The organism is Roseateles sp. GW821-FHT09B06 (genome assembly GCF_059418245.1).
The window spans coordinates 223557-277745 of record NZ_JBWKPM010000002.1; the positions used below are offsets into that span (position 1 = coordinate 223557).

53 protein-coding genes and 1 pseudogene (2 of these 54 running past the window's edge) are annotated in these 54189 nt (G+C 69.9%); 13 read left to right on the forward strand and 41 right to left on the reverse strand.

Annotation, left to right across the window (positions count from 1 at the left end):
• The 3 genes in view from AC07OQ_RS02870 to AC07OQ_RS02880 are tightly spaced (at most 37 nt apart) and all read left to right on the forward strand, a layout consistent with a single transcriptional unit that may run on beyond the window.
• Positions 1-642, forward strand: the 3' portion of a protein-coding gene (locus AC07OQ_RS02870) for a zinc-binding dehydrogenase (RefSeq protein WP_495051577.1). It extends 333 nt beyond the left edge of the window; only the last 642 of its 975 coding nucleotides appear in the window; its start codon lies off the left edge, out of view; the stop codon is at positions 640-642.
• Positions 643-679: 37 nt separating this feature from the next.
• Positions 680-1678, forward strand: coding sequence for a tripartite tricarboxylate transporter substrate binding protein (locus tag AC07OQ_RS02875; RefSeq protein WP_495051578.1), 999 nt, complete (start codon positions 680-682; stop codon positions 1676-1678).
• 17 nt (positions 1679-1695) lie between these two features.
• Entirely contained in the window at positions 1696-2514 is an 819-nt protein-coding gene (locus tag AC07OQ_RS02880; protein WP_495051579.1) for an ABC transporter substrate-binding protein, read from the forward strand.
• A 19-nt stretch (positions 2515-2533) separates the two neighbouring features.
• On the opposite strand, the gene AC07OQ_RS02885 is transcribed toward AC07OQ_RS02880, so the two are convergent.
• From AC07OQ_RS02885 to AC07OQ_RS02925, 9 genes are all read right to left on the reverse strand, one after another.
• Positions 2534-3238, reverse strand: coding sequence for a hypothetical protein (locus AC07OQ_RS02885; protein ID WP_495051580.1), 705 nt, complete (start codon positions 3236-3238; stop codon positions 2534-2536).
• Positions 3239-3331: 93 nt separating this feature from the next.
• Entirely contained in the window at positions 3332-5077 is a 1746-nt protein-coding gene (gene soxB, locus AC07OQ_RS02890) for a thiosulfohydrolase SoxB (protein WP_495051581.1), read from the reverse strand.
• 113 nt (positions 5078-5190) lie between these two features.
• Entirely contained in the window at positions 5191-5832 is a 642-nt protein-coding gene (gene soxX, locus AC07OQ_RS02895) for a sulfur oxidation c-type cytochrome SoxX (protein ID WP_495051670.1), read from the reverse strand.
• 19 nt (positions 5833-5851) lie between these two features.
• Positions 5852-6649 carry a sulfur oxidation c-type cytochrome SoxA gene (gene soxA / locus AC07OQ_RS02900; RefSeq protein WP_495051582.1) on the reverse strand — a complete coding sequence of 266 codons (798 nt, stop codon included), beginning with the start codon at positions 6647-6649 and terminating at the stop codon, positions 5852-5854.
• A gap of 128 nt (positions 6650-6777) precedes the next feature.
• Positions 6778-7089 carry a thiosulfate oxidation carrier complex protein SoxZ gene (gene soxZ, locus AC07OQ_RS02905; RefSeq protein ID WP_495051583.1) on the reverse strand — a complete coding sequence of 104 codons (312 nt, stop codon included), beginning with the start codon at positions 7087-7089 and terminating at the stop codon, positions 6778-6780.
• A 30-nt stretch (positions 7090-7119) separates the two neighbouring features.
• Entirely contained in the window at positions 7120-7587 is a 468-nt protein-coding gene (soxY, locus tag AC07OQ_RS02910; RefSeq protein WP_495051584.1) for a thiosulfate oxidation carrier protein SoxY, read from the reverse strand.
• Positions 7588-7655: 68 nt separating this feature from the next.
• Complete coding sequence (locus AC07OQ_RS02915) at positions 7656-8651, reverse strand: c-type cytochrome (RefSeq protein WP_495051585.1); 996 nt, start codon at positions 8649-8651, stop codon at positions 7656-7658.
• Between the two features lie 127 nt (positions 8652-8778).
• The gene (gene soxC / locus AC07OQ_RS02920; protein WP_495051586.1) at positions 8779-10146 is read right to left on the reverse strand and encodes a sulfite dehydrogenase; all 1368 of its coding nucleotides are present in this window, start codon (positions 10144-10146) and stop codon (positions 8779-8781) included.
• Between the two features lie 10 nt (positions 10147-10156).
• Entirely contained in the window at positions 10157-10534 is a 378-nt protein-coding gene (locus AC07OQ_RS02925) for an ArsR/SmtB family transcription factor (protein ID WP_495051587.1), read from the reverse strand.
• A gap of 139 nt (positions 10535-10673) precedes the next feature.
• Between AC07OQ_RS02925 and AC07OQ_RS02930 the strand changes: the two genes are divergently transcribed.
• Positions 10674-11690 (forward strand): GGDEF domain-containing protein, encoded by a 1017-nt coding sequence (locus AC07OQ_RS02930; protein ID WP_495051588.1) that lies wholly within the window; start codon positions 10674-10676, stop codon positions 11688-11690.
• A 75-nt stretch (positions 11691-11765) separates the two neighbouring features.
• Here the strand turns inward: AC07OQ_RS02930 and AC07OQ_RS02935 are convergent, their stop codons facing one another.
• Positions 11766-12584, reverse strand: coding sequence for an HDOD domain-containing protein (locus AC07OQ_RS02935; protein ID WP_495051589.1), 819 nt, complete (start codon positions 12582-12584; stop codon positions 11766-11768).
• A gap of 38 nt (positions 12585-12622) precedes the next feature.
• On the reverse strand, positions 12623-13384 hold the full coding sequence (locus AC07OQ_RS02940; RefSeq protein ID WP_495051590.1) for a TSUP family transporter: 762 nt from the start codon (positions 13382-13384) through the stop codon (positions 12623-12625).
• A gap of 520 nt (positions 13385-13904) precedes the next feature.
• On the opposite strand from AC07OQ_RS02940, the gene AC07OQ_RS02945 reads away from it, so the two are divergent.
• Positions 13905-14792: a TIGR02285 family protein gene (locus tag AC07OQ_RS02945; protein WP_495051591.1), complete on the forward strand. Its 888-nt coding sequence runs from the start codon at positions 13905-13907 to the stop codon at positions 14790-14792.
• On the opposite strand, the gene AC07OQ_RS02950 is transcribed toward AC07OQ_RS02945, so the two are convergent.
• From AC07OQ_RS02950 to AC07OQ_RS02995, 10 genes are all read right to left on the reverse strand, one after another.
• Positions 14789-15733 (reverse strand): CysB family HTH-type transcriptional regulator, encoded by a 945-nt coding sequence (locus AC07OQ_RS02950; RefSeq protein ID WP_495051592.1) that lies wholly within the window; start codon positions 15731-15733, stop codon positions 14789-14791. The two genes, AC07OQ_RS02945 and AC07OQ_RS02950, sit on opposite strands and share 4 nt — an antisense overlap.
• Entirely contained in the window at positions 15730-16776 is a 1047-nt protein-coding gene (locus AC07OQ_RS02955) for a sulfate/molybdate ABC transporter ATP-binding protein (RefSeq protein ID WP_495051593.1), read from the reverse strand. The genes AC07OQ_RS02950 and AC07OQ_RS02955 overlap by 4 nt, the downstream gene beginning before the upstream one ends.
• A complete protein-coding gene (gene cysW / locus AC07OQ_RS02960) occupies positions 16773-17669 on the reverse strand; it encodes a sulfate ABC transporter permease subunit CysW (protein WP_495051594.1) in 897 nt (298 codons plus the stop codon). The genes AC07OQ_RS02955 and cysW overlap by 4 nt, the downstream gene beginning before the upstream one ends.
• On the reverse strand, positions 17669-18565 hold the full coding sequence (gene cysT / locus AC07OQ_RS02965) for a sulfate ABC transporter permease subunit CysT (protein WP_495051595.1): 897 nt from the start codon (positions 18563-18565) through the stop codon (positions 17669-17671). Before cysT ends, cysW begins: the two co-directional genes overlap by 1 nt.
• Positions 18566-18575: 10 nt before the next feature.
• Positions 18576-19586 (reverse strand): sulfate ABC transporter substrate-binding protein, encoded by a 1011-nt coding sequence (locus AC07OQ_RS02970; RefSeq protein WP_495051596.1) that lies wholly within the window; start codon positions 19584-19586, stop codon positions 18576-18578.
• Positions 19587-19837: 251 nt separating this feature from the next.
• The gene (locus AC07OQ_RS02975; protein ID WP_495051597.1) at positions 19838-21286 is read right to left on the reverse strand and encodes an aldehyde dehydrogenase family protein; all 1449 of its coding nucleotides are present in this window, start codon (positions 21284-21286) and stop codon (positions 19838-19840) included.
• Between the two features lie 140 nt (positions 21287-21426).
• Positions 21427-22344: a dihydrodipicolinate synthase family protein gene (locus AC07OQ_RS02980; RefSeq protein ID WP_495051598.1), complete on the reverse strand. Its 918-nt coding sequence runs from the start codon at positions 22342-22344 to the stop codon at positions 21427-21429.
• A 5-nt stretch (positions 22345-22349) separates the two neighbouring features.
• Positions 22350-23522 carry an L-rhamnonate dehydratase gene (locus AC07OQ_RS02985; protein WP_495051599.1) on the reverse strand — a complete coding sequence of 391 codons (1173 nt, stop codon included), beginning with the start codon at positions 23520-23522 and terminating at the stop codon, positions 22350-22352.
• A 13-nt stretch (positions 23523-23535) separates the two neighbouring features.
• A complete protein-coding gene (locus AC07OQ_RS02990) occupies positions 23536-24561 on the reverse strand; it encodes a 4-hydroxythreonine-4-phosphate dehydrogenase PdxA (RefSeq protein ID WP_495051600.1) in 1026 nt (341 codons plus the stop codon).
• 436 nt (positions 24562-24997) lie between these two features.
• Positions 24998-25966, reverse strand: a complete 969-nt coding sequence (locus tag AC07OQ_RS02995; RefSeq protein WP_495051601.1) for a Bug family tripartite tricarboxylate transporter substrate binding protein — start codon at positions 25964-25966, stop codon at positions 24998-25000.
• A 101-nt stretch (positions 25967-26067) separates the two neighbouring features.
• Between AC07OQ_RS02995 and AC07OQ_RS03000 the strand changes: the two genes are divergently transcribed.
• Positions 26068-26994 carry a LysR family transcriptional regulator gene (locus AC07OQ_RS03000; protein WP_495051602.1) on the forward strand — a complete coding sequence of 309 codons (927 nt, stop codon included), beginning with the start codon at positions 26068-26070 and terminating at the stop codon, positions 26992-26994.
• Between the two features lie 24 nt (positions 26995-27018).
• Here AC07OQ_RS03000 and AC07OQ_RS03005 read toward each other — a convergent pair whose 3' ends face one another.
• The 5 genes from AC07OQ_RS03005 to AC07OQ_RS03025 all read right to left on the reverse strand — a co-directional run bounded on the left by AC07OQ_RS03005 (position 27019) and on the right by AC07OQ_RS03025 (position 31368).
• Positions 27019-27831 carry a glycosyl transferase gene (locus AC07OQ_RS03005; RefSeq protein WP_495051603.1) on the reverse strand — a complete coding sequence of 271 codons (813 nt, stop codon included), beginning with the start codon at positions 27829-27831 and terminating at the stop codon, positions 27019-27021.
• 61 nt (positions 27832-27892) lie between these two features.
• On the reverse strand, positions 27893-28144 hold the full coding sequence (locus AC07OQ_RS03010) for a hypothetical protein (protein WP_495051604.1): 252 nt from the start codon (positions 28142-28144) through the stop codon (positions 27893-27895).
• A gap of 107 nt (positions 28145-28251) precedes the next feature.
• On the reverse strand, positions 28252-29229 hold the full coding sequence (locus AC07OQ_RS03015; protein WP_495051605.1) for a tripartite tricarboxylate transporter substrate binding protein: 978 nt from the start codon (positions 29227-29229) through the stop codon (positions 28252-28254).
• Between the two features lie 44 nt (positions 29230-29273).
• Positions 29274-30422: a CaiB/BaiF CoA transferase family protein gene (locus tag AC07OQ_RS03020; protein WP_495051606.1), complete on the reverse strand. Its 1149-nt coding sequence runs from the start codon at positions 30420-30422 to the stop codon at positions 29274-29276.
• Between the two features lies 1 nt (position 30423).
• Positions 30424-31368, reverse strand: a complete 945-nt coding sequence (locus AC07OQ_RS03025; protein ID WP_495051607.1) for a hydroxymethylglutaryl-CoA lyase — start codon at positions 31366-31368, stop codon at positions 30424-30426.
• Between the two features lie 96 nt (positions 31369-31464).
• Here AC07OQ_RS03025 and AC07OQ_RS03030 point away from each other — a divergent pair, with 96 nt between their 5' ends.
• Complete coding sequence (locus tag AC07OQ_RS03030) at positions 31465-32367, forward strand: LysR family transcriptional regulator (protein WP_495051608.1); 903 nt, start codon at positions 31465-31467, stop codon at positions 32365-32367.
• 141 nt (positions 32368-32508) lie between these two features.
• On the forward strand, positions 32509-34068 hold the full coding sequence (locus tag AC07OQ_RS03035) for a methyl-accepting chemotaxis protein (protein ID WP_495051609.1): 1560 nt from the start codon (positions 32509-32511) through the stop codon (positions 34066-34068).
• A gap of 126 nt (positions 34069-34194) precedes the next feature.
• On the opposite strand, the gene AC07OQ_RS03040 is transcribed toward AC07OQ_RS03035, so the two are convergent.
• On the reverse strand, positions 34195-34482 hold the full coding sequence (locus tag AC07OQ_RS03040) for a hypothetical protein (protein WP_495051610.1): 288 nt from the start codon (positions 34480-34482) through the stop codon (positions 34195-34197).
• Between the two features lie 1071 nt (positions 34483-35553).
• On the opposite strand from AC07OQ_RS03040, the gene AC07OQ_RS03045 reads away from it, so the two are divergent.
• Complete coding sequence (locus AC07OQ_RS03045; RefSeq protein WP_495051611.1) at positions 35554-35955, forward strand: hypothetical protein; 402 nt, start codon at positions 35554-35556, stop codon at positions 35953-35955.
• 363 nt (positions 35956-36318) lie between these two features.
• Here the strand turns inward: AC07OQ_RS03045 and AC07OQ_RS03050 are convergent.
• Positions 36319-36495, reverse strand: a pseudogene (locus AC07OQ_RS03050) (IS110 family transposase); the annotation flags it as partial.
• Between the two features lie 208 nt (positions 36496-36703).
• Here AC07OQ_RS03050 and AC07OQ_RS03055 point away from each other — a divergent pair.
• Complete coding sequence (locus AC07OQ_RS03055) at positions 36704-37912, forward strand: WD40/YVTN/BNR-like repeat-containing protein (RefSeq protein ID WP_495051612.1); 1209 nt, start codon at positions 36704-36706, stop codon at positions 37910-37912.
• 31 nt (positions 37913-37943) lie between these two features.
• Positions 37944-38201, forward strand: a complete 258-nt coding sequence (locus AC07OQ_RS03060; RefSeq protein WP_495051613.1) for a MoaD/ThiS family protein — start codon at positions 37944-37946, stop codon at positions 38199-38201.
• A gap of 84 nt (positions 38202-38285) precedes the next feature.
• On the opposite strand, the gene dkgB is transcribed toward AC07OQ_RS03060, so the two are convergent.
• Both dkgB and AC07OQ_RS03070 read right to left on the reverse strand, forming a co-directional pair.
• Positions 38286-39095 (reverse strand): 2,5-didehydrogluconate reductase DkgB, encoded by an 810-nt coding sequence (gene dkgB, locus AC07OQ_RS03065; RefSeq protein ID WP_495051614.1) that lies wholly within the window; start codon positions 39093-39095, stop codon positions 38286-38288.
• A 29-nt stretch (positions 39096-39124) separates the two neighbouring features.
• A complete protein-coding gene (locus AC07OQ_RS03070; RefSeq protein WP_495051615.1) occupies positions 39125-40330 on the reverse strand; it encodes an MFS transporter in 1206 nt (401 codons plus the stop codon).
• Between the two features lie 112 nt (positions 40331-40442).
• Between AC07OQ_RS03070 and AC07OQ_RS03075 the strand changes: the two genes are divergently transcribed.
• The gene (locus AC07OQ_RS03075; protein WP_495051616.1) at positions 40443-41348 is read left to right on the forward strand and encodes a LysR substrate-binding domain-containing protein; all 906 of its coding nucleotides are present in this window, start codon (positions 40443-40445) and stop codon (positions 41346-41348) included.
• Between the two features lie 30 nt (positions 41349-41378).
• Here AC07OQ_RS03075 and AC07OQ_RS03080 read toward each other — a convergent pair whose 3' ends face one another.
• The 11 genes from AC07OQ_RS03080 to AC07OQ_RS03130 all read right to left on the reverse strand — a co-directional run bounded on the left by AC07OQ_RS03080 (position 41379) and on the right by AC07OQ_RS03130 (position 52939).
• Positions 41379-41900 carry a hypothetical protein gene (locus AC07OQ_RS03080; protein ID WP_495051617.1) on the reverse strand — a complete coding sequence of 174 codons (522 nt, stop codon included), beginning with the start codon at positions 41898-41900 and terminating at the stop codon, positions 41379-41381.
• Between the two features lie 79 nt (positions 41901-41979).
• Positions 41980-42558 carry a tRNA-uridine aminocarboxypropyltransferase gene (locus tag AC07OQ_RS03085; protein WP_495051618.1) on the reverse strand — a complete coding sequence of 193 codons (579 nt, stop codon included), beginning with the start codon at positions 42556-42558 and terminating at the stop codon, positions 41980-41982.
• Between the two features lie 210 nt (positions 42559-42768).
• Positions 42769-43698, reverse strand: a complete 930-nt coding sequence (locus AC07OQ_RS03090) for an ATP-binding cassette domain-containing protein (RefSeq protein WP_495051619.1) — start codon at positions 43696-43698, stop codon at positions 42769-42771.
• Between the two features lie 5 nt (positions 43699-43703).
• A complete protein-coding gene (ssuC, locus tag AC07OQ_RS03095; RefSeq protein WP_495051620.1) occupies positions 43704-44489 on the reverse strand; it encodes an aliphatic sulfonate ABC transporter permease SsuC in 786 nt (261 codons plus the stop codon).
• Positions 44461-44883: a VOC family protein gene (locus AC07OQ_RS03100; RefSeq protein WP_495051621.1), complete on the reverse strand. Its 423-nt coding sequence runs from the start codon at positions 44881-44883 to the stop codon at positions 44461-44463. Before AC07OQ_RS03100 ends, ssuC begins: the two co-directional genes overlap by 29 nt.
• Entirely contained in the window at positions 44880-46052 is a 1173-nt protein-coding gene (ssuD, locus tag AC07OQ_RS03105) for an FMNH2-dependent alkanesulfonate monooxygenase (RefSeq protein WP_495051622.1), read from the reverse strand. The genes AC07OQ_RS03100 and ssuD overlap by 4 nt, the downstream gene beginning before the upstream one ends.
• A 5-nt stretch (positions 46053-46057) precedes the next feature.
• Positions 46058-47029 carry a sulfonate ABC transporter substrate-binding protein gene (locus AC07OQ_RS03110; protein ID WP_495051623.1) on the reverse strand — a complete coding sequence of 324 codons (972 nt, stop codon included), beginning with the start codon at positions 47027-47029 and terminating at the stop codon, positions 46058-46060.
• 159 nt (positions 47030-47188) lie between these two features.
• Positions 47189-47758: an NADPH-dependent FMN reductase gene (gene ssuE, locus AC07OQ_RS03115; protein WP_495051624.1), complete on the reverse strand. Its 570-nt coding sequence runs from the start codon at positions 47756-47758 to the stop codon at positions 47189-47191.
• Between the two features lie 30 nt (positions 47759-47788).
• The gene (locus tag AC07OQ_RS03120) at positions 47789-48793 is read right to left on the reverse strand and encodes a sulfate ABC transporter substrate-binding protein (RefSeq protein ID WP_495051625.1); all 1005 of its coding nucleotides are present in this window, start codon (positions 48791-48793) and stop codon (positions 47789-47791) included.
• 95 nt (positions 48794-48888) lie between these two features.
• On the reverse strand, positions 48889-51669 hold the full coding sequence (locus AC07OQ_RS03125; protein WP_495051626.1) for a PAS domain-containing hybrid sensor histidine kinase/response regulator: 2781 nt from the start codon (positions 51667-51669) through the stop codon (positions 48889-48891).
• A 28-nt stretch (positions 51670-51697) separates the two neighbouring features.
• On the reverse strand, positions 51698-52939 hold the full coding sequence (locus AC07OQ_RS03130) for a YfiM family lipoprotein (RefSeq protein ID WP_495051627.1): 1242 nt from the start codon (positions 52937-52939) through the stop codon (positions 51698-51700).
• Positions 52940-52980: 41 nt separating this feature from the next.
• Here AC07OQ_RS03130 and AC07OQ_RS03135 point away from each other — a divergent pair, with 41 nt between their 5' ends.
• A protein-coding gene (locus AC07OQ_RS03135) for an APC family permease (protein WP_495051628.1) crosses the window boundary here: on the forward strand, positions 52981-54189 show its 5' portion. Its footprint extends 126 nt past the window's final position; 1209 of the gene's 1335 nt are visible here — the first part of the coding sequence; its start codon is at positions 52981-52983; its stop codon lies beyond the right edge, outside the window.

Here is a 54189-nt window from a genome sequence, read left to right on the forward strand (position 1 = left end):
ACCGCCGCCGCGCTGCCGCTGACCTTCCTGGTCGTGCACGACATGCTGGTGCTGCAGGGCCGCCTGAAGCATGGCGAATGGCTGCTGGTGACCGGCGTCTCCTCGGGCGTCGGCGTGGCTTCGCTGCAGGTGGCCAAGGCGCTGGGCGCAAGAGTCATCGGCAGCTCGGGTTCCGCGGAGAAGCTGGAGCGCCTGCAGGCCCTGGGGCTGGACCTGGCGCTCCACACGCGCGCGCCGGACTTCGCGGCCGCGGTGCTGGACGCCACCGACGGCAGCGGCGTGGACCTGGTGGTCAATACCGTGGGCGGCAGCATGTTCGCCGAATGCCTGCGCTGCCTGGCCTTCGAGGGCCGGCTGGCCACCGTGGGCTATGTGGACCGGCAGCTGAGCGCGGAGATCGACCTGCAGGCCCTGCATGCCAGGCGCCTGACCCTGTTCGGCGTGTCCAACAAGCTGCGCAGCGCCGAGCAGCGCGCCGCCGGCGTGCCGGCCTTCGCGGCCGAACTGCTGCCGGCGATCGCCGACGGCCGCATCCGGCCGCTGGTGGACCGCGTGTTCCCCTTCGACGAACTGCCGGCCGCGCAGGCCTGCATGGAAGCCAATCAGCACCTGGGAAAGATCGTGTTGAAGATCAGCGAGTGACGTCAACAGCGCCGCAGAGCGCATTACCGGAGACATCATGCAATACACCGTCCGCAAGCCAAGCGCGCGCCCTGTGCTCCTGGCCGCGCTTGCCCTCGCCCTGCTGGCGGCCGCCGGCCAAGCCGCCCCGGCCCAGCCCTGGCCCGCCAAGCCCATCCGCCTGGTGATCGGCTTCGCGCCCGGCGGCGCGGCCGACTATGTGGCGCGCGCCATCGCCGACCCGCTGGGCCGGGTGCTGGGCCAGCCGGTGAGCGTGGACAACCGTGCCGGCGCCGGCAGCAGCCTGGCGGCCGACTTCGTCGCCAAGGCAGCGCCCGATGGCTACACGCTGCTGATCGCCAGCCCCAGCAGCATCTCGGTGAACCCGGCGCTCAACCCCAGGCTGGGCTATGGCGCCAAGGACCTGCTGCCGGTCACCCGCATCACCGCCTCGCCCCTGGTCGTGGCGGTCAACCCCGGCCTGGGCATCAACAGCTTCCAGGAGCTGATCGCCGCCGCCAGGGCCAGGCCCGGTGTCCTGAACTACACCACCTCGGGCAATGGCTCGGCGCCGCATCTGGGCGCGGCCCATTTCAGCAAGGTGGCCGGCGTGGAGATGGTGCACATCCCCTACAAGGGCGGCGCCCAGGCCATCCAGGCCGTGGTGGCGGGCGATGCCCAGCTGACCTTCGGCACGCCGCCCTCGGTGCTGCCGATGGTGCAGGCCGGGCGGCTGAAGGCGCTGGCCGTGACCAGCCCGAATCGCTCGCCGCTGGTGCCCGACGTGCCGGGCACCAGCGAGGGCGGCCTGCCCGGCTACAGCCTGTCCTTCTGGTATGGCTTCTTCCTGCCCGTCGGCACGCCGGCCGAGGTGACGAAGAAACTCTTCGAAGCCACCCAGCAGGTCATGCAGCGCCCCGAGGTCAGGGCCGCGCTGGCACGCGAGGGCACCGAGGTGGCGATGTCCAGATCGCCCGAGGATTTCGCGGCCTTTCTGAACGAGGACAGCCCCTTCTGGGCCAAGCTGGTCAGGGACGCCAAGGTGAAGCTGGACTGAGCCCAGGGAGAGACGACATGGCTTCGACCCAACGCTGCTTCGCGCTGCGCCGTTCAATCTGTGCCGCGGGGGCCCTGCTGCTGGCCGGCTGCGCCAGCCGGCCCGGCCCGGTCGCCCGCGCGCAGCTCGCGCCCACCGGCAAGCTGCGCGCCGCGATCAATTTCGGCAACCCCATCCTGGCCAACCGCGACGCGGGCGGCGAGCCTCGCGGCGCGTCGGTGGACCTGGCGCGCGAGGCGGCGCGCCGGCTCGGCCTGCCCATCGAGCTGCGGCCGTTCAACTCGGCCGGCCAGGTGGTGGAAGCCGTCAAGGCCGGCGAGGTGGACCTGGCTTTCGTCGCGATCGACCCGGTGCGCGCGGCGGACATGGAATACACCGCGCCCTACCTGATCATCGAGGGCGCCTATCTGGTGCGCCAGGACTCGGCGCTGCAGCGCAACGAGGAGGTCGACCGCGCGGGCACGCGGGTGGCGGTCGGCCGCGGCAGCGCCTACGACCTGTTCCTGACGCGCGAACTCAGGGCCGCGACCCTGGTGCATGCCCCGACCTCGCCCGCCGTCACCGATCTGTTCATGGCGCAGCGGCTCGAGGTGGCCGCCGGCGTGAAGCAGCAGCTGGAGGCCGACGCCCGGCGCGTGCCCGGGCTGCGCCTGCTGCCGGGGCGCTTCATGGTGATCGAGCAGGCGATGGGCGTGCCCAAGGGCCGCATGGCGGCGCAGGCCTGGCTGAGCGGCTTCATCGAGGAGATGAAGGCTTCCGGCTTCGTCGCCGGCGCGCTGCAGCGGCATGGCATCCAGGGCGCCGCGGTGGCGCCGCCCAGGGAGGCGCGCTCCTAGCCGCCCCGACCCGCGGCACTCAGAATGCCCACAGCAGCTGCGCGCTGAACATGTCGCCGTGGCGGCGATAGGTCTTGCCCCACAGATAGGCCAGTTGCAGATCGGCCGTCGGCAGCCCGACCCGCAGGGTCGGCCCGGCGCGATGCGACTGGCGGTCGGACCAATGGTCCCAGGGGCCCAGCTCGCCGAAGCCCTGCACGCCCAGGCGCCAGCCCGGGTGCAGCCGGTGCAGGGCCTGCCATTGGTACTTCAGCTGGGTGCGCCGCCCGGCCGACCAGCGCCGTTCGAAGAACAGATTGGCATTGAGCTGGGTCTGCCCCCATTCGGTCTGGAACACCGGGCCCCATTCCAGCGCGTTGTCCTCGCCATGGTTGCGGATCAGCTGGACATGCAGGGCCAGGTCGAAGGGGTACTGGCCCTGGGTCAGCAGGATCTCGTTCTGCCAGTTCCAGGAGCTGAGCTTCTGGCGGTGCAGGTCCTCGCCGATGAAGCTGGCGAACAGCCCGCTGGTCCAGCGACTGTTGACGCCCCAGCGCAGGCCCAGCTCGGGCCACAGGGTGGCGGGCTCGCGCGGCGCCTTGACGGTCCAGTAGCGCAGGTCCAGCGCCAGCTGGCCCGGCTGGCTGTAGGGCGTGACCAGGTAATAGCCGGGGTCGGCCCGCACCGCGGCGCCCCCGGCGAGCAGGGCAAGGACAAACCAGCGAAGAAGAATGAGCGGCTTCAACGGGCGGCGCTGCGATGCTGCAGGGGAGCGGCCCAGCATAGCCGCCGCGTCCGGCCGGCGCCCGGGTGGGAAAACCCTAGGCCGGGCGACCGCTCAGGCCGCCATGCCGGGATTGCCGCCCGCACCGACCAGGGCCGGGCTGTTCGGCTTGCGTGCGGCGATATGCGCCGGCCTGCCGTTCAGCGCCTGCGCGCCGAACCATTGCTCGACCAGTTCCCACACGGGCTTGCTGCCGGCCCTGGCCGCCTCTTCCGAGACCGGCGCCCAGCCGGCCACCTTGTAGCTCTTGCCGGCCTCGATGGGCCGGCCCTTGAGCCGCAGGTCGCCGATGCGCGCGCCCATCCTGGCCTCGGGCGCGCAGCTGTACGTCAGCCCGCCGACGCGCACCATGTCGCCGCCCTGCTGGTAGTAGGGGTCGGGGTTGAACAGATTGTCGGCCACGTCCTCCAGCACGGTCTTGATGGTCTCGCCCGTCATCTCGGTCAGCGTCGTGTGCGGGTAGGTGATGGCGGTCTGGTCCATCAGGAACTCGCGCGTGATGGTCTGGCCCGGCAGCAGGCTGGTGCCCCAGCGGAAGCCCGGCGAGAAGGCGATCTCGGCACCCTGCACCTCCATCAGCGCATCGCACAGCAGCTGGTCCCAGGAGCCGTTGAAGTTGCCGCGGCGGTACAGCAGGCCGTCGGTGATGGCCAGCGGCTGGGCCAGCTTTGCGGCATAGGGCGCGCGCAGCCTGGTGATCAGCGCCGCCATCTCGGCATCAGCCGGCAGCAGATTCGCGAACACCGGCAGCAGCCGGTACTTGATCTCGGCGGCGCGGCCGTTCACGACCCGCAGGTCCAGCACGCCGAGGAACTTGCCGTTGCTGCCGGCATTGGTGACCAGGGTCTGACCGCCGCGGTTTTTCACCGGCACCGGCACCGGCACGCCGTCATGCGTGTGGCCGCCCAGGATGACGTCCAGCCCGCTGACCTTGGAGGCCAGCTTCAGGTCCACGTCCATGCCGTTGTGGCTCAGGAGCACGACCAGTTGAGCCCCTTTGGCCTTGACCTCGTCGATGAGCTTCTGCAGCTCCTGTTCGCGGATGCCGAAGCTCCAGTCCGGCACCAGGTAGCGCGGATTGGCGATCGGCGTGTAGGGAAAGGCCTGGCCGATGATGGCGACCGGCACGCCGTTGATCTCGCGCAGCGTGTAGGGCGCGAACACCTCGTCGCCGAAGTCCTGGGTCTTGACGTTGTGGGCGACGAAATCGACCTTGCCCTTGAAGTCCTTGTCCAGGATCTCCTGCACGCGCTGCTGGCCATAGGTGAACTCCCAGTGGCCGGTCATCACGTCCACGCCCAGCAGCTTGGCGGCCTCCACCATGTCCTGAGCGTTCGTCCACAGCGAGGTGGCCGAGCCCTGCCAGGTGTCGCCGCCGTCCAGCAGCAGGGCGCCGGGACGGCTCGCCCTCAGCTGCTTGACCAGGGTGGCCAGGTGCGCGAAGCCGCCCACCTTGCCGTAGCGACGCGCGGCGCGCTCGAAGTCCAGGCAGCTGAAGGCATGGGCCTCGGCCGTGCCGGGCCGGATGCCGGCGGCGCGCAGGAAGCGCTCGCCGACCAGGTGCGGCAGCTGGCCCAACTGAGGGCCGAAACCCAGGTTGACGCTGGGCTCGCGGAAATGGATCGGCAGCAACTGCGCATGGCAGTCGGTCATGTGCAGCAGCGAGACCGCACCCGGGCCCTTGAAGGGCGCGGGCAGCGCATAGGGCGTGGCGGCCCGGGCATGCGAGGCCCCGAGGCCGAAGCCGGCCACCGAGGCGGCGCCCAGCAGCTGGACGAATTCGCGTTTGCTGAGGTTCATGAGGGCTCCATCAGGGCGCAGCAGCCCCTTCCCCAGCGGCGCTCGGGGATCCGGCTCTGCCGGGCCCGCGAGCGCGCCCCCTCGAGGGGCGGCCGCAGGCCGTAGGGGCTGGGCTATTGGTTAACGGGGGATTTCGGATCGAGCAGCAGGGCCATGATGTCGCGCACCTGGCCCTCGGTCAGCACGCCGGCATGGCCGAAGCGCGGCATGCCGGAGCAAGCGTTGTAGGCCTTGGCGTTCCAGATCTTGCCCCAGGTGTACTGCACGATGGGGGCCGACTGGGCCGCGGCCGGATCGCTGACGCCGCGCAGCTTGCCGTACTGGTAGAGGCTGGGGCCGATGGTGCCGAAGGAGATCTCGGCCTTGCTGATCTGGTGGCAGTTGTAGCAGTTGCCGCCGCTGGGCGCGCCGGCCGCGTCGGTCCAGGTCATGCCGCGGCCGTTCTGCGCCAGCTTCTCGCCCTCGCGCCAGTCGCCCAGGTACTGGCCGTTGGCCGGCCATTTGATGGTGGCCAGTTGCTCGGTCTCGATGCGCTTGGTCGTCGCCGCGTCGGGCGGGGTCTCGTCGGAGCAGGCCCGCTGGGCCAGGTCCTGCTCGACGCGGTCGAGCTTGGCAATGCCCTGCTCGCGGAAGGAGCCCTTGACCATGGCCTGCGCCTCGGCGTCCAGTTCGGCCGCGCCGGGCAGGCTGGCGCAGCCCACCAGCACCGCGGCCGTCAGGCCACCGAAAATCGCGATCGTTGTCGTCTTGTTCAGCTTCATGTTCGGCTCCCGCTCAGCGCTTGATCGAGGGCGCGATCGACACCGAGCCCTTGCTGTTGACACCCATATAGGTGGCCAGCGCCACCGTCACATCCGAGGCATAGCCGGGGAAGGGGAAGCGCTGCTGGCGGAAGCAGTCGTTCAGGCGCCGCTGCATGCCCCACAGCTCGCCGCTGGAGACGCGGTAGGCCGGCCAGGCCGCGAAGCCCACGCCGTCACCGGCGTTCTTGGTCAGGTTGGGCAGGTCCTGCAGGCGGATGCGCTTGCCGTCCTCGCTGTGGCAGGAGGCGCAGGCGAAGTCGTAGGGGCCGCCGCGGAAGAAGAACAGGCGCTTGCCGACGGCATAGCTGCGACGCTCCTGCTCGTGCTGCTGCGGCAGGTTGAACTTCAGGCCGCGCGACTCCGCGGCGATCCAGGCCACCAGGCCCTCCAGGTTCTTCTGCTCGTCGCGGCCGAAGCCGGTGGCGGCGATTTTCTTCGCGTCCAGGCCCTGCAGGGTCTCCATGCAGCTGAGCAGGCGCGACTCCAGGTCCTGCATGCGGCCGGTATCGGCAAAGTAGCGCGGCAGCTCGACAAAGGCGCCCTTGACCACGCCCGGGCCCTTGCCCAGATCGCAGCGCTCCAGCGAAGCATTCCCGGGGCCGCGCCTGGTCTTCCAGAGCTCCTCGCCCCGGGCCTCGAACAGCTCGGCCGGGTTGCCATCGGCCAGCATCGCGCGGTACTGCGCGATCGCGTCGGCCGACGAGGTCTGGGCCTGGGCCTGCAAGGTGCACAGGCTGCCCAGCGCACAGGCGATTGCAAACTTCCTCATCAGCATGTTTGTCTCCTCATGATGCAGCTCCGCTCCGCCCCAGCAGAGCCCGAGGATCCGGCTCTGCCGGTCCTACGGGCTCGCCCCCTCGAGGGGGCGCGCGCAGCGCGTAGGGGGTGGTCTGTCCGTCAAGCCACGGTGGCTTCGTCGGTCCGCTTGTCGCCCTTGTTGTCGACCCAGGTCACCGCGATCTTGTCGCCGGCCTTGGCGCCCTTGACGGTGAACTGCAGAAAGGGGTTCTTCGAGATCGCCGGGCCCCACTGGGCCGTCAGCACGGGCTTGCCGTTCAGGGCCGCCGTGACCTCGGTGATGTGCCAGGCCGGGATGGTCTTGCCGGCGGCGTCCTTGCGCTGACCGGTTTCCATCTCGTGGCTCATCAGCACGCGCACCACCGCGTTGCCGCCTTGCGCCTGCGCGCGAATACGCATCGGGTCTGCCATTGTTTGCTCCTCGTTCTCTTGTGCCTGGACTCAGCCGCCGCAGCCGCCGAGCGTGACCTTGACTTCCTTCTGAGCGAACAGCACCTTGTTGTCGCCGGTGATCGCCACCGCATAGACATTGGAGGTCTGGCCCATCTTCACGCGGGTGCTCATATTGGGCTCCACCGCATCGCTGACCTCGAACATGCCGGCCAGGATGTTGGGGTTCTTCTCGACCAGCAGCAGCAGGCGCTTGACGCCCGCGGCCGTGCTGGCCACGCCCAGCGGCACGACGGCGCCGTTCTCGGCGATGTCGGGGCCGGTCAAGGTGACTTCCTTGCTTTCCACCGGCTTGGCGGCCAGGCCCAGGGCCTTGAGCATCTCGTCCATGCTCTTGGCATCGAAGGCGCTGCGGCCGGCATTGGCCTGGGCCTGCGCGACGGCGGGCAGCAGGCCGGCGCTGGCCAGCAGGCCGGCGACCAGGGCACTGTGATGAATCATGTCTCGGCGGGTTTGCATCGCATCTCCTTCGTCTAGCTCGCTATTGTCGGTCTATCGTCAACTGTTTCTGATCGGGCCTGTGCGCATCACGGCCTGGCGCCGTCGGCCAGCCAGTCCGCGATGGCCTTCAGGTCGGCCTCCGGCAGGTGGGCCTGCGGCGGCATCGGCACCGGGCCCCAGACGCCCGTGCTGCCGCCCTTGAGCCGGCTCACGAAGTAGTCGCGCGCGTCGCCGCGCTCCTGGTACCGCGCCGCCACCTCGCGCAGCGACGGGCCCACGACCTTGCTGTCGATCTGGTGGCAGGCCAGGCAGGCATGCTGCTGCAGCAGCGCCGCCACCGGCCTGGGCTGCTGCGGCGGCGCCGCCGGCGCGGCCTTGGGCTGGGTGTTCTGGCCGCGCTGCGGCCCCACCAGGCGCTGCTGCTGGGACAGGTTGCCATGGGCGTTGCGCGCGAAGTCCGGCAGGTGGGAGGCGATCTTCGCCTCGACCGCGCAATCCTTCATGCAGGCCGAGCCCCGGGCGTCGGGCTTCACCCGCTTGCCATCGGGCCACATCGCATGGGCCATGGTCTTGCCCAGGCGGTTCGGCAGGCGCTGCTGCACCTCGGCCATGTTCTTGTCGGACAGCTCGCCGTCCGCGGGCAGCACGTCGGCCAGCGACAGCAGATAGGCCGTCACCGCGTAGACCTCGTCGGGCTGCAGGGTCTTGGGCGCGGTCCAGGGCATCGCGCGGTTGATGTAGTCCCACAGGGTGGACAGCTCCGAGACCTTCATCATGGTCGTGCGGCCCGGGAAGCTGTTGTCGCGCAGGCTGGCGACGCGGCCGGTCCGGATGTCGTCCTTGGTCGTGCCGCCCACCAGGGGGCTGAACACCTCGTTGGACTCGCCGAACACGCCATGGCAGCCGGCGCACTTGGCCTCCCAGACATCCTGGCCCTGAGCCACGGTGCCGCGCCCCGGCGGCAGGCCCTTGAGGTCGGGGCGCACGTCGATGTCCCAGGCCTTCAGCTCGGCCTTGGTCGCCGTGCGGCCGATGCCGTCGAACCTGGCTGACTGGGCATGACCGGGCAGCGATGCCACCATCGCGAGCATGAATGCGCCGGCTCGCCAGAGCGGCGCCCATCGCGCGAAGCCCGAGGATCCGGCCTTGCCGGGCCTGCGGGCTTGCCTCCTTGAGGGGGCGCGCGCAGCGCGTAGGGGGTGGGCCCTGTCAGGAGAGCTGGACATTCTTCACCTCGCCGCTGTCCTGCACCAGCCAGGTCTGGATCGCGTTGTTGTGATAGATCGAGCGCTTGCCGCGCACCGCGCGCAGCTGCGCGTAGTTGGGCTGCACATGGCCGCTCTCGTCGGTGGCCCGGCTCATCACCAGGGCGGGCTTGCCGTCCCACGCCCAGTCGAGGTTGAAGCGCGTCAGACAGCGGTCCATCACCGGCCCCTGCAGCCTGGCCGGCCGCCAGTTGCGCCCGCCGTCCACCGAGACATCGACCTTGGCGATCCTGCCGCGGCCCGACCAGGCCAGGCCGCCGATGTTGTAGAAGCCCTTGTCCAGCAAGACCTGGCCCCCGCTGGGCGTCGTGACCACGCTCTTGACCTCCTGGATCGAGGTGTACTCGCGGTGCAGGCCGTCGGGCATCAGGTCGATGTAGTGGATGTTCTCGTCCTTGCTGGCCCAGGGCCGGTCGCCCACCTCGATGCGGCGCAGGTACTTGACCCAGCTCACGCCCTGCACGCCGGGCACCACCAGGCGCAGCGGGTAGCCGTTCTCGGGCCGCAGCATCTCGCCGTTCTGGCCATAGGCCAGCAGCACGTCGCCGCGCGCGACCAGGTCCATCGGGATCGTGCGTGTCATCGAGGAACCGTCGGCGCCCTCGGCCAGCACGAAGCGGGCGCGCCTGGCGTCGAAGCCGCACAGCTCCAGCACGTCGATCAGGCGCACGCCGGTGAACTCGCTGCAGCTCAGCATGCCATGCGAGTACTGCACGGTGGGCACGGCCACATTGCCCCATTCCATGCCGGTGTTGGCGCCGCATTCGATGAAGTGGAAGCGCGACACGCTGGGCAGGCGCATCAGCTCGTCCATCGTGAACACCATAGCCCGCTTCAGCATCCTCTCGTCCGAGCCGTTGACCATCAGGCGGTGCTGGCTGGGATCGATGTCCCACCAGCCCTGGTGATGCCGCTCGAAATGCAGGCCGCTGGGCGTGACGATGCCGAACAGGCCCTGCAGCGGCGCGAAGGACACCGAGGCCTGGCGCGTCTGCGTCAGTCCCGGGCTCTGGCGGCGCTGCAGATTGGCCTCGAACTTCGAGGGCTTGCCATAACCCTCCTGCGCCACCGGCTGGCCCAGGCTCAGCGAATGCGGCGGCAGATTGAGGATGTTGGGGTCGCCGCCCTCGGCCGGCAGCGGATTGGCCTGGCCGCGCGCCGCGCCGGCCAGCAGCGCGGTGCTGGCCGTGGCGAAGGCACCGCGCAGAAAACGCCGGCGCGCGTCGGGCGAGGGCTCGCGGGCCAGCGCCTGGGTGTCGATGAAATGCTCGGGCGCGCGCAGCAGGCGGCCGGGGTCGCGGGAATGCGTCATCGCTGGCCCCTCAGACGCGCGACGCCAGCAGGCGCTCGGCCGGCGCCAGCGCCTCGGGATCGTCCATCTCGATCGCGATCTGGGTGCAGACCGCGCGGCACAGCGCCACCGCGCGCTCGTTCTGCACGCGGTAGTAGATCTGCACGCCCTCGCGGCGCTTGGCCAGGATGCCGGCGCGATAGAGATGGGAGAGGTGCTGCGACATGTTCGGCTGGGTGGTCGCCAGCTCGCCCACCAGCTCGCCCACGGTCTTCTCGCCACGGCACAGCGCGCTGATGATCTTCAGCCGCAGCGGCGTGGCCATCAGGCCGAACAGCTCGGCGGCGATCTCGTAGACGCGGTCGGCCTCGGCCGGCGTCGCGCTAGCAGCTTGCAAGCTTGTCTCCATTGCTTCTTATCAAAATATAAGCAAGTACTAATTTAATACAGGACCCGGCGCCCCGCCCTGGGGCATACCCTGGGACCGCCGGGCGCCGCGCGCGCATCGCACCGGGGCACAATTTGTCAAGCCCATCCGCCTGTCCGCCGTGAAGCTCAGCCCCGCCCTTCGCAAGACCCTGCTGGCGTCGCCCGGCGCCTCGATGAAGACGCACACCCTGCTGGCGGTGCTGCTCGTCGGCCTGGCCGGCGTGGCCCTGGCGGCCTTGCTGCGCAGCCAGCATGAGGCGCGCCTGGCCACCGAGCATGTGCTGGGCCTGGCCCTGCAGGACCTGCTGCTGGTGCTGGCCCTGGGCGGGGTATGCGTGCTGATACTGGAGCGCACGCTGCTGCGCCCGCTGCGCCGCCTGGCCGAGCAGGCCCATGCCTTCGACCCCACCCAGCCGCCGCAGCGCTGGCTCGACGCCGAGGACGGGCCGCGCGAGCTGCAGCAGATCAACCAGGCCTTCGAGCGCGTGCAGCAGAGCCTGGGCGCCCAGCTGCAGCGCGAACACAGCCGCGCCGAGCTGCTGCGCGCCGAGGTGGAGCAGCACAGCCGCGCCCTGGCCCGCACCCAGCAAGCCCTGGAGACCGCGCAGCGCGAGCTGGCCAGCCTGAGCCGGCACGACGCCCTGACCGGCCTGGCCAACCGCCGCGAGTTCGACGACGCGCTGCGCCGCGAGTTCAAGCGCGCCCAGCGCCAGCAGGGCCGGCTGGCGCTGGCGGTGATGGATCTGGACTGCTTTCGCGCCTACAACGAGCGCCAGGGCCGCGCCGCCGGCGATGCGGCCCTGCAGGCCTTCGCGCGGCTGCTGGCCGAGCGCTTCAAGCGCGACACCGACCTGGTCGTGCGCCTGGGCGGCGAGGAGTTCGGCGCCCTGCTGCCGGGCTCGGACCGCGACATGGCCCAGGGCCTGATGGAGCAGCTGAGCGAGGACCTGCGCGCGCTGGCCATTCCCCATCCGACCACCTCGGCCGCGGCGCCGCTGCTGACCGTCAGCATCGGCCTGGCGGCCTACCGCCCCGGTCAGACCTATCTGAGCCCGCAGGCCCTGCTGCAGGCCGCCGACGAGGCGCTGTACGTGGCCAAGCATGCCGGCCGGGATCGGCTCAGCTTGTCGGCTTGACCGCCCCCTACCGGCTGCGCCGGCCCCGGGGCGGCGAAGCCGCCCGGCAAAGCCGGGTCGGCGCTGCCCGCCGGGTCAACGGCCCCGCGATTGGGCTTCCTGCAGCTGCTCGCTGACGCGGCGCGCGGCGCGCAGCACCAGGGTCTCGTCCAGCTGGGCCTGCGGCGCGATCACGCGCGCCACCTCTTCCAGCTCGTCCGGCCGGATCATCAGCGCCCAGGCCATCACCGAGATCGCGCAGATGCTGCGGCGCTGCACCAGGTCCGGGATGATCAGGGTGTCCTGCAGCTGCACATGGTGGCGCACGCTGGCCACCGCGGCCGGCGCCAGGCCCCAGCTCTCGCACAGGGCCGCGCCCAGCGCGTCATGGCTGACGCCGAAGGCGGTGTGCTCCAGCTGCACCAGCTCGCCGTCCTTGGTGGCGGCGCGCAGCATCGCCGGGTAATGCGCCGAGGCATGGCGGTACAGCACCGCCTTGCCGCATTCCTCGAACAGGCCGGCCGAATGGGCGGCCCAGGGGTCGACGCCCAGCATCTGGCCCATGCGGCCCATCAGCAGGCCGCGCTGCGAGGCGCGCGCCCATACCGGCTCCAGCTCGGCGGCCGGCGGGAAGGCGGCGCGCAGGCCCATCTCGAAGGTGATCGCGGCCACCTCGCGCATGCCCAGATAGGTCAGCGCCTGGTGCACCGTCTGCACCCGGCCCTGCAGGCCGTAGAGCGAGGAGTTGACCGCCTTCAGCACCGCGGCCGCCAATGCCATGTCCGATTCCACCAGGGCCGACATGGCCGGCAGGTCCACGTCCTCGGCCGCCATCAGCAGGGACAGCTTGACCAGCACCTCGGGTTGGGTGGGGATCTCGATGTCGAGCGAACGCAATTGAGGGTCGACGGGCATGACTTATTTAACGGTTGAGTGCAGGCCGAATGGTAGCGCTAGCGAAGGAAGGCATCCCAGCCTGTTTTCAGGATCAATGCGCTGACCACCAGCACGAACATGCCGCGCACGAAACCCGCGCCATGCTTGAGGGCCAGGCGGGTGCCAAGCAGGCTGCCCAGCACATTGGTCACCGCCATCACCGCGGCGATCTGCCACCAGACATGGCCCTTCAGCGCAAACAGCAGCAGCGCCGCGCCGTTGGTGGCCGTGTTCAGCAGTTTGGCGCTGGCCGAGGCATGCAGGAAGTCGAAGCCCAGCAGGCGAACGAACAGGAACACGAAGAAGCTGCCGGTGCCGGGGCCGAAGAAACCATCGTAGAAGCCGATCACCAGTCCGATGCCACTGGCCAGCAGCGCCTCCGTCGCGCCCTGGTGGCGCGGCGCATGGGTGCGGCCCAGGTCTTTCCTGGCCAGGGTATAGACCAGCACGGCCAGCAGGATCAGCGGCAGCGCCTTGCGCAGGCCGCTGGGGTCGACCAGGGTGACGGTCCAGGCGCCGAGGAAGCTGCCCGCCAGCGCCGCACCGGCCGCCGGCGCCAGCGCATGCCAGGGCAGGGTGACGCGGCGCGCGAACTGCGCCAAGGCCCAGGCCGTGCCCCAGATCGCGCCGCCCTTGTTGGTGCCGAACAGGGTGGCGGGCGGGGCCGTCGGGAACACGCTGAACAAGGCCGGTACCAGCACCAGCCCCCCGCCTCCCACGACTGCATCGACGAATCCGGCCAACAGGGAGGCCAGGGCCACGGTCACAAGTTCAAGCATTCAGCGGGTTCCGGCAGCACCAAATAAAACGGGCACCGTCGAGGTGCCCGTGAATAGTGACAGTGTCACCGATCTCGTTCGTATTGGTCTGAAATGCTTGCTTTGTTTGTCTCCTCAGCCCCGCCTGGCAGCCGCTGTTCGCACAATGACTGCATCGAGTGCTTCGCAATGTAGGGACTCGAGACCATGCACGCACTTGGGGTTTTCACTTGTGTGACAGCACCAGTATCGTGCATGAGCACGCACTCACTATCCATTGATTGCCGGGGCAATATCAAACAATAGAAATTCTTCGTTGCACTCTTATGGGAGAGCGCGGACGCCGGTGCGCACCGGCGTCCGCGCCTTGTGACCGGAAGCCGCTGCACGACCCGCCGACCGTGGCAGGCACGCCGCAGCACCCCGGAGCCGGGGTTGACAGGCGATTTTTCCGTGATGCGGGCGCTATCTGTATCAAAACGCTGGCAATTCCGACGCACCGGTCTATGCTGCGGCAGTCGTGCCGAGTGGGGAGGCCAGAATGGTTCGCTCAACGATTCGATGCCTGCTGCTGGTCGGCGGCATCTGGCTGCTGCCGGTTTCGGTATCGCAGGCCCAGGAACAGATCACCTGGTTGACGCCCGACTTCTCGCTGGGCAGCGGCCCGACCCTGGATCAGAAGACCATGGTGGGCCCCCTGCTGGATCTGCTGCAGGCGCAATGGGGCAGCGGCGTGCGGCAGCAGGTGCTGGTGGCCAATGCCAAGCGCAGCTGGAGCCTGATCAGGGCGGGCGAGCAGGTCTGCCACCTGGTTTCGCTGCGCACGCCGGACCGTGAGGCCCAGGCCTATTTCGTCAACACCCACCTGGTGCCGCCGCCACAGCTGGTGGTGCGCGCCCCGACCCTGCCCCAGCTGCCGCTGAACGCGGCCGGCGAGGTGGATCTGGAGCGGCTCTGGCAGCAGCAGCGCCTGCGCGGCGCCGTGGTCGAGGGGCGCAGCTATGGGCGCAGTCTCGACGCCCTGCTGGCCCAGCGCCCCGCCGGCGCGATGGAGAACTACACGCCGGCCGACTTCGGCATGCGCATGCTGCAGCTGCTGGCCGGCGGCCGCATCGACTACACGCTGGACTACGACTTCGTGCTGCAGCAGCAGAAGACCCAGTCGCCGGCGCTCGCCGATCTGACGCCCGTCCCCCTGCAGGGTCATGCCGAGCCGCTGGTTTCGGGCATCGCCTGTCCGCGCAACCCCTGGGGCGCAAGGGCCGCGCAGCGCCTGCGCCAGCTGCTGGCCACGCCGGCCGGCATCGCGGCGCTGAAGACCAGCTTCGACCCCGGCCTCAGCCCGCAGGCGCGGGCGCGCTACGGCGCGCGCATCCAGGCCTATTACGAACAGCTGCCGGCGCAGCTGGCCCAGCCAACGCTCGATTAGGCGGGCACCGCGCCGCCGTTGCCATCCAGCGCCTTGCGCACCACCTCCTCGCTGAGGCCCTCGACGCATTCCTGCAGGAAGCGGTAGGCGTAGCCGCGCAGGTAATGGCCGCGCTTGAGCGCGATGCGCGCGGTGTTGGCCGGGAACAGATGAGCGCTGTCCAGCAGCTGCAGGCCCTGGTCGCGCTGCGGCTCGAAGGCCATCGCGGCGACGATGCCCACGCCCAGACCCACCTGCACATAGGTCTTGATCACGTCGGCATCGAGCGCCGACATCACGATGTCCGGCGCCAGCCCGGCGGCGGCAAAGCCGGCGTCGATGCGGGCGCGGCCGGTATAGCCCTCGTGGTAGGTGATCAGCGCATGCTCGGCCAGGGTCTCCAGGCTCAGCGGCTGCGACGAGCGCGCCAGCGCATGGCCCTCGGGCACGACCACCGCGTGGTGCCAGTCGTAGAAGGGGAAGGTCAGGAACTGCTCCTCCTCCTGCAGCGCCTCGGTGGCGATGCCGATGTCGGCCTCGCCGGACTGCAGGAGCGCCACGATCTCGGCCGGGCTGCCCTGGTGCAGCACCAGATGCACCTTGGGAAAGGCCGCCTTGAAGCGCGCCACCACCTGCGGCAGCGCATAGCGCGCCTGGGTGTGGGTGGTGGCGATGGTCAGCCGGCCCTGCTCGGCGCCGGAGAACTGCTCGGCCAGGCGCTTGATGTTCTTCGCGTCCAAGAGCATGCGCTCGACGATCACGGCCAGCTCCTTGCCCGGCTCGGTCAGGCCCAAGAGGCGCTTGCCGCGGCGCTGGAACAACTCGACACCCAGCTCGTCCTCCAGGTCCTTGATGTGCTTGGAGACGCCGGACTGCGAGGTGAACAGCGCGGCCGCCACCTCGGTCAGGTTGAAATTGCGCTGCACCGCCTCGCGGATGATGCGCAGTTGCTGGAAGTTCATGCCGCCTCTTGCTTTTTCAGATCGAACAGGCTCAGGCGCGAGGCATTCAGCCGCACCTGCTGGCCCGGCAGTAGGTTGAGCGCTGTGGCCTGCTCGCGGCTCAGCTCGGCCTCCAGATGGCGGCCGTCCGGCCCGGTCAGCTCGACTCGGCTGGCCGCGCCAAAGCTCAGCACCCGCTCGACCCTGGCGTCCAGGCCGGTCGCGGCCGGGTCGGTGATGATCTGCAACTCGTGCGGGCGGGCGTAAGCCTGCACCTGGCCCTGCGAGGCTGGGCGCCCCCCATGTCCGAGCTGGCCGATCTCGTCCTGCTTGTCGAAGCGATTCACCGCGCCGAGGAAGCCATAGACAAAGGGCGTGGCCGGGCGCTCGTAGACCTCGGCCGGCGTCCCGACCTGCTCCACCTTGCCATGGTCCATCAGCACCACGCGGTCGGCCACCTCCAGCGCTTCTTCCTGATCGTGCGTGACGAACAGGCTGGTGATGTGCAGCTCGTCGTGCAGGCGGCGCAGCCAGCGTCGCAGTTCCTTGCGCACCTTGGCGTCCAGCGCGCCGAAGGGTTCGTCCAGCAGCAACACCCGGGGTTCCACCGCCAGCGCGCGGGCCAGGGCGATGCGCTGGCGCTGGCCGCCGCTGAGCTGCGGCGGGAAGCGGTCGGCCAGCCAGTCCAGCTGCACCAGGCTCAGGAGTTCGTGGACCTTGCGCCTGATCTCGCTCTCGCTCGGGCGCTGCTTGCGCGGCTTGACCCGCAGGCCGAAAGCCACGTTGTCGAACACCGTCATGTGGCGGAACAGCGCGTAATGCTGGAACACGAAGCCCACCTGGCGCTCGCGCACATGGGTGTCGGAGGCATCCTCGCCGTCCAGCAGGACCTGGCCCCGGTCGGCCGTCTCCAGGCCGGCAATGATGCGCAACAGGGTGGTCTTGCCGCAGCCCGAGGGGCCCAAGAGCGCGACCAGCTCGCCGCTCGGGAAGTCGAGGCTGACGTCGCCCAGGGCGGTGAAGGCGCCGAAGGACTTGTGGATGTTGCGGACCTGGATGCTCATGATGCGGAGGCTTCCTTGACGGCCACACCGGCGCGCCATTCGATGAATTGCTTCAGGACCAGGGTCACCAGGGCCAGCAGGGCCAGCAGGGACGCCACCGCGAAGGCCGCGGCGAACTGGTACTCGTTGTAGAGAATTTCCACGTGCAGCGGCAGCGTGTTGGTCTGGCCGCGGATATGGCCCGAGACCACCGAGACCGCGCCGAACTCGCCGAACGCGCGCGCATTGCACAGGATCACGCCGTACAGCAGGCCCCACTTCACATTGGGCAGGGTGACATGCCAGAAGGTCTGCCAGCCCGAGGCGCCCAGCACCGTCGCGGCCTCCTCCTCGTCGCGGCCCTGGGCCTGCATCAGCGGGATCAGCTCGCGCGCGACGAAGGGGAAGGTCACGAACAGGGTGGCCAGAGCAATCCCCGGCACCGCGAAGATGATCTTGATGTCGTTGACCTGCAGCCAGGGGCCGAACCAGCCCTGGGCGCCGAACAGCAGCACATAGATCAGGCCCGCCACCACCGGCGAAACCGAGAAGGGCAGGTCGATGAAGGTGATCAAGAGCTGCTTGCCGCGGAAATCATGCTTGGCGATGGCCCAGGCGGCGCTGACGCCGAACACCAGGTTCAGCGGCACCGAGACGAAGGCGGCCAGCAGGGTCAGCTTGACGGCCGACACCGCATCGGGCTCGATCAGCGCCTCGAGATAGACCTGCCAGCCCTTGCGCAGCGCCTCGGCGAACACCGTCACCAGCGGCAGGATCAGGAACAGCGCGAAAAATGCCAGGCCCAGGGTCAGCAGCGTATAGCGCACCCAGGGCGCCTCGCGCGTGGCGGGGTTGCTCTGGTAGCGGCCGGCCTTGGCCGCGCCGAGGCTGAGAGTGGAAACGGCGCCGGACATCAGCGGGCCCTCCCCTCGCGTCCCACCAAACCATGGCGGCGCGCGCTCCAGGCCTGCAGGCCGTTGATGGCCAGCAGCAGCAGGAAGGAGAAGATCAGCATCACGGCCGCGATTGCGGTCGCGCCGACATAGTCGTATTGCTCGAGCTTGGAGATGATCATCAGCGGCGTGATCTCGCTCACCATCGGGATATTGCCGGCGATGAAGATCACCGAGCCGTACTCACCCACTGCGCGGGCGAAGGCCAAGGCAAAACCGGTCAGGAGGGCCGGCAGCAGGATCGGCAGCACCACCAGGCGGAAGGTCTGCCAGCGCTGCGCGCCCAGCGAGGCCGCCGCTTCCTCCAGCTCGGTCTCCATGTCCTCCAGCACCGGCTGCACCGTGCGCACGACGAAGGGCAGGCCGATGAAAATCAGCGCCACCAGGATGCCCAGCGGCGTGAACGCCACCTTGACGCCCCAGGGCTCCAGCAGCTTGCCGAGCCAGCCGTTGCCGGCATAGAGCGCGGTCAGCGCGATGCCGGCAACGGCGGTGGGCAGGGCGAAGGGCAGGTCGATCAGCGCATCCACCAGCTTCTTGCCGGGGAACTCGTAGCGCACCAGCGACCAGGCCAGGATCAGGCCGAACACCACATTGATCGCTGCGGCCAGCAAAGCGGCGCCGAAACTGAGCTTGTAGGAAGCCAGCACGCGCGGCGCGGTCGCCGCGGCCCAGAAGGCGTCGAAGCCATGGCCGGCCGACTTGATGAAGACCGCCGACAGCGGGATCAGCACCAAGAGCGACAGGTAGAACAAGGTGAAGCCCAGCGTGGGCCCGAAGCCGGGCAGCACGCGGCGTGGCCTGCGTTTCCTTTGCGCGGCCGCGAGCGGCGCGCTATCGAGGACGGCGGTGTTCATGGGGACGACCTCAGCGCTTCACGACCAGCTGGTCATACACGCCGCCATCGGCGAAATGGGTCCTGGCCACGGCCGGCCAGCCGCCCAGCAGCGAATCCACCGTGAAGGTCTTGATGGCCGGGAAGCGCGCCGCATGCCGGGCCGCCACCGCCTTGTCGCGCGGGCGGAAGTTGTGCCTGGCGATGATGTCCTGGCCCTCGGGCGAGAACAGGAAATCGGCATAGGCCCTGGCCGCCGCGGCCGTGCCCTTCTTGGTCACGACCTTCTCGACGATGGCCACCGGGGCCTCGGCCTCGATCGTGATGCTGGGATAGACCAGGTCGAACTTGCCCTTGCCGACCTCGTTCTCGATCAGCTCGGCCTCGTTCTCGAAGGTCACCAGCACATCGCCGATGTCGCGCTGCGTGAAGGTGGTGGTGGCGCCGCGGCCGCCGCCGTCCAGCACCGGCACATTGGCCAGCAGCTTGGCGACGAACTCGCGCGCCTGGGCTTCCGTGCCGCCCTTGGCGATCACCGAACCCCAGGCGCCCAGATAGGTGTAGCGGCCGTTGCCCGAGGTCTTGGGGTTGGGCACGATCACCGCGACGCCGCCGCGGGCCAGGTCGGCCCAGTCCTTGATCGCCTTGGGGTTGCCCTTGCGCACCAGGAACACCGTGGTGGTCGTGTAGGGCGCGGCGCCGTACGGCAGGGCCTGGCGCCAGTCGTTCTTGATCAGGCCCTTCTCGGCCAGCAGGTCCAGGTCGGTGGCCTGGTTCATCGTCACGATGTCGGCCTCCAGCCCCCCCACCACCGACAGGGCCTGGCGGCTGGAGCCCCCATGCGACTGGCTCACCGTCACGGCCTTGCCGGTCCTGGCCTGGTACTGCCTGGCGAAGGCCGGGTTGATGTCCTTGTAGAGCTCGCGGCTGACGTCGTAGGAGACGTTCAGCAGCGCCTCCTGGGCCAGGGCGGGCCCCGCGACGAGCAGGCTCAGGGCCAGGGCCGTGAGCGGCCCGATGATCTTGTTGTTGTTCTTGAACATGCGTTTCTCGTGGCGACCCGCGGGCCTTGATGCGAATGGAAAGACCCGCAGATTGCCAACAAGCGCTTATTCGAGGAACGACAGTTTTCGTATTTGCTTATCCGGAATTTGCTTTGCCGAATTTCAGATTTAGCCGCGGGCTCGGCGAAGCCCTCGGTCGACAAAACCGCGCGGTTCGCCGAGCCGGAGCAAGCGCATCGTCAAGAGTCGGGCCGGCCACCGGCAGCCCAAGCGGCGCCGGCACCGCGAAGCTAGGCCCGGGTGTAGGCCGTCTTCACCGTCGTGTAGAACTCGGCCGCGTAGCGGCCCTGCTCGCGCGGCCCATGGCTGCTGCCCTTGCGGCCGCCGAAGGGCACGTGGTAGTCGACCCCGGCCGTCGGCAGGTTGACCATCACCATGCCGGCCTGGGCATGGCGCTTGAAGTGGGTCGCGTGCTTCAGCGAGCTCGTCGCGATGCCGGCCGAGAGGCCGAACGGGATGTCGTTCGCCACGGCCAGCGCCTCCTCGTAGTCGCGCACCCGGATCACGCTGGCCACCGGGCCGAACACCTCTTCGCGGTTGATGCGCATGCCGGCCGTGGTCTCGGCGAACAGCGCGGGGGCGAGGTAATGGCCCTCGGTCGCGCGGCTCAAGCGCTCGCCGCCGCAGACGAGGCGCGCGCCCTCGGCCCTGGCGATCTCGATATAACTCAGGTCCTGTTCCAGCTGGGCTTCGGAGACCACCGGGCCGATGTCGGTGCCGGGCTTCAACGCATCGTCCACCGTCAGCCGGCCCATGCGCTCGGCCAGGGCCGCGACGAAGCGGTCGTGGATGCCCGCGGTGACGATCAGCCGGCTGGAAGCCGTGCAGCGCTGGCCGGTCGAGAAGAAGGCGCTCTGCGCGCAGAGCTCGACGGCCTGGGCCAGGTCGGCATCGTCCAGCACGACCTGCGGGTTCTTGCCGCCCATCTCCAGCTGGACCTTCTTGAGCGGGCTCTGCGCCGCTGATGCCTGCTGCGCGATGCGGGCGCCGACGCCCACCGAGCCGGTGAAGCTGATCGCCGCGATGCCGGGGTGCTGGACCATCGCCTCGCCGATCAGGCGGCCGCTGCCCATCACCAGGTTGAACACGCCGGGCGGGATGCCGCTGCGCGCGATGATCTCGGCCAGGGCCCAGGCGCTGCCGGGCACCAGGTCGGCGGGCTTGAGCACGACGCAGCAGCCATGGGCCAGGGCCGGCGCGATCTTCCAGGCGGGGATCGCGATCGGGAAGTTCCAGGGCGTGATCAGGCCGACGACGCCGATGGGCTCGCGCGTGATCTCGACGCCGACGCCGGGCCGCACCGAGGGCAGCAGCTCACCGCCCGCCCGCAAGCATTCGCCGGCGAAGAACTTGAAGATCTGGCCGGCGCGTGCGACCTCGCCGGTCGCCTCTGCCTTGGTCTTGCCCTCCTCGCGCGCCAGCAAGGTGCCGAGTTCCTCGCGGCGCGCCAGGATCTCGCTGCCGATCTTGTCCAGCGCATCGCTGCGCGCCTGGATGCCGCTGGTCGACCAGGCAGGAAACGCCGCCTGCGCGGCAGCCACGGCAGCGTCCAGCTGGGCCGCATCGGCCTGGGCGTACTCGCCGATCACATCGGCCAGGTTCGACGGGTTGATGTTGCGGCTCGCGCCGCTGCCTTCGCACCATTCGCCACCGATGAAGTTCCGATGTTCTTCGCTCATTTCAAATCTCCATGCCGCAGCTCTGCAAGCCGATTGCTGCAAACCCGGCCCGCCAAGCGGCGCCCGAGGATCCGGCTTTGCCGGGCCTGCGGGCGCGCCCCCTTGAGGGGGCCGGCGCAGCCGGTAGGGGGTGTTTCGGTTCACTGCGCCCAGCGCAGAACCAAGGGGTCGAGGCGCCTGGCCGCATCCAGCAGCCCCGCGCGCGTGGCCGGCGCCATGGCCGGGAAGGGGTGGCGCGGCGCATCGCAGGCAATCACGCCGCCCTCCTTCATCAGGGCCTTGGCCGTCAGGATGCCGCCCTGGCGGTTCTCGTAGTTGATCAGCGGCAGCCAGCGCGCATAGGCGGAAACGGCTGCCTCGCGGTCGCCGGCCGCATAGGCGTCGACGATCCGGCGGATGCCGTCCGGGAAGGCGCCGCCGGTCATCGCGCCGGTGGCGCCGGCGTCCAGGTCGGCCAGCAAGGTGATGGCCTCCTCGCCGTCCCAGGGGCCCTCGATGGCATCGCCGCCCAGCGCGATCAGCTCGCGCAGCTTGGCCGCGGCCTGCGGCACCTCGATCTTGAAATAGCGGATCCGCTCGGTCTCGCGCGCCAGGCGCGCCAGCGTGGCGGCGCTCAGCGTGGTGCCGCTGACCGGCGCGTCCTGGACCATCACGGGGATCGCCAGCGCTTCGGACAGGCGCTGGTAGAACTCCAAGGTCATCGCCTCGGGCACGCGGATCGTCGCGCCGTGATAGGGCGGCATCACCATCACCATCGCCGCGCCCTGGGCCTGCGCGCGCAGGCTGCGCTCGATGCAGAGCTTGCTGCTGAAATGCGTGGTGGTGACGATCACCGGCACGCGCCCGGCCACATGCTCGAGGACGGTCCGGGTCAGCAGCTCGCGCTCCGCGTCGGCGATCACGAACTGCTCGGAGAAGTTGGCCAGGATGCACAGGCCATTGGAGCCGGCATCGATCATGAAATCGACGCAGCGCTTCTGGCTTTCCAGATCCAGCTCGCCGGTCTCGCTGAAGGTGGTGGGCACCACCGGGAACACGCCCTTGTATGGCCTCTTCATGCTGCTCACTCGATGATGTCGAACTGATCGAGGTACTCGGTCTTGAGCGTCAGCCCCAGGCCCGGCTTGTCGTCGTCCAGCTGCAGGAAGCCGTTCTCGGCCACCGGCTCGCCGTCGAAGATGTAATAGAACAGCTCGTTGCCGACCTCGACGTCGAACATCGGGAAGTACTCGCTCATCGGCGAGGCCAGGGTGCTCATCGTCAGGTGGTAGTTGTGCATCTGCCCGGCATGCGGGATCACCGGCACCGAGTAGGCCTCGCACAGCGCGTTGATCTTGTGCGCCATCGTGATGCCGCCGACGCGGTTGGTGTCGTACTGCACCACCGAGACCGCCTTGCGGTCCAGCAGCTGCTTGAAGCCGTAGAGGCTGAACTCATGCTCGCCGCCCGAGATCGGCACGATGTTCATCGCGTTCAGCTCGGCATAGCCGTCGATGTCGTCGGCGATCACCGGCTCCTCCAGCCAGCGCGGCTGGAACTTGGCCAGCTTGGGCAGCATGCGCTTCGCATACTCCAGGTTCCAGCCCATATAGCACTCGAGCATCAGGTCGGTGTCGTAGCCGATCACCTCGCGCACCGCCTCCACCGACTTCAGGTTCTCGGCCACGCCCTGCTGCAGGTGGGCCGGGCCATAGCCGAAGCGCATCTTGAAGGCCGTGAAGCCCTGCTTCAGATAGGTCTCGGCCTCCTTCTGCATCTCGCCCAGGTCGGTGCGGTAGAGCTTGCTGTAGTAGCAGGGGATCTTTTCCTTGGTGCGCCCGCCCAGGAGCTTGAACACCGGCTTGCCGACGCTCTTGCCCAGGAGATCCCACAGCGCGATGTCGACCGCCGAGATCGCCGCCATGCCGACACCCTTGCGGCCCCAGGCCTGGGTCGCGCGGTACATGCGCTGGCTCAGGTACTCGTAGTCCCAGGGGTCCTGGCCCAGCACCAGGGGCGTCAGGTACTGATCGATGATCTGCTTGGCCACGCGCGGCGCCAGGGCCACATTGCCGTAGCCGACCAGGCCCGTGTCGGTCTCGATCTCGACGACCGTCCAGCCGTGGAAGCGGAAGGTCTTCATCGTTTCCTGCTTCGAGTACAGCAGGTCCATCGCGTTGGAGCAGAAATTGCCCTGCGGGGGCACGGTCTTGCCCTTCCATTCGTAGACGCGGGCACGGACTTTGGTGATCTTCATGGTCGACAAGCTTTCAGTTCAGGCGTGCCGACCCCATGCGGGCGGCGATGGCAAAGGCATTGGCGGTGGCGTTGACATTGGCGCGGCCCTGGCCGGCGATGTCGTAGGCCGTGCCATGGGCCGGCGTGGTGATCGGGATCGGCAGGCCGCCCTGGACGGTGACGCCCTGGCTGAAGCCCATTAGCTTGATCGCGATCTGGCCCTGGTCGTGGTACATGGTCACCACCGCCTGGACCTCGCCGTCGCGCGCCTTCAGGAAGATGGTGTCGGCCGGGAAGGGGCCGGCCACGTCCAGGCCCTCGGCCTGCAGCTGGCGCACCGCCGGCGCGATGATGTCGATCTCCTCGCGGCCGCAGGTGCCGCCGTCGCCGCCATGCGGGTTGAAGGCGGCCACCGCGATGCGCGGCCGCACGACGCCGGCCGCGCGCAGCGAACGCTCGATCAGGCGCGTGGCCGCAGCGATGCGCTCGACGCTGAGGAAGGTCGCCGCATCCTTCAGCGGGATATGCGAGGAGACGCGCGCGGTCCAGAGCTCGCCCAGGGTGTTGAACTCGCAGAAATAGTTCTCGACGCCCAGGTAGGCGGCGAAATGGTGCAGCTCGTCCTCATGCTTCAGGCCGCCCTGCTTCATCGCATGCTTGTTCAGCGGCGCGAAGCAGATCGCGTCGACGGCGCCGGCGAGCACCGCGTCCATGCACCGGTCCAGCACCCGCAGCACCGAGGCGCCGCCGGGCGCCGTCGCAACGCCGCGCCGCACCTGCTCGGGCCGCACGGTGTCCACGGCCAGGAAGGCGGGGCGCGCGGTCGAGGCGCGGCCGCGCACCGCGGCCAGGTCCGCGACCGGCTCCCAATCAATGGCGAGGCCGGCGACGCGCTGGCCGTCCTCCCACAGCCAGCGGTCGCCCACCAGCACGACATTGGCCTGGGCGCAGGTCTCGGGCCGCGCCAGCAGCCTGGCGATCAGCTCCGGCCCGATGCCGGCGGGATCGCCGAGGGTCAGGGCCACCACCGGCAACTTGCTTTTTCCATCGTTCGTCACAGCAATCCTTCTCTCGTAGCGCTCGGCTTTTTCTTAGGCTCTTTGCGCGTTGATTCGTGATCTCCCAGCCTGGCCTTGATCGCCTCTGCGAGGACCGGGTTACGCCGGGACGCGGGTGTGCGCAATTGCTCCGTGTCCCCCGGGCCGAAAGCGGCCCTCCTCCTTCACCTGCGCAATTGCGCACACCCGCATCCCGGCTTCTCCACCGTTGGGCTCTCGCGGAGAAAACCAAACGCAACGCCAAGCGGGAGGACGGGCGGGCCTGATGCGGAGGTCAAGGAGGAGGCCGCGTAGCGGCCGGGGGACACGCAGCAGCAGGTCTGCCCGTCCTCCTGCGCCCAGGCCATCGTCATTTCAGCATCACCAAACAACACGCAAAGCGCCTTTTCTTACCGCGCGGAGCCCGAGGCGGCCGAAGGCCGCAGGGGGTGGGCCATCAGTCGGGTTTGATGCCGCGGCGCTTGATGAGTTCGGCATAACGCCTGTTCTCGGCATCGTGAAACGCCGCGAATTGCAGCTTCGTCATCGGCACGACCTCGGCGCCGATCGCGGCCAGGCGGGCCTTGGTCTCGGGCAGCTCGATCAGCTTGGCCACCTCGGCCTGGATGCGGTCCTGCTGGGCCTTGGGCGCGGCGGCCGGCATGTAGAGGCCGTACCAGGCGCTCATCTCCACGCCCTTGACGCCGGCTTCGGCCAGGGTCGGCACATTGGGCAGCTGCGGGCTGCGCCGGGCCGAGGCGACCGCCAGGGCCTTGACCTTACCGTTCCTGATATGCGGCAGCACCGAGGCCATGGTGTCGAAGCTCAGCTGCACATTGCCGGCCATCAGGTCCACCAGGGCCGGGCCGCTGCCGCGGTAGGGGATATGGGTGATGAAGGTGCCGGTGGCCTCCTTGAACAGCTCGGCCGCGATGTGCTGGGTGCTGCCCGAGCCGCTGGAGGCGTAGTTCAGCTTGCCGGGCTGCTTCCTGGCGCGCTCCACCAGCTCGGCCACCGTGTTGATGTTCAACTCGTTGTTGACCACCAGCACATTGGGCACCGCGCCGACATAGGCCACCGGCACCAGGTCCTTGGCGTTGTCATAGCCCAGCTTGAACAGATAGGGCGCGATCGCATGGGCGGTGGAGACCCCCATCACCAGGGTATGGCCGTCGGTGGACTTGGCGGTGGCATCGGCGGCCAGGGTGTTGGAGGCGCCGGGCTTGTTCTCGATCACCACCGGCACGCCCAGGGCCGGGCCCAGCTTGTCGGCCACCGCGCGGGCCATCGCGTCGGTGCCGCCGCCGGGCGAGGAGCCGACCAGGATGCGCAGCGGACGGTTGGGCCAATCCTGGGCCTGCGCGGCCAGGCCGGTGCAGGCCAGCAGGACGGCCAGCGCGGCACGCCGGGGAAGGGATGGGGCCATGGCTTGTCTCCGTAGTCGTCTAGGTCTATGGCTGATGCTAGGGGCCTCACGCTTATCGGTAAACTCAAAATTCCTAATGAATTGATATCCTCGCCTTATCAATGAGCAATACCCTGTCCGCCGCCCTGCTGCTGAACCGCCTGCGCCTGCGCCAGGTGGCCCTGCTGCTGGCGCTGCGCGATCTGGGCACCCTGCGGGCCGCGGCCGCCCAGCTGGGCATGACCCAGCCGGCCGCGACCAATATGCTGAAGGAGCTGGAGGAGGCGCTGGGGCTGCGCCTGTTCGAGCGCGCCGGGCGCGGCCTGCAGGCCACGGCGGCGGGCCTGGCGGTGACCGGCCATTTCGACGGCCTGCAGGGCGCGATGACGGCGCTGGCGCGCGATCTGGAGGCCCTGCGGCTGGGGGGCGGCGCATTGGCCGTGGGCAGCATCCTGGCGCCCTCGCCGACCCTGCTGACCCGCACGGTGGCCCGGCTGAAGCAGGAGCAGCCGCGGCTGCGCGTGCAGATCCTCACCGAGACCAGCGACCGCCTGCTGGACCTGCTCGAGCAGGGCTCGCTGGATCTGGTGATCGGCCGCATGGCCGACGGCCATGCGCACCGCGACCATCTGTTCCGCGCGCTGGCCGGCGAGCCGCTGGCCGTGGTGGTGGGGCCGCAGCATGCGCTGGCGGGCGCCAGGCGCTGCTCGCTGGCGGCCCTGGCTGATCAGCCCTGGATCCTGCAGCCGCGCGGCTCGCCGATGCGCGAGCTGCTTGAGCGCGAGTTTCGCCAGCAGGGGCTGGACGTGCCGGCCGATCTGGTCGAGACGGCTTCCATCCTCAGCACCCTGTTCCTGCTGGCCGAGGCGCCGATGGTGGCCGTCGTGCCGGCCTCGCTGGCGGCGCCCTATGCGGACAGAGGCATGCTCAGCGTGCTGCCGCTCAAGCTGGGCGGCGAACTGGAACCCTTCGGCAGCATCGTGCGGCGCGGCCGGCCGCTGAGCGCGGCGGCGCAGCGCTTCCTGGCGTTGCTGCACCAGGACGAATGAGGGCGCGGGGCCGGGCCCCGGCGCTCACTCCACCCAATGCTTCTGCAGCCAGTCGACCGGCAGCACGAAGCGGGTCAGGTGGCGCCGCGCGCTCTTCTCGACGCGCCGCGCCGGGTTGAAGGTGTCGAGGAAATGCTGCCAGCGCGACGGGCGCTGGGTCTGCTCCTCGAACCAGCGGCCGTCGATCACCTCGCTGGGGTTCGGGCCGCCGGGGAAGGTGACGATCTTGGCACCCTTGGGCAGCCGGGCCTGCATGAAATAGCGCAGCGGGAAGGGCGGCAGGCAATGCAGGCGGAAATGCCGCGTCCAGCCCTCGGGCCAGAGCTTGATGCCGCCGGGCACGGCCTCGGTGATGTAGTGCTGCTCGAAATGGCAGCGGTCGGCCACGGCCTGCGGGTCCTTGCGGAAATTGGCCAGGATATGCGGGTAGCGCCCCACCGGGAAGCGGAACACCGAGGTCTGGCCCAGGCGCTGCAGCGGCTTGGCCCAGTTGCGCGCCAGGATCACGTCGTCGGGATTGCCGTACTCGAAGTAGCCGTCGATGTTGTCGACGATCACCGAATCCAGGTCGATGAACAGCGTCGGGCCGGACAGGCCCGGCAGCGAGTCGCCCCACAGCACCAGCTTGCGCCATTTGCCGATGCTGTTCTTGGGCCATTCGCAGCCCAGCTCGGGCAGCGGATGCGCCTCCACCTCGGGGCGCAGGCCGCGGGTGTCGTCGGTCAGGCAAACCAGCTTGAACGGCCCGGTGATATTGCGCGCCACCATGCCGTACATGCGGTTCACATAGTCGGGGCCGAACTTCTGGCCCCATTTGACAACGACGATCTGTTTCATTCTTCGAATCCTGTCGGGCCCTGTGCCCCGGCGGGATTCTAGGAGGACGGCCGCCCGCGCGTCAGACGTCGATCCACTGCAGCGCCAGCACCAGGGCCAGCAGCCGCCAGCTCAGGCGCGCGAAGGGGCCGGAGCGCCGGGCAGAAACCAACACCATCAGGCCGGCCAGCAGCAGCGGCAGCAGGAAGGCCGCCAGCCAGTAGCCACGGTCCGGGTCGCGCCCAAACAGGGTGTAGGGGTTGCACAGGGCGATCAAGGCCAGCAGCGCGATATGCCGCGCCAGCTGGCCGGGCGGGCCGAAGTCTGCCTTCATGGGGATGTGTTCCTGCCGGCCGGCGGCCAGCGTCGGGCGCATCATCCCGAGCCGAGGTTAAAGCTTTCTTAAGAAAATCAAGAAGACCCGGAAAAGGCCGCGCGTTCTCAATCGAGGCTGATCGCGGCCTTCTTCACCAGCCGGGCGTAGCGCTCCTGCTCGCTGCGGAAATAGGCCGCGGCGGCCTCGGGCGTGCCGGGGTTGATGATGTTGCCCTGCCTGAGCATCGCCTCCCTGACCTCGGGCGCGGCAAAGGCGGCGGCGAAGGCGGCGTGGTAGCGTTTGACCTGGGCCGGCGGCAGCTTGGCCGGGCCGATGACGGCAAACCAGCCCTCGATCGCGTACTCCGGCAGGCCCTGCTCGGCAATGGTCGGAATCTCGGGCGCGGCGGGCACCCGGCTGGTCGAGCCGACCCCGATCGCGCGCAGGGCGCCGCTTTTCAGATGCCCCTGGATCGAGGGCAGGGACAACACGCCCAGGTCCACCTGGCCACCGATCAGGTCGGCCACCATCGGGCCGACGCCCTTGTAGGGAATGTGGCGCATGCTCACGCCGGCTTCGTCGACGAACATCTCGGCGCCCAGATGCAGGATGGTGCCGTTGCCCGAGGAGGCGTAGTTGTAGACATCGGGCTTGGCCTTCAGCAGGGTCACCAGCTCCTTGACGTTCTTCGCCGGCAGCTTGGCCGGGTTGACCACCACGACAAAGGGCGTCGCCCCCGCCACCATGATGGGCGTGATGTCGTTCAGCGAGTCGAAGGGCATCTTCTTGTAGACGCTGGGATTCACCACATGGTTGTTCGACACCACGCCCAGGGTCAGCCCGTCGGGCGCGGCCTTCACCAGGGTGGCGGTGCCGGTGATGCCGCCGGCGCCCGGCAGGTTCTCGATCACGACCGGCTGGCCGCCCAGGGCCTTGCTGAGCGCCGGCGTCACCGCGCGCATGATGGTGTCGACGCCCGAACCGGCGCCCACCGGCAGGATCAGGCGCAGCGGCTTGTCGATGGCCGTATCGGCCCGCGCGAGCGGGCAGGCCAGGGCAAGACAGAGAAGGCCCAGCAGGGCGCGGCGGGTCGGGGTCGTCATCGTTTGTCTCCGGTTGCGGCTCTTGGTCGGCCTCGGGTCGGGATTCAGCGCTTCAGGCTGGCCAGTATCTCTTCGGTATGTTCGCCCACCTTGGGCAGCGGCATGCGCACGCCGGGCCGGCGCCCGCCCATCAGCAGGGGCAGCAGCACGACGTCGGTCGTGCCGCCCTCGTCGGTGGGCATGGCGGCCAGGCCGCCGCTGGCGCGCAGATGCGGATCGTTCAGCAGCTGCTCGGGCCGCATGATGGGCGCGTAGGGCAGGCCGGCCGCCTCCAGCGCGGCGCTGAGTTCGCCGATCCCGCGCAGCTGGAAGCTCTCGGCCAGGCGCGCCAGCAGCTGCGGCCTCAGGGCGACGCGCTGGGCATTGCCCTGCAGCGCCGGGTCGGCGGCCAGGTCGGGCCGCTCCAGCACCTGGCACAGGGTCTGGAACTGCTTGTCGCTGACCGCGCCGACGAAGAGCTGGGCCTCGTCCTTCAGGTCGAAGACGTCGTAGACGCTCCAGGCCGAGACGCGCGCGGGCATCGGCGGCGGCGGTTCGCCGGTCATCGAATACTGCTGCATGTGCTGGGCCGACAGGAACACGCAGTTCTCGAACAGCGCGCTCTGCACCTCCTGGCCGCGGCCGGTGGTCTCGCGCTCGCGCAGCGCCGCCAGCACGCCGATCGCGCCGAACATGCCGCCCATGATGTCGTTGACCGAGGTGCCGGCGCGCAGCGGCCGGCCCTTCGGCCCGGTCATATAGGACAGGCCGCCCATCATCTGCACCACCTCGTCCAGCGCGGTACGCCGCTCGTAGGGGCCGGGCAGGAAGCCCTTGTGCGAGACATAGATCAGGCCGGGATTGGCGGCCGCCAGGCTGGCATGGTCCAGGCCCAGCTCGGCCATCAGCCCCGGGCGGAAGTTCTCCAGCACCACGTCGCAGCCGGCGATCAGCTCCCGGGCCGTGGCGCGGCCGGCCTCGCTGCGGATGTCCAGCACGATGCTCTTCTTGTTGCGGTTGAAGCTGCGGAAGAAGCCGATCCCCAGGCCCGGCAGGCGGCGCGTCTTGTCGCCGCCGGGCGGCTCGACCTTGATCACCTCGGCACCGAGGTCGGCCAGGATCATGCCGCAGGTCGGGCCCATCACCATATGGGTGAACTCCAGCACGCGGATGCCGGCCAGCGGCAGGGGTCGTTCGTCGCTCAGGCTGTTCATTTCAGGTCTCGGTCATCGTTCTGGGCAGGCCGGCCAGCCACAGGCTGCCGTGCAGGGGTTCGCCGTCCAGCCAGCCGGCCACGCGCCGGCGCAGCGCCAGCAGCGCATCCAGGTCGACCCCGGTCTCGCCCACGCCCATGCTGGCCAGCATGAAGGCCAGGTCCTCGGTCGCCGCATTGCCGCTGGCGCCCGGCGCATGCGGGCAGCCGCCGATGCCGGCCAGCGAGGCGTCGAAGCGCGTCACGCCCACCTCCAGCGCCGCATGGACATTGGCCAGCGCCAGGCCGCGGGTATCGTGGAAATGGCCGCAGCAGAAGCGCTCGCCGGCGATCTTGCGGGCCGCCTCGAAGAGTTCGCGCACCGCGCGCGGGTCGGCGAAACCCACGGTGTCGGCCAGGCTGACGCGGTCGGCGCCGGCGTCCAGCAGGGCCTGCAGCAGGCGCAGCACCTCGGCCGGCTCGACCCGGCCCTGCAGGGTGCAGCCGAAGGCCGTGCCGACCCCGCCCTCGATCAGGGTCTTGCTGCCCGAGGCGTCGCGCGCCGCGCGGATGCGCCCGAGTTCGGCCACCACCTCGTCGGGCGTCTTGCGCAGATTGGCCTGGCTGTGCAGGGCGCTGGCCGACAGCGGCAGGATCAGCAGATCGGCCCGGCCCTCCAGCGCCGCCTCGGCGCCGCGCAGATTCGGCACCAGCACCGAGGCGAACAGATCCGGCAGCTCGCGCCTGGCCTCACCCTTCACATAGGCCAGCAGTTCGCCGGTATCGGCCAGCTGCGGCAGCAGCCGCGCCGGCACGAAGGAGCCGAGCTCGATCTCGCGCACGCCGGCCGCGTATTCGCCGCGCAGCCACTCGATCTTCCGCGCCGTGGGCAGCACGCGGGCAATGCTTTGCAGGCCGTCGCGCAGGCCGACCTCGCGAATCACCACCGGGGAAGGCAGGCTTGCCATCTGATGTCTCCTTGATGCCGCTCGACTTTAGAGATTCCAAGATGCTTCACAAGTGGTATGTTGGAACGCCTCGATTTCCAATCTGGAATCTCACAGATGCGCGACCCCGATCTCAAGACCCTGCGCCTGCTGGTGGCCGTCTGCGAGCACCAGAACATCAAGCAGGCCGCGCTGCGGGAACACATCGAGCCCTCGGCGATCAGTAAGCGCATTGCCGCGCTGGAGGCCGAACTGGGCACGCCGCTGCTGACCCGCGGGCGCCGCGGCGTGCAGCCCACGCCGGCCGGCGAAGCCCTGCTGGAGCATGCGCGCAGCATGCTGTTCTCGCTGGACCGCATCGCCCAGGACATGGCCGCCTTCGCCGGCGGCACCCAGGGCCAGGTGCGCCTGGTGGCCAGTGCCTCGGCCATCGCCGAGAGCCTGCTGGACGATGTGGCGGCCTTCATGCGCGAACCGGCCCATGCGCGGATCAAGGTGGACATCGAGGAACGCTTCTCGCGCGAGCTGGTGCGCCTGGTGCGCGAGGGCGGCGCGGCGCTGGGCGTGTGCTGGGACAGCGCCGACTTCACCGGCCTGGAGACCCGGCCCTACCGGCGCGACGAACTGGCGCTGGCCGTGCATGCCGAGCATCCGCTGGCGCGCCACCGGCAGCTGGCCTTTGCCGACACGCTGGACTTCGAGCATGTGGGCCTGCAGCCGGCCACCGCGGTGCACCAGATGCTGAAGCAGGCGGTGGCGGCCGGCGGCGGCGGCCTGCTGCGCTACCGCGTGATCGTCTCGAACTTCGATGCCGCGCTGCGCGTCGTCTCGGCCAACCTGGGCATCGCGGTGATCCCACGGCAGGTCGGCGCGGCCCATGCGGCGCAGCGCGGCATCCGCATGGTCGGCCTGACCGACGCCTGGGCGCGGCGCCGCTTCGCGATCTGCTGCCGGCCCGGCGGCCTGCCGGCCGCGGCCGAGCGCATGCGCGACTATCTGGCCGGCCTGGCCGAAGCCTGAGCCCGGGAGCCCCGGGGCCGGCGCAGGACTTAAATCACAAAAGCCGCGCTTGTCGGGGCTTTCACCGCCGAACCGCGCTCGGCCACGCGGCTAGTCTGTCGGCCAGGGAGTCTCATTCATTTGGAGACAGTAGTGCATAACATGACCCCGCCCCAGGCGCTGGGCCGCCACAGCGTGGCCTTCCGCCTCTGGGCCTCGGTGATCGCCGTCATCGTCGCCCTGTTCGCCGTGATCGGCTTCTCGGCCGCGCGCAGCGGCAAGGTGCAGGAAGAGACCAGCGCCACCGCCGCGGCGATGGATGCCAAGGTCGATGCCGCACGCCGCTGGTCCGCGATGGTCACGACCAATGTGGTGCGCGTCCAGGCCTCGGCCGCCAGCAGCGACCCCACGATAGACGCGATGTACAAGGACGTGATTCCGGCCAAGTCCGGGGAAATCACGCAGGTGCAGAAGTCCATCGAGGCCATGGCGCTGAGCGCGGCCGACAAGGCCCTGATGGAGCGCATCGGCGCCGAGCGCAAGACCGTGCTCGATTCGCTGGCCAAGATCCGCGGACTGAAGACCGCCAGCGACACCGCGGCGGCCCACCAGGAGCTGAACCAGCGCTTCAACCCCGCGGTCGACATTTATCTGAAGTCGCTGAACGATTTCGCCGAACTGCAGGTCTCCGAGAAGGCGCGCATCCTGGGCGAACTGGCCGAGCAGCGCAAGAGCACGGTGCGCATCGCCGCGCTGCTGATCGTCATCGTCGTGCTGGGCCTGGTGATTGGCGCGGTCTGGCTGGTGCGCTCGATCCAGCGGCCGCTGTCGCAGGCCATGCAGGTGGCCGGCCGGATCGCCGCCGGCGATCTCAGCACCCGCGTGACGGTGGCGCGCCAGGACGAGTTCGGCCAGCTGCTCGGCGCGATGGACCGCATGGCCGGCCAGCTGCGCCAGGTGGTCGGCGAGGTGCGCCGGGGCATCGAATCGGTGTCCACCGCCTCCAGCGAGATCGCCACCGGCAACCACGACCTGAGCGCCCGTACCGAGCAGACCGCGTCGAGCCTGCAGCAGACCGCCAGCTCGATGGAGGAGCTGACCGCCACCGTCGGCCATTCGGCCGACACCGCGCGCCAGGCCAACCAGCTGGCCGGCTCGGCCGCCGAGGCGGCCACGCGCGGCGGCCGGGTAGTCGAGCAGGTGGTCGGCAATATGGCCCAGATCACCGAGAGCTCGCGCAGGATCGGCGACATCATCGGCACGATCGACGGCATCGCCTTCCAGACCAACATCCTGGCGCTGAACGCCGCGGTCGAGGCGGCACGCGCCGGCGAGCAGGGCCGCGGCTTCGCGGTCGTCGCCTCCGAGGTGCGTTCGCTGGCGCAGCGCAGCGCCGAGGCCGCCAAGGAGATCAAGGGCCTGATCGGCGCCAGCGTCGAGCGCGTCGAGTCGGGCGCCCAGCTGGTGGCGCAGACCGGCGCGGCGATGAACGACATCGTGTCCAGCGTCAAGCGCGTCACCGACCTGATCGGCGAGATCGCCTCCGCGGCCACCGAGCAGCGCGACGGCATCGCCCAGGTCAATGTGGCCGTCACCAACCTCGATCACATGACCCAGCAGAACGCGGCGCTGGTGGAGGAATCGGCCGCCGCCGCACAGTCGCTGCGCGAGCAGTCGCAGCGGCTGGCCGAGGTGGTGTCGGTGTTCAAGGTGGAGCCATAGCGGCTCGCCGCCGCGCTGGCCGCTGCCCCGCAGCAGCCAAACCGGCGGCGACCGACGTGTGAGGGGCGTTCCAGGCCTGCGCAGGGCTTGGGACCGCCCGTGTGGGGGCGCCAATGGACTTCCGCGTCAATGAAAGATGCCGACGGCCAGCTCAGCCCAAACCAGGAGGAACGCGGTCGCGATGACCGCGCCGGCGAGCAAGCGCGATCGCCGCCCGGCGGTCAGGCGCATCGTCAGTTCGAAGGCGCCGCAGGCGATCAGCAGCATTCCACCGAACACCAGGAAGTCCTGCCGGTCCCACCGAATTTCGCTGGTGAACTGCATGGCCAGGCCAGGCAGAAGCAGCAACAAGCTGGCGAAGCCCCAGAGCGCAATGCGCCAAGCCGGCAAGCGACGATGAAGAGAAGGGGTCATGGGCCGCTCCATCGAGTTCGGATCGGAGTCTCACCGGAAACGGTAAAGGCAATGAGGGCCCACCGTGAAATGGACGTGAAGTCCCGCTTCCATCAAGGCCGCTCGGCATCGACGTCTGCCGTCCAGTCGTCCTCCATAACCCGCTTCGCAGCGTTGCAGCCATTTGCCGTTCGAACCCGGATGGGTTGGTGCCGGTCATGAGCGGAAACTCGCCAACGGCTGCTGTGCGGCCGTCCCTCGCGGCTGTACCCGGGGCCGGCAACCCTCCTTCAACGCCAATGGCGCCGACCAAGCACCGGGCTCATCTCCTTTTGCATGGCACGCCACACCCGCTCCAGGCCGGCGCACATCCACGGATGCCCATCCCGGAAGACGCGCCACTGCCGCACATCCCTTGGGTTGGGCTCGAAGTGCAAGGACCAAGAGACACCCCCACAGGAGAAGCCCCAGTCGAACGGCTGCCGACGATCCTTGTCGGCCGGCAGAGGCTGACCAGGCGGCGCTTCTCCTTTGCGGCGCAGCCGCTGCTCGGCACGAGCATCGCGCTCAGCACGGGTTGCGGGTCGGTACGGTCGCATGCTCAAATCTTAGGCAAGAATCGTTAACAATCGACCTATAACACGTTAGGCATCAGGAGGTCTCCAGATGGAATGGCTTGAGCCCTGGTGGTCAACCGAAAATCTAGATGCTCAGTTCCACGAGACCTTTCGAAGTCAACTCGAGCGCGAAGTGCCGCCTGGGCATTGCATGTACGGGCTTCCAGCCAAGCTCATTGCCCGAGGGAATGGAGACGATGCCCTCTTCCAATTGCTTGATGGGTCGGGACGAGTGGCTGATGTTCACCTTACCTGGTCCAAGAGTCAGGAGCGCCTCCCGTGGCCAGGAACATCCATCTATCAAAGTCTTCAAGTGTGGGTGGAGAAGGTCATGCTTCCCGATCACAAGGAGTGGGCCGGTGAGTAGCGTCGGCCTGCTGCCTAACCCCTCCGTCAAGGGGACGTCTTGCGGCAAGCCGCAAGCCGCCCCTTACGTCGAACGTTAGGCCGCACCAAAACCAACTGCGAGGGTCACATGCTCTTCATCTCGCTCATCGGCATGACATTGCCGCTATCCGTTATTGCACTAGGCCTCGGTGCCGCGTATTGCGCTTGGCTCATGCTGAGCGGCTTCCCAATAGGTTGGGGCATAGCGGTGATGCTGTTTTGCCTGTACTACATGGCCGGTGGTTTCAAGCTCATGAAGTTCTTCACCGGGGAAGGTGGGGTCAAGAGCAATGCAGCAGCAGCAGCAGCTTGTCTTGTTCCACTTCTAGAAGTAGCGCTCGTTGCGTACTTCGTCACCTCTAGTTGGCCGCTTGATTTGTCAGCTTGGTGGGCGCTCCTACTACCGCTCACTTTTCTGCTTCACCTACTACTGCAGGGCGGCTTTGAAGTAGTACTCGACGCAATCCATCCTGCGGGGAGGCGAAAATAGTGCGCAATGCAATCCTAGGCACTGCTCGTCAGGTGCGGCCTAACCCTTACAGGGACTTCCCGCCGCGTCAACACCGTCGTGTTGAATTTCTCATCAAGACCTGACCCCGACAGATTGCCATTGCGCACGTCGACCGACGAAGGGATGAACAGAGAACAGACTGCCACTCTACAGACGGCCTTGTTGCAGCCGCCAGGACGGCGCTGCGGACCCAGATACGAACCGCTCAGCGGGACTCCATTCCGTTCACGTGGATTGCGGCGCTGGCGCCGCGTGCCACCACTGGTTAGTCGAGCTTGCCCGCTGCCGGTCTGACCTGTCAGTGCATCTTCTGTGTGTCGTCGTGCAAGGAAGAACTGGGTGTCAAACTGGCACCGTGACGCCGGGCTTGACGCTGATGTGATGAGGATCGAAGCGTTCACCGCGGGTCATCACCGCCCAGAGGATGCGCGCGTTCTTGTTGGCCAGGGCCACCACCGCCTTCTGCCAGCCCGAGCGCTCCTTGAGCGCCAGCGCCCAGCGCGAGATTGGGTCGCTGCGGGTGTCGCCCCAGCCGGTTTCAAGCGAAGATCCTCGGCGCGCTGGCGAGTCGACGCGGCGGCGGCAGCGATTGCGACAACTAGGGTCGATTTCCCTGGCAGTCGGCGCGGGACGAGAATTCCCTCGCCCCCGTTGTCGAAATCATCCCCACCCGATCGTCGTGGAGGAATGCGCACCATTCGTCCGCCCTCGCCAAGGAGTCGTCGCCATGAACCGGACATCCTCTGCCCCCTCGCCCGCCGCCGGAAAAACCGCCGCGCGCGGCAAGTCCGCATCGGCCGCACGCCTCGTCATCCTCGTGGCGACGCGCAAGGGCGCCTGGCTCTTCCACGGCGATGCCCGGCGCAAGGCCTGGACGGCCGATGGCCCGCATTTCCTGGGCCACACCATCAGCCATGTGCAGCTGGATCCGCGTGACGGCCGCACGCTGCTGGCCGCGGCCAAGACCGGCCACCTCGGCCCAACGATCTTTCGCTCCACCAACCTGGGCCGCAGCTGGAAGGAGGCGCGGCAGCCACCCGCCTTCGCCCAGGCGAGCGGCGGCCTGCCCGGCCGCTCGGTCGACCACACCTTCTGGTTGACGCCAGGGCATGCCAGCGAGCGCGACAGCTGGTACGCCGGCACGTCGCCGCAGGGCCTGTTCCGGTCGGAGGACGGCGGCGTCAGCTGGGCCCCGCTGCCCTCCGTCAACGATGACCCGCGGTTCCGCGAATGGATGGGGTCGGCGCAGGACGGCACGCCGGACGGGCCGAAGCTGCATTCGGTGATCGTCGATCCGAGGGATCCGCAGCATCTTTACTTCGCGATGTCGGGCGGTGGCGTCCACGAGTCGCGCGATGCCGGCCTCAGCTGGTCGACCCTGATCCAGGGGATGGCGGTTGTCGAGGGCTTCGATGCGGCCACGGTCACCTTCCACGACCCGCATTGCATGCGGCTGTGCCTGGGCAAGCCCGATCGGCTGTACCAGCAGAACCACTGCGGCATCTACCGGCTCGACCGGTCGGGCGGCCCATCGGGCGACATATGGCAGCGCATCGGCCGCAAGATGCCCAAGCGCGTGGGCGATGTTGGTTTTCCGATGGTCGTGCACCCGCGCGATGCCGACACGGCCTGGGTCTTTCCGATGGATGGCACGACCGTCTGGCCGCGCACCAGCCCTGCCGGACGGCCGGCGGCCTATGTCACGCGCAATGCCGGCAAGACCTGGCAGCGGCTGGACCGGGGCCTGCCCGAAGGCCAGGCCTGGTGGACCCTGAAGCGCCAGGCGATGACGGTGGACGCCCAGGCCACGCCGGCGCTGTACCTGGGAACCACCAGCGGCGAGTTGTGGATCGGGCGAGACGAAGGTGCGAGCTGGTCGAACATCGCCCGGCACCTCCCGGAGATCTACGCCGTGGAAGTGGCCGAGCTCGCCTGAGATGCGGCCGCGAACAGGAGACGGTGGTCCGATGAAGGTGTTGATCCCCGGGGCGCTGCGCTCGTACACGCGCAAGTCGCATGTCGAGGCCGAGGGCGCCACGCTTGACGCGCTGTGCGCGGACCTCGACCGCCGCTATCCCGGGCTGCGTTTCCGCGTCATCGACGAGCAGCAGCGGCTGCGGCCGAACATGCGCATCTTCGTGAACGGCGTCGGTGTGCGGGACCTTGGGCATGCCCTGCAGCCGGATGACTTCGTGGCCCTCGTTCTCGCGCTCAGCGGCGGATGAACCGGCGGGCCTGATGGGATCGGCCGGGGCGGAACTCCGGCTTCACGGGCGCAGCGCGCAGGGACAGTGGTCCTCGGTCCCGCCTCAGTCCCAGGCCGGCGCCAGCCCCTCCGGGTTGACCAGGCGCCGGCCGCTGTCCAGCGCCGCGATGCGCGCCATCTCCGCGTCCGACAGGCGCAGCGCGGCGGCGCGCAGATTGCTTTCCAGGTTCTCGCGCTTGGTCGAGGACGGGATCACCGCGAAGCCCTGCTGCAGCGCCCAGGCCAGCAGCACCTGGGCCGGCGTCACCACGCGCTCGGCCGCGATGGCCTGCACCACCGGGTCCTGCAGCGCCTCGCCATAGGCCAGGGTCATGTAGGAGGTGATGCCCAGCCCCAAGCTGCGCGCGTACTCGACCACCGCGCGGTTCTGCAGATAGGGATGCAGTTCGACCTGGTTGGTGAAGACACGGTCCGCGCCCAGCAGGGCCACGGCCTCGCGCAGCAGCGCCACCGGGAAGTTCGAGACGCCGATGCGCGCGGTCAGGCCCTGGGCCTGCGCCTCGGCCAGCGCCTGCAGGCTGTCGGCCAGCGGCACCGCGCCGCCCGGCGAGGGCCAGTGGATCAGGGTCAGGTCCGCCGCCTCGGTGCGCAGCCTGGTCAGGCTGTCCTTCAGGCTGGGGATCAGCTTGTCGCCGGCCAGATGCTCGGTCCAGATCTTGGTGGTCAGGAACAGCTCGGAGCGCGCGACGCCGCTCTCGGCGATGGCGCGGCCGACCTCGGCCTCGTTGCCGTAGATCTGCGCGGTGTCGATCAGGCGGTAGCCCAGTTCGAGGCCGGTCCTGACCGCGTCGACGACGACCTGGTCCTTCAGACGGAAGGTGCCCAGGCCCAGCGGGGGCATGGTGTTCAGCATGTGCTTCTCCTTGTGACGAAACCGGAAATTCAGTGGCCCACCGGCGCGGGGCCGGCGCGGCGGGTGAGGGGGCGGCCGCTGCGGGCGTCGAGCCGGCCGCTCCAGGCGGTCAGGGCCAGCGCGCCCAGCACCACCAGGGCGCCGATCCAGGGCAGCTGGGTCAGGCCCCAGCGCGCGACGATCTCGCCGCCCAGCAGGGCGCCCAGCGCGATGCCGACATTGAAGGCGGCGATGTTCAGGCCCGAGGCCACGTCCACCGCGCGCGGCGCATGGCGCTCGGCCAGCTGCACCACATAGACCTGCAGCCCGGCCACATTGCCGAAGGCCACGGCCCCCCACAGCAGGACGGTCAGCACGACCAGCGGCTTGGAGGCGGCCGTGAAGTTCAGCAGCAGCAGCACGCCGGCCAGCAGCGCGAAGATCAGCTTCAGCGCGCCCACCGGGCCGCGCCTGTCGGCCAGGCGGCCGCCCCAGATATTGCCGACCGCCACCGAGACGCCGTAGACCAGCATCACCAGGCCCACCGCGCCGGCCTCGAAGCCGGCCAGCTGCTGCAGCATCGGCGCCAGGTAGGTGAAGGCGACGAAGGTGCCGCCGTAGCCCAGCGCCGTCATCGCGTAGACCAGCAAGAGGCGCGGCTGGGCGAGCACCTTGGCCTGTTCCAGCAGCGCGGCGGGCTGGCTGCGCGCGATATTGCGCGGCACGAACAGCGCGCTGCCGGCCAGCGCGACCAGGCCCAGGCCGGCGACGGCCAGGAAGGTGGCGCGCCAGCCGAAATGCTGGCCGATGAAGGTGCCCAGCGGCACGCCGGTCACCAGGGCCACGGTCAGGCCGGTGAACATGGTCGCGATCGCGCTGGCGGCCTTGTCCTTGGGCACCAGGCCGGTGGCGATGGTCGAGCCGATCGAGAAGAACACGCCATGCGCCAGGCCGGTCAGCACGCGCGCGGCGATCAGGCTGGCATGGCCGGGCGCCAGCCAGGCCAGCAGGTTGCCGGCGGTGAACAGGGCCATCAGGGCCAGCAGCAGGGTCTTGCGCGGCAGCCGGCCGGTCAGCGCGGTCAGCACCGGGGCGCCGACGGCGACGCCCAGCGCGTAGAGGCTGACCAGCAAGCCGGCCGAGGGCAGCGAGACGGCCAGGTCGGCCGCGATGGTGGGGATCAGGCCGACGATGACGAATTCCGTCGTCCCGATGGCAAAGGCGCTGAGGGTCAGCGCCAGCAGGGCTATGGGCATGATGAAGGCACTCCGGGCCATGGGTGAATGAACGAATGGGCGCCAGTGTGCGAGGCCGCGGCTTTCCGAAAAAGCCGTTATTCTTTAAAAGATTCTTGAAAAAACTTCAAAAATGAAGACCACCTTGGACGAGCTGCAGGCCTTTGTCGCGGTGGTGGACAGCGGTTCCATCACGGCCGCCGCCGCGCGGCTGGAGCAGACCGTCTCGGCGCTCAGCCGCACGCTGGGCCGGCTGGAGAACAAGCTCGGCACCAGCCTCTTGAACCGCACGACGCGCCGCCTGGCGCTGACCGAGGAGGGCCAGCTACTGCTGGCGCGCGCGCGCAGGATCCTCGACGCGGTGGACGAGGCCGAGGAGCAGCTGGCCGCGCGCCGCGAGCGCCCGGCCGGGCGGCTGCGCGTCAACGCCGCGACGCCCTTCATGCTGCATGTGCTGCTGCCGCTGCTGGGCGGCTTGCGCGAGCGCTACCCCGAGCTGGAGCTGGTGCTGGACAGCGACGAGCTGAACATCGATCTGCTGGAGCAGCGCACCGACGTGGCGTTCCGGATCGGCGCCCTGCGCGATTCCACCCTGCATGCGCGGCCGCTGGGCGGCAGCCGCCTGCGCGTGCTGGCCAGCCCGGCCTACCTGAAGGCGCGCGGCCGGCCGCGCGGCGTCGAGGAATTGGCCGGCCACAGCCTGCTGGGCTTCAGCCATCTGGACAGCCTGAACGACTGGCCGCTGCGCCACCCCGCCGGCGACGGCCTGCACATCACGCCGGGGCTGCTGGCCTCGAACGGCGAGACCCTGCGCCAGCTGGCGCTGGCCGGTCAGGGCATCGTCTGCCTGTCGGACTTCATGACCGAGGGCGACCGCCGGCGCGGCGACCTGGTGCAGCTGCTGGTGAAGGACACGGTCGAGGTGCTGCAGCCGATCCACGCGGTCTACTACCGCAACACCCAGCTGGCCGCGCGCATCGCCTGCTTCCTCGACCATGTGGCCGAGCAGATCGCGGCCAGCGGCTGGGTGCTGCGCTGAAGAAGAAGGAGAAGATGTGATCGATCCGGCTCAATCCGGTCGCGCCGTCTCGGTCATCGAGCGGGAATGTCGCCGCTTCCTGGGCGGCATGGCGGCCTGGCGCTTGTTGATCAGCGACCCGGCCACCAACACCCCCAGCAACACCGCCGGACCGGTCAGCCCGCCCCATAGCGGCGGCTCCAGCGGCGACAGCAGCTTGACGGCGAGCGATGCCTCGCTGCTGCCGCCGCCGGCGGCGGCATCGAAGGCGCCGTAGAAGACCCAGGCCAGCCATGCCAGGGCCAGGCCGGCCACGCACCAGCCGGTGGTCGGCCGGCGGCCGCGCCGCGTGGGCCGCACCGTCACATAGCTCCAGCCGATGGCCAGCAGGAACATCGGCAGGGCGTAGATCAGGGCCTCGCCCAACAGCTGCGACAGGCTCTCGGGCTCGCCCAGGCTGCTCAGCAGCTCGCTCGGCAGGCCGCGAGCGGCCAGCGAACCGGCCAGCAGCATGGCCGCGCTGTACAGGGCCAGGCCGGAAACGAAGGAACCGAGTCGGGCTGAATGGCGCATGACTATTCCCGATGGATGAGCGCGCGGGGTACGCGGCGAGACCCCTAATTCTGGGGCTGGACGCCGCGCGGCGAAAGCCTCAGTCCCCCACCACCACGGGATCGCCCGCCCCCCGATTCGCGTGTCGGGAAAGCGCGGACATCAGGCCCTCGAAGGCCTGCCAGAGCGGTTCGTAGGGCGCGGTCCGCCCGTCCAGCTGCTCCAGGGCCAGCGCGGCAGCTTCCAGCGTCGAGAGCTGGTGCGCCTGCTGCGCCTTGCGCACCCGGTAGCGCGAGGGCGGCGGCGCCTGCCAGCCCAGGCGCGGCAGGGCCTGCAGCTGCGGGTTCAGCGCCAGCAGCTTGCGGCTCTTGCGCCAAGTGCCGTCCAGCACCACCAAGCGGCGCGGCCGCGCCGGCAGCGGCGCGCCGGACTCGCCCGGGTAGAGCAGCACGGCGTCCTCCAGCAGCGGCGCCAGCAAGGCCGGCTCGAAGCGCTCGCCCACCAGCAGACGGCTGTGCGCCAGGCACAGGTGCAGCAGGCGCGCGGTGTTCTTGGCCTGGCCCTGTTCCAGCGGGTGCTGCAGGATCAGCAGCTCGGTGGCGTTGGCGACCGGACGGACCAGCGCGCACAGGCAGGTGCTCAGCGGCAGCAGGCAGCGGGGGCAGGTGGGGCGGGTCATGAGGGAGCGGTCGGCGGCCGCCATGATGGCATGGCGGCCTGTCTAGGATGCGGCGAGGCCCCCGGTCGCCACCCAGGTCAGCGCGCGGCGCCGGCATCACCGCATCGAGGGCGCCGGCCAACGGCTCGCCGAGCACTACGCCCTCGAGCCCGCCAGCCAGCGGCTCGCCTACCGGCAGTTCGCCGCACGCTGCGGCGCCTGAGGCGGGAACTACCAGGCCCAGCGCAAGGCCCCGGCCGCCGCCGGATCGGCCGGGACCTCCGGGGCCCGGTCGGGCTTTTTCTGCAGCACCCGCTCCAGCAGCCGCTGCTCCAGCGCCGCGAACTCGGGGCCGTGCACGCGCGGGCGCGGCAGCGGCACGCGCCAGTCCAGCGCCACGCCGCCGTCCTCGATCAGCAGCACGCGGTCGGCCAGGGCCACGGCCTCGGCCACGTCATGCGTCACCAGCACGGCGGTGAAGCCATGGCGCCGCCACAGGCGCTCGATCAGGGCCTGCATCTCGATGCGAGTCAGCGCATCCAGCGCGCCCAGCGGTTCGTCCAGCAGCAAGAGGCGCGGCGCATGCACCAGCGCGCGGGCCAGCGCCACGCGCTGACGCTGGCCGCCGGACAGGCGGGCCGGCCAGTCGCCGCCGCGTTCGGCCAGCCCGACCTGGGCCAGGGCCTCGGCGGCGCGTTCGCGGGCGTCGGCGCCGAGGAAACCGCCGGGCCGCCCCAAGGTTTTCTCGCCCCCTCGGGGGGCGAGCGTCGCCAGCGGCGCCCTAGGGGCTCGTTCCAGGCCGAGGGCCACGTTGTCCAGCACGCGGGCCCAGGGCAGCAGGCGCGCCTCCTGGAACATGAAGCGGGTGTCGTCGGCCGCCAGGCCTTCGATGCGGCCGGCGCTGGCCGGCTCCAGCCCGGCCAGCAGGCGCAGCAGGGTGCTCTTGCCGCAGCCGCTGCGGCCGACAATGGCGACGAACTCGCCGGGCACGATCTGCAGGTCCAGCGCCCTCAGCACCTCGCGTTCGCCATAGCGCTTGGCCAGCCCGTGCAGGGCCAGGCCGGCGCCGCCCCGCGCCGCTGGTGTCAGAGTCGGCGCCACATTGCGCAGCAGGGCTTCGCGGCCCAGCGCGGCCGCGCTCAGCACATCGATCTCGTGCATGAAGCTCATGATTCCTGATACCCCGGGTGCCAGCGCAGCCAGGCGCGTTCAAGGCCGCGCGCCAGCAGGTCGGCCAGCTTGCCCAGCAGGGCGTAGAGAAGAATGCCCACCAGCACCACATCGGTCTGCAGGAACTCGCGGGCGTTCATCGTCATGTAGCCGATGCCGGCCTGGGCCGAGATGGTCTCGGCGACGATCAGCAGCACCCACATCAGGCCCAGCGAGAAGCGCAGCCCGACCAGGATCGACGCGGTGGCGCCGGGCAGGATCACCTGCGCGTAGAGGCGCCAGCCCGACAGGCCGTAGGAGCGCGCCATCTCGATCAGCCCGGCATCGACCGAGCGGATGCCGTGGAAGGTGTTCAGGTAGATCGGGAAGAACACGCCCAGCGCCACCAGGAACAGCTTGGCGGTCTCGTCGATGCCGAACCACAAGATCACCAGCGGGATCAGCGCCAGCGGCGGGATGTTGCGCAGCATCTGCAGGGTCGAATCCAGGACGGTCTCGGCCCAGCGCAGCGAGCCGGTCAGGAGGCCCAGCGCCAGGCCCAGGCCGCCACCGATCGCGAAGCCGAGCAGGGCACGGCCGCTGCTGACCTTCACATGGGTCCACAGCTCGCCGGAGGCGGCCAGGCCCCAGGCCGCCTTGGCCACGGCCCAGGGCTCGGGCAGCACGCGCGTCGAGAGCCAGCCCAGCTGGGCGCTGGCCTGCCAGGCGGCGAGGATGAAGAGCGGCAGCAGCCAGGGCAGCAGGGCCGCGGGACTAGAGCGCCAGACGGAGTTCCGTGACATGGTGATCCTTGCGGGCGAGGGCACCGCCCTGCTGCTGCAGCAGTTCCAGGCGGTTGCCGAACGGGTCTTCGGTGTAGGCGCGGCCCGGTTCCAGCGCGGATTCGTCCACCGGATGGGCGGCCGCGCGCAGGCGCCGCAGCAGCGGGGTCAGGTCCTGCAGGCTCAGGGCCAGATGGGCCTGCGGCGCCACGCCGGTGTACAGGCCCTCGCTGAGGTCCAGGCGCTGGCTGGCGCTCAGCGAGAAGCGCAGCACGCCGGGGCGGTCCAGCGCGGGATGGCGCCATTCCTCCAGGCCCAGCAGCTCCTGGTAGAAGCGCCGCGCCGCGCCGGCGCCACCGGGCGGCATCGGCAGCTGCACATGGTCGACCAGGACGGCCCGGGCGGCCTGGCTCATAATGCCGCCGCCTGGTGCGGCACGTAGTTGTTGGCGACGATCTCGCCGAAGGGGCCGGTCAGCCCGGGGCCGTTGAGGCGCTCGCGCAGGTCCAGCGGCAGCAGCGGGAACACCAGCTCGGCGAAGCGGTGCGCCTCCTCCAGATGCGGATAGCCCGAGAGCACAAAGTAGTTCAGGCCCAGGGCCGCGTATTCCTTGATGCGCTCGGCCACCTGCTGCGGATTGCCGACCAGGGCGGTGCCGGCGCCGCCGCGCACCAGGCCGACGCCGGCCCAGAGATTCGGCGCGATCTCCAGGCCCTCGCGTACATCGGCCTTGTTGAATCGGCCCTTGTGCAGCTCGGCCATGCGGCGCTGGCCCACCGAGTCCATGCCGGCGAATTTGGCCTGCGCGGCGGCCACCACGTTCTCGTCCAGGTGCTGCACCAGCTCGGCCGCGGCGCGCCAGGCCTCGCCCTCGGTTTCGCGCACGATCACATGCAGGCGGATGCCGTATTCCAGTTCGCGGCCCTGGCCGGCGGCGCGCGCGCGCACGTCGGCGATCTTGGCGGCCACGGCGGCCGGCGGCTCGCCCCAGGTGAGATAGGTGTCGACCTGGGCCGCGGCCAGGTCGTGCGCCTCTTCCGACGAGCCGCCGAAGAACACCGGCGGGTAGGGCTTGCCGATCGGCGGGTAGAGCAGCTTGCCGCCGGCCACCTTCAGGTGCGCGCCCGCGTAGTCGAAGGCGCGGCCCTCGTGGCTGGCGGCCAGCGCCTCGCGCCAGATCTCGAGGAACTCGGTCGACTGCCGGTAGCGCTCGGCATGCGGCAGGAACTGGCCGTCGCCGGCCAGCTCCTCGGCATCGCCGCCGGTCACCAGGTTCACCAGCAGGCGCCCGCCGCTGAGGCGGTCCAGGGTCGCGGCCATGCGCGCCGACTGCACCGGCGCGACCAGGCCAGGCCGCAGCGCAACCAGGAACTTCAGCCGCCGGGTCGCGTCGATCAGGCTGGCCGCCACGACCCAGGAATCCTCGCAGCTGCGGCCGGTGGGCAGCAGCACGCCCTCGTAGCCCAGGGAGTCGGCCGCGATCGCGATCTGCTTGAAGTAGGCGAAGTCGGCGCTGCGCGCGCCCAGCGAGGTGCCGAGGTAGCGCGAGTCGCCGTGGGTGGGAATGAACCAGAGGATCTTCATGGCGGTTACTGGGTCGAGGCGGTCTTGAGTTGACGCGGCAGCGCGTCGGCGATCTTGATGGCCTTGGGGATCAGCTTCAGATCGAAGAAGACGTCGGCGATCTTCTGCTGCTCGGCGGCGACGGCCGCGCTGATCGGCTGGATGCCATAGCCGAAGCGGCCGGCGGCCAGCTCGGTGACTCCCAGGTCCAGGCCGATCTGCGGCGCCAGGAACTGCGCGACCTCCTTGTGGTTGCCCTCGGCCCAGCGGTCCAGCCGGGCCAGCTCCTCGACGATGGCCTGCACCACCTGCGGGTTCCGGTCGGCATAGGGTCGCGCGGCCAGATAGAACTGGTGGTTGGCCACCGCGCCGCGGCCGTCGGCCAGCACGCGCGCGCCGAGCTGCTTCTCGGCCGCGGCCAGGAAGGGGTCCCAGATCACCCAGGCCTCGACCGCGCCGCGCTCGAAGGCGGCGCGCGCATCGGCCGGCGGCAGGAACACCACCTGCACGTCGCCGTATTTCAGGCCGGCCTTCTCCAGCACCTTGACCAGCAGGTAGTGCACGTTGGAGCCCTTGTTCAGCGCGATCTTCCTGCCCTTCAGCTCGGCCACGCTCCTGATCGCCGACTCCCTGGGCACGACGATGGCCTCGGCGGTCGGCGCCGGCGGCTGGTTGGCCACATAGACCAGGTCGGCGCCGGCCGCCTGCGCGAAGATCGGCGGCGCCTCGCCGACGGTGCCGAAGTCGATCGAGCCGACGTTCAGGCCCTCCAGCAGCTGCGGGCCGGCCGGGAACTCGGTCCACCTGACCGCGATGCCCTGGCGGCCCAGGCGCTTCTCCAGCTCGCCCTTGGCCTTCAGGAGGGTCAGGGTGCCGTACTTCTGGTAGCCGATCCGCAAGGTCTGCGGCTCGGCCCTGGGTTGCGCCAGCGCCGGCAGCGTCAGGCTCAGGGCGGCGGCGGCCAGCAGGAGGCGGCGCGACAGGTTCTTCATCGTCATCGAGATCCATCCTTCGGGAAAAAGGAGCCCCCGGACGCGACCGAAGACTCGGTCGCGCCTCACGACGGGGCGGCTCAGAGAGCGAAGCGATAGCCCGCGAAGCGCATGGGTTGCCAGGCTTCGGCAGTTCTATCGAGGAGACAACCGGGGAAATGAAATTCAGGCGACGCTACATCGCTCGGCGGCGGCCAGTTGCACCGGCGACGCCAGGCGCTCGAACACCTGGGCCGCGCCATCGCTGAGGCGGCGCAGGATCTCGTCGCTGAGCAGGTAGCCGCCGCCGGCCTGGCAGCGCGGCAGCTGGGTGTCGGCGGCGAACACCGGGCTCACCACGTCCTGCGCACCCAGGGCGGCGACCACCGGCCGCAGCGCGTAGTCCAGCGCCAGCAGATGGGCCGGGCTGCCGGCGGTGGCCAGCGGCCAGACCAGCTTGCCCTTGAAGCCATCCTGCGGCAGCAGGTCGAGGAAGACCTTCAGCAGGCCGCTGTAGGCGGCCTTGTAGATCGGCGTGGCCAGCACCACCACGCGGGCCTCGCGCACCTGCTGGACCGCGTCGCGCAGGCCCTGCGCCTCGACCCGGGCCTGCAGCAGCGCCTCGGCGGGCAGTTCGCGCAGGTTCAGGCTGCGGGTCGTCAGGCCCAGGTGCTTGAGGCGTTCGCCGGCCGCGGCCAGCAGGCTGCTGGAACGCGAGGAGGCGCTGGGGCTGGCGGCGATCAGGAGCAGGGACATGGTCTGGCCGTAGAGGAAAGTGGGGACCGTTCAGCGGCCGGGCGTGTAGATCTGGTCGAACACGCCGCCGTCGTCGAAATGGGCCTTCTGCGCCGTGCGCCAGCCGCCGAACAGCTCGTCGATCGTCACCAGCTGGACCGGCGCGAAGGCCTTCGCGTACCTGGCCGCGACCTTGGCGTCGCGCGGACGGTAGTAATGCCTGGCGGCGATCTCCTGGCCCTCGGGGCTGTAGAGGTAGTCCAGATAGGCCTGGGCTGCCTTTCGCGTGCCCTTCTTGTCGACCGTCTTGTCGACCACCGCGACCGGCGGCTCGGCCAGGATCGACAGGCTGGGCGTGACGATCTCGAACTTGTCCGGACCGAGTTCCTTGACGGCCAGGTAGGCCTCGTTCTCCCAGGCGATCAGCACGTCGCCGATGCCGCGTTCGACAAAGGTCGTGGTGGAGCCGCGCGCGCCGGAGTCCAGCACCTTGGTGTTCGAGTAGATGCGCTTGACGAAGGCCTTGGCCGAATCGGCATTGCCGCCCGGCTGCTTCAGCGCATAAGCCCAGGCGGCCAGGTAGTTCCAGCGCGCGCCGCCCGAGGTCTTGGGGTTGGGCGTGATCACGTCGACGCCGCTGCGCGCCAGGTCGGGCCAGTTCCTGATGCCCTTGGGATTGCCCTTGCGCACCAGGAACACGATGGTCGAGGTGTAGGGGCTGGCGTTGCTGGGCAGGCGCTTCTGCCAGTCCACCGGGATCAGCTTGGCGGCGTCGTGCAGCGCGTCGATGTCATAGGCCAGGGCCAGGGTCACGACATCGGCCTCCAGGCCGTCGATCACCGAACGGGCCTGCTTGCCGGAGCCGCCGTGCGACTGCTTGATCGCCAGGGTCTCGCCGGTCTTGGCCTTCCACTGCTTGACGAAGGCGCTGTTGAAATCCTGGTAGAGCTCGCGCGTCGGGTCGTAGGAGACGTTCAGCAGCGTGGTCTGGGCCTGGGCGGCCAGGGCGGCTGCGCCAAGCGCGAGGGCAAGCAGGGTGCGGCGTACGGTGTTCATTGTTTCTCTGTTCAGGGACGGCTGTAGGGGCTAGCCGCCACTCTAGGCATCCGCCTCATGCAGGAGAACCAAGAACTTCTGCTTTGCTTATGCGTTCAGCATGCCTGGCGCGGCAGCGCGTCCACCAGGGCGAGCAGGCGCACCACGTCCAGCGGCTTGGTCAGGTAGTCGTCGAAGCCGGCGGCGCGGCCGCGCGCCAGGTCGGCCGGCTTGGCATTGGCGCTGACCGCCACCACCGGCAGCGCGCAGGTGGCCGGATCGACGCGCAGGCGCCGCAGCACCTCGTAGCCGTCCATGCCCGGCAGGTTGATGTCCAGCAGCACCAGGGCCGGCAGATGGCGGCGCGCCAGGGTCAGGCCTTGCGCCGGATCGCTGGCCTGGAGCAGCTCGACCTCGGGCCGCAGGGCCAGGATGCCCTCCACCAGCAGCAGATTCGCGGGGTTGTCCTCGATGCACAGCAGCGTCAGGCGCCCCTCGGGTGCGGCGCTGGCGGCGGTCTCGGCCGCCGACTGCGCCTGCGCCGCCGGCGGGCGCACGGCGGCCGGCGCCAGCGGCAGTTCGACCCAGAACTCGCTGCCCTCGCCCGGCCGGCTGTCCACGCCGACGCGCCCCTCCATCAGCTCCACCAGGCGCTTGACGATCGCCAGGCCGATGCCGGTACCCTCGATCGCGGCGCGATCGGCGTCCAGGCGCTCGAAGGGCACGAACAGCCGGGCGCATTGCGCCTCGCTGAGCCCGGGTCCGCTGTCGGCCACGGTCAGGCGCAGGCTCGGCCCATGGCGGTCGTCGATCACGCGCCCCCGCACCCGGACCTCGCCGCCCTGGCGGTTGTACTTGATGGCATTGCCCAGCAGGTTCAGCAGCACCTGCTTGAGCCGCACCGGGTCGGCCCAGACATGCTGCTGCAGCGCCGCGCCGGGCTCGATGCGGGGCTCGATGTCGCGCGCGCGCGCCTGCGTCTGCAGCAGCGAGAGGCAGTCTGCCAGCACGGCCGCGGGCGCCACCACCTCGCGCGCGACGCTGAACTTGCCGGACTCGATGCGCGCCAGGTCCAGCACCTCGTTGATCAGCTGCAGCAGGTGCCCGCCGGCCTTCAGGATCTCGCCGACATAGCCCTTGCCGGCCGGCTCGCGCGACTGCATGGCCAGCAGCTGGCCGAAGCCCAGGATGGCGTTCAGCGGCGTGCGCAGCTCATGGCTCATGCGCGAGAGGAAATCGCTCTTGGCCGCATTGGCACGTTCCGCCTCCAGCTTGGCGCGCAGCAGCTCGGCGGTGCGCCGCTGCACGCGCTGCTCCAGCTCCTCGTTGAGCTGGCGCAGCTTGGTCTCGGCCAGCTTGCGGTCGCTGATGTCGGTGACCGAGCCGCGCACCAGGCGCTGGCCGCTGGCGGGCATGCGCACCAGCCGCACCTCGCAGGGAATGTCGCGCCCGCTGGCATGGCGATGCACCCACTCGAACACCGGCTGGCCGCCGTCCAGCGCCTGCAGCATCCAGCCCATCGCGGACAGGTCGCTGGGCCGGCCGTCGGGTTGGCGCGGCGGGCTGAGCTCGGCCGGGCTGCGTCGCACCAGCTCCTCGCGCGCCAGGCCGAACAGGCGCAGCGCGTTCTCGTTGACCTCGACGAAGCGGCCCCGGTCGAGATCGAACACGACGATGGCCTCCGGGGCCAGCTCGATCTGCAGCCGAAAGCGCTGCTCGCTTTCGGCCAGCGCGCGCGCCACCCGGCGCTGCTCGGTCACGTCCAGCGTGGTGCCGAACATGCGCAGCGGCCGGCCCTGCTCGTCGAACTTGAGCTCGCCCACCTCCTCCAGCACCCGCTCGCCATCGGGCCGCAGCACGCGGAACTCGGTGTGGTAATGGCCGTCGCGGCCGCTCGCCCGCAGCGCGGCGAGCTGGGCCTCGACGCGCTCGTAGTCCTCGGGATGCACCACCTGCCGGAACAGGGCCTGGCTGGGCTGCACCGAGCCGGGCGCGAAGCCGAACAGGCGGTATTCCTCGTCCGACCAGCTGGACCGGCCGGTCTGCAGGTCGAGGTTCCAGTTGCCCAGATGCGCCAGCGCCTGCGCCTCGGCCAGCAGGGCCTCGCTATGCGCCAGCTGCTCCAGCGCCCGGCGCTTCTCGGTGACGTCGCGCAGCACCGCCAGCAGGCAGGGCCCCTCGGCCAGGGTCACCAGGGTCGGGCTGACATCGGCATAGAAGACCTCGCCGTCCTTGCGCCGGAAGGCCAGTTCCTGGGCCATGCTGTAGTCGCCCAGCTCCAGCCGCGCCATCAGCTTGAGCACGCGGGTGCGCGCCTCGGGCGGATGCAGCTCGGCCGGCGGCAGGGCCAGCAGCTCGGCGGCCTCGTAGCCCAGCATGCGGCAGCCGGCCGGATTGACCATCAGCAGCCGGCCCGCGTCCAGGCTGGCCACCAGGATGCCTTCCTGCGCCTGGTCGTAGATGGCGCGCAGCTTGGCCTCGCTGTCCTTCAGCCGGCGCTCCATCTCGCGCTGCTCGGCCACCTCCCAGAAGATGCCGCAGATGCCGACGGCATGGCCCGCGGCGTCGAGGATCGGGGTCTTGATCGTATGGACCAGGGTCTCGCGACCCTGCTGCAGATGGCGCTCGTCATAGGCCTCGGAGCGGCCGCCCGCCATCACGCGGGCATCGTCGGCACGGTACTTGTCGGCCAGCTCGCGCGGGTGGAGCGCGTAGTCGTCCAGGCCCAGCACCTCGGCCGGGCTGCGCCCGAAGGACGCCGCATAGCGCTGGTTGGCCGCCAGGTAGACACCCTGCGCGCTCTTGATGAAGACGCTTTGCGGAATATGGTCGACCAGGGCCAGATAGCTGGCCATGGTGTCGCGCAGCGGGTGTTCGTCGAGCGAGGTTGGGCTCACCGGCCCGAGTATGCGGGAGCGCCGCGGCCTAGCGCAACAAGGCCTGCGCGTCGAGCCGGGCCTCGATCTCGCCCATCATCGCCCGGTACGCGGCACTGCCGGTGTCGCCGTAGCGGCGGCGGAACTCGGCCGCGCTGAGGAACTCGGGCAGGTCCGACACGTCGGGCAGCAGCTCCGGCTCGGCCACGCCGGCCGCCAGGCGCTGCTGCAGGCGCCGCGGCTCGCGCACGGCGAGCTGGCCCAGGCGGCTGCCGGCGCGGTCGGCGGCGATGTCGTTGAAGCTGAAGCCGCTGCCGTCGCGGGTGTCGGCGATCTCCTTGTAGATGCCCACCGCATCGGCCAGCGGGCCGCCGGCCTGGGCCGCCAGCGCGGCCGAGATCAGCCAGTGCATCGGAAAATCGGGGCGGCCGTGCAGGCCGAACTCCAGCGCCGGCCGCGGCCAGGCGCGCGCGGCCGGCAGCAGGGCGCCGAGGCCGCGGCCGCTGGCCTGGGCCGCCAGCACCAGCAGCAGCGCGCGGTTCTCCAGCGCCGCGTCCTGCCCGGCGTCGCTGCGCTGCTGCGCCAGCGCGAACAGCGGCGGCAGCACCTCGGCCAGCGAAACCAGGTCCTGGCCGCGGCGCGACCGGGCCAGTTCGAGCAGGCGCTCCTGGTAGGTGCGCAGGCGCTCCAGCTCGGCTGCGGGCAGCAGCGAATCCAGCATGCGGCGGTAGCTCTCGGGCTGCCATTCGTAGAGCACCTGGACCCGGCCCTCGTGCAGCGCCACATGCTTGATCATGCGGCGCAGCAGTCGGGCCTCCTGGCGGCTGGCCAGCCGTTCCAGCGCGCGCTCGCGGGCCCAGGTCGCCAGCCAGTCCGGCAGCGGCAGGCGACCCAGGCGCAGCTCCCGCACCTCGGGCAGGCCGCCGTTCTGCACCAGGCGCGCCCGGGCGTTCAGCCAGAAGGGGCCGCCCAGCGCCAGGCTGGCACTGAACCGGGCCTGGCCGGCCTGCAGCTGCAGCCGGGCCGCCAGGGCCGGATAGCGGCTCGCCAGGTAGTCGAGCAGCAGGGCCAGCTCGGGCTCGCTGATCTGGGCCGCGCGCAGGCTGCCCGGCGGTGCCTGGCGCGGATCGTTGCGGCGCAGGAAGTCGCGCGCCCGTGCCACGTCGGCCGGCGAGATCGCGGCGGGACGCGGCACCAGCGGCGCGGTCTGCAGGACCAGCGCCACGCCCAGCAGCAGGGCGACGAGGGCCGCCAGCAGGAACAGGGACAGGGCACGCAGCAAGGACTTCATGGGGCGGCAGTCTGCCATGCAGCCAGGTAGGATCGCGCGCCATGTCCGCACCCGCCCAACCGCAACGCCGGCTCGATGTGCGCCATGCCGTCGCCGTCTGCGTCGGCATGGTGATCGGCGCCGGCATCTTCAAGACCGCGCCGCTGGCCGCCGCCGCGCTGGCCAGCGAGGCGCAGCTCTACGCCGCCTGGGCGCTGGGCGGCCTGCTGTCCCTGGTCGGCGCGCTGTGCTTCGCCGAGCTGGCCGCGGCCTTTCCCGACGCCGGCGGCGACTACCATTTCCTGCGCCGCGCCTATGGCCAGCGCCTCGGCTTCCTGTTCGCCTGGTCGCGCTTCGCGGTCATCCACACCGGCTCGATGGCCCTGCTGGCCTTTGTGTTCGGCGACTACCTGGCCCAGGCGGTGGACCTGAGTCCCTGGCTGGGGCCGCAGGCCAGCGCCTGGCTGGCGGCGGGGCTGATCCTGCTGCTGACCGGGCTGAATCTGGCCGGCGTGCAGGTGGGCCTGGCCACCCAGCTGTCGCTGATGGCGGTGGTGCTGGGCGGCCTCGCGCTGCTGGGCGCGGCCGGGATCGCGGTGCCCCCGCCCGCCGCGGCGCCGGCGCCGGCGGCCAGCGACTGGGGCACGGCGATGATCTTCGTCTTTCTGGCCTATGGCGGCTGGAGCGACGCGGCCACCCTGTCGGCCGAGATGCGCGACGAGCGCAAGGGCATCAGCCGCGCCCTGCCGATCGGCCTGGCCCTCGTGACCGGCCTGTACCTGCTGGCCATCTGGGCCTATCTGCAAGGCCTCGGACTGGCGGGCCTGGCGGGCAGCGCGGCGCCGGCGGCCGACCTGATGCGCGCGGCCTTCGGGCGCGGCGGCGAGCTGCTGATCGTCGGCATCGTCACGCTGACCGCGCTGTCGGTGATGAACGCGATCCTGATTGCCGGGCCGCGCAGCACCTATGCGGCGGCGCGCGATCTGCGGCGCGGCGGACCGCTGAGCCGCTGGAATGCCGCGCGCGGCACGCCGACGGCCGCGGTGCTGGCCACCAGCGCGGTGGCCCTGGCCCTGGTGGCCTTCGGCGCCGCCACGCGCGGCGGCTTCGCCACCATGGTGGACTATCTCTCGCCCGTCTACTGGGGCTTTCTGAGCCTGTCGGGCGCCGCGCTGATCGTGCTGCGCCGGCGCGAGCCCAGCGTGCCGCGGCCCTTCAAGGTGCCGCTGTACCCGCTGCTGCCCCTGCTGTTCACCGCCTGCAGCCTCTAC

What these genes read in the sequence shown, in the direction of transcription:
- AC07OQ_RS03075 (WP_495051616.1), top strand. Translation starts at nt 40,443, where the DNA reads ATGAAGACCACCTTGGACGAGCTGCAGGCCTTTGTCGCGGTGGTGGAC.
- AC07OQ_RS02945 (WP_495051591.1), top strand. Translation starts at nt 13,905, where the DNA reads ATGGTTCGCTCAACGATTCGATGCCTGCTGCTGGTCGGCGGCATCTGG.
- AC07OQ_RS03120 (WP_495051625.1), bottom strand. Translation starts at nt 48,793, where the DNA reads ATGAACACCGTACGCCGCACCCTGCTTGCCCTCGCGCTTGGCGCAGCC.
- AC07OQ_RS02875 (WP_495051578.1), top strand. Translation starts at nt 680, where the DNA reads ATGCAATACACCGTCCGCAAGCCAAGCGCGCGCCCTGTGCTCCTGGCC.
- AC07OQ_RS03015 (WP_495051605.1), bottom strand. Translation starts at nt 29,229, where the DNA reads ATGACGACCCCGACCCGCCGCGCCCTGCTGGGCCTTCTCTGTCTTGCC.
- AC07OQ_RS03045 (WP_495051611.1), top strand. Translation starts at nt 35,554, where the DNA reads ATGCTCTTCATCTCGCTCATCGGCATGACATTGCCGCTATCCGTTATT.
- AC07OQ_RS02935 (WP_495051589.1), bottom strand. Translation starts at nt 12,584, where the DNA reads ATGCCCGTCGACCCTCAATTGCGTTCGCTCGACATCGAGATCCCCACC.
- soxC (WP_495051586.1), bottom strand. Translation starts at nt 10,146, where the DNA reads ATGACGCATTCCCGCGACCCCGGCCGCCTGCTGCGCGCGCCCGAGCAT.
- AC07OQ_RS03080 (WP_495051617.1), bottom strand. Translation starts at nt 41,900, where the DNA reads ATGCGCCATTCAGCCCGACTCGGTTCCTTCGTTTCCGGCCTGGCCCTG.
- AC07OQ_RS02970 (WP_495051596.1), bottom strand. Translation starts at nt 19,586, where the DNA reads ATGTTCAAGAACAACAACAAGATCATCGGGCCGCTCACGGCCCTGGCC.
- cysT (WP_495051595.1), bottom strand. Translation starts at nt 18,565, where the DNA reads ATGAACACCGCCGTCCTCGATAGCGCGCCGCTCGCGGCCGCGCAAAGG.
- soxY (WP_495051584.1), bottom strand. Translation starts at nt 7,587, where the DNA reads ATGCAAACCCGCCGAGACATGATTCATCACAGTGCCCTGGTCGCCGGC.
- AC07OQ_RS03090 (WP_495051619.1), bottom strand. Translation starts at nt 43,698, where the DNA reads ATGCACGAGATCGATGTGCTGAGCGCGGCCGCGCTGGGCCGCGAAGCC.
- ssuE (WP_495051624.1), bottom strand. Translation starts at nt 47,758, where the DNA reads ATGTCCCTGCTCCTGATCGCCGCCAGCCCCAGCGCCTCCTCGCGTTCC.
- AC07OQ_RS03110 (WP_495051623.1), bottom strand. Translation starts at nt 47,029, where the DNA reads ATGACGATGAAGAACCTGTCGCGCCGCCTCCTGCTGGCCGCCGCCGCC.
- AC07OQ_RS03005 (WP_495051603.1), bottom strand. Translation starts at nt 27,831, where the DNA reads ATGAAACAGATCGTCGTTGTCAAATGGGGCCAGAAGTTCGGCCCCGAC.
- dkgB (WP_495051614.1), bottom strand. Translation starts at nt 39,095, where the DNA reads ATGCTGAACACCATGCCCCCGCTGGGCCTGGGCACCTTCCGTCTGAAG.
- AC07OQ_RS03055 (WP_495051612.1), top strand. Translation starts at nt 36,704, where the DNA reads ATGAACCGGACATCCTCTGCCCCCTCGCCCGCCGCCGGAAAAACCGCC.
- AC07OQ_RS03035 (WP_495051609.1), top strand. Translation starts at nt 32,509, where the DNA reads ATGACCCCGCCCCAGGCGCTGGGCCGCCACAGCGTGGCCTTCCGCCTC.
- soxZ (WP_495051583.1), bottom strand. Translation starts at nt 7,089, where the DNA reads ATGGCAGACCCGATGCGTATTCGCGCGCAGGCGCAAGGCGGCAACGCG.
- AC07OQ_RS02950 (WP_495051592.1), bottom strand. Translation starts at nt 15,733, where the DNA reads ATGAACTTCCAGCAACTGCGCATCATCCGCGAGGCGGTGCAGCGCAAT.
- AC07OQ_RS03070 (WP_495051615.1), bottom strand. Translation starts at nt 40,330, where the DNA reads ATGCCCATAGCCCTGCTGGCGCTGACCCTCAGCGCCTTTGCCATCGGG.
- AC07OQ_RS03030 (WP_495051608.1), top strand. Translation starts at nt 31,465, where the DNA reads ATGCGCGACCCCGATCTCAAGACCCTGCGCCTGCTGGTGGCCGTCTGC.
- AC07OQ_RS03025 (WP_495051607.1), bottom strand. Translation starts at nt 31,368, where the DNA reads ATGGCAAGCCTGCCTTCCCCGGTGGTGATTCGCGAGGTCGGCCTGCGC.
- AC07OQ_RS02985 (WP_495051599.1), bottom strand. Translation starts at nt 23,522, where the DNA reads ATGAAGATCACCAAAGTCCGTGCCCGCGTCTACGAATGGAAGGGCAAG.
- AC07OQ_RS02980 (WP_495051598.1), bottom strand. Translation starts at nt 22,344, where the DNA reads ATGAAGAGGCCATACAAGGGCGTGTTCCCGGTGGTGCCCACCACCTTC.
- AC07OQ_RS03060 (WP_495051613.1), top strand. Translation starts at nt 37,944, where the DNA reads ATGAAGGTGTTGATCCCCGGGGCGCTGCGCTCGTACACGCGCAAGTCG.
- AC07OQ_RS02995 (WP_495051601.1), bottom strand. Translation starts at nt 25,966, where the DNA reads ATGGCCCCATCCCTTCCCCGGCGTGCCGCGCTGGCCGTCCTGCTGGCC.
- soxB (WP_495051581.1), bottom strand. Translation starts at nt 5,077, where the DNA reads ATGAACCTCAGCAAACGCGAATTCGTCCAGCTGCTGGGCGCCGCCTCG.
- AC07OQ_RS02955 (WP_495051593.1), bottom strand. Translation starts at nt 16,776, where the DNA reads ATGAGCATCCAGGTCCGCAACATCCACAAGTCCTTCGGCGCCTTCACC.
- AC07OQ_RS02915 (WP_495051585.1), bottom strand. Translation starts at nt 8,651, where the DNA reads ATGGTGGCATCGCTGCCCGGTCATGCCCAGTCAGCCAGGTTCGACGGC.
- AC07OQ_RS02880 (WP_495051579.1), top strand. Translation starts at nt 1,696, where the DNA reads ATGGCTTCGACCCAACGCTGCTTCGCGCTGCGCCGTTCAATCTGTGCC.
- AC07OQ_RS02925 (WP_495051587.1), bottom strand. Translation starts at nt 10,534, where the DNA reads ATGGAGACAAGCTTGCAAGCTGCTAGCGCGACGCCGGCCGAGGCCGAC.
- AC07OQ_RS03020 (WP_495051606.1), bottom strand. Translation starts at nt 30,422, where the DNA reads ATGAACAGCCTGAGCGACGAACGACCCCTGCCGCTGGCCGGCATCCGC.
- soxA (WP_495051582.1), bottom strand. Translation starts at nt 6,649, where the DNA reads ATGAGGAAGTTTGCAATCGCCTGTGCGCTGGGCAGCCTGTGCACCTTG.
- AC07OQ_RS03085 (WP_495051618.1), bottom strand. Translation starts at nt 42,558, where the DNA reads ATGACCCGCCCCACCTGCCCCCGCTGCCTGCTGCCGCTGAGCACCTGC.
- AC07OQ_RS03000 (WP_495051602.1), top strand. Translation starts at nt 26,068, where the DNA reads ATGAGCAATACCCTGTCCGCCGCCCTGCTGCTGAACCGCCTGCGCCTG.
- ssuC (WP_495051620.1), bottom strand. Translation starts at nt 44,489, where the DNA reads ATGTCACGGAACTCCGTCTGGCGCTCTAGTCCCGCGGCCCTGCTGCCC.
- AC07OQ_RS03040 (WP_495051610.1), bottom strand. Translation starts at nt 34,482, where the DNA reads ATGACCCCTTCTCTTCATCGTCGCTTGCCGGCTTGGCGCATTGCGCTC.
- AC07OQ_RS02940 (WP_495051590.1), bottom strand. Translation starts at nt 13,384, where the DNA reads ATGCTTGAACTTGTGACCGTGGCCCTGGCCTCCCTGTTGGCCGGATTC.
- AC07OQ_RS03010 (WP_495051604.1), bottom strand. Translation starts at nt 28,144, where the DNA reads ATGAAGGCAGACTTCGGCCCGCCCGGCCAGCTGGCGCGGCATATCGCG.
- AC07OQ_RS03100 (WP_495051621.1), bottom strand. Translation starts at nt 44,883, where the DNA reads ATGAGCCAGGCCGCCCGGGCCGTCCTGGTCGACCATGTGCAGCTGCCG.
- AC07OQ_RS02975 (WP_495051597.1), bottom strand. Translation starts at nt 21,286, where the DNA reads ATGAGCGAAGAACATCGGAACTTCATCGGTGGCGAATGGTGCGAAGGC.
- cysW (WP_495051594.1), bottom strand. Translation starts at nt 17,669, where the DNA reads ATGTCCGGCGCCGTTTCCACTCTCAGCCTCGGCGCGGCCAAGGCCGGC.
- ssuD (WP_495051622.1), bottom strand. Translation starts at nt 46,052, where the DNA reads ATGAAGATCCTCTGGTTCATTCCCACCCACGGCGACTCGCGCTACCTC.
- AC07OQ_RS03130 (WP_495051627.1), bottom strand. Translation starts at nt 52,939, where the DNA reads ATGAAGTCCTTGCTGCGTGCCCTGTCCCTGTTCCTGCTGGCGGCCCTC.